62 protein-coding genes, 1 rRNA gene and 1 other RNA gene (1 of these 64 cut by a window edge) are annotated in these 57,217 nt (G+C 39.8%); 25 read left to right on the forward strand and 39 right to left on the reverse strand.

What is annotated here, in order from left to right; translation table 11 throughout:
- The 5 genes from FTU09_RS04710 to ftsY all read right to left on the reverse strand — a co-directional run.
- Positions 1–113, reverse strand: a 16S ribosomal RNA gene (locus tag FTU09_RS04710); the annotation flags it as partial.
- Positions 114–561: 448 nt separating this feature from the next.
- Positions 562–1,227 (reverse strand): DUF2057 family protein, encoded by a 666-nt coding sequence (locus tag FTU09_RS04715; protein WP_178319354.1) that lies wholly within the window; start codon positions 1,225–1,227, stop codon positions 562–564.
- Positions 1,228–1,428: 201 nt separating this feature from the next.
- Complete coding sequence (locus FTU09_RS04720; RefSeq protein WP_178867800.1) at positions 1,429–2,022, reverse strand: nitroreductase family protein; 594 nt, start codon at positions 2,020–2,022, stop codon at positions 1,429–1,431.
- Positions 2,023–2,287: 265 nt separating this feature from the next.
- Positions 2,288–2,974: a nitroreductase family protein gene (locus FTU09_RS04725; protein ID WP_104851938.1), complete on the reverse strand. Its 687-nt coding sequence runs from the start codon at positions 2,972–2,974 to the stop codon at positions 2,288–2,290.
- A gap of 206 nt (positions 2,975–3,180) precedes the next feature.
- A complete protein-coding gene (ftsY, locus tag FTU09_RS04730) occupies positions 3,181–4,287 on the reverse strand; it encodes a signal recognition particle-docking protein FtsY (RefSeq protein ID WP_004976589.1) in 1,107 nt (368 codons plus the stop codon).
- Positions 4,288–4,458: 171 nt separating this feature from the next.
- Here ftsY and FTU09_RS04735 point away from each other — a divergent pair, with 171 nt between their 5' ends.
- Together FTU09_RS04735 and FTU09_RS04740 are read left to right on the forward strand one after the other, a co-directional pair.
- On the forward strand, positions 4,459–5,808 hold the full coding sequence (locus FTU09_RS04735; RefSeq protein WP_179990807.1) for a pitrilysin family protein: 1,350 nt from the start codon (positions 4,459–4,461) through the stop codon (positions 5,806–5,808).
- A 12-nt stretch (positions 5,809–5,820) separates the two neighbouring features.
- Entirely contained in the window at positions 5,821–7,461 is a 1,641-nt protein-coding gene (locus FTU09_RS04740; protein ID WP_004976592.1) for a pitrilysin family protein, read from the forward strand.
- On the opposite strand, the gene FTU09_RS04745 is transcribed toward FTU09_RS04740, so the two are convergent.
- Both FTU09_RS04745 and FTU09_RS04750 read right to left on the reverse strand, forming a co-directional pair.
- On the reverse strand, positions 7,358–7,675 hold the full coding sequence (locus FTU09_RS04745; protein ID WP_004976594.1) for a hypothetical protein: 318 nt from the start codon (positions 7,673–7,675) through the stop codon (positions 7,358–7,360). The two genes, FTU09_RS04740 and FTU09_RS04745, sit on opposite strands and share 104 nt — an antisense overlap.
- A 126-nt stretch (positions 7,676–7,801) precedes the next feature.
- Positions 7,802–8,161 (reverse strand): hypothetical protein, encoded by a 360-nt coding sequence (locus tag FTU09_RS04750; RefSeq protein ID WP_004976597.1) that lies wholly within the window; start codon positions 8,159–8,161, stop codon positions 7,802–7,804.
- Positions 8,162–8,381: 220 nt separating this feature from the next.
- Here FTU09_RS04750 and FTU09_RS04755 point away from each other — a divergent pair, with 220 nt between their 5' ends.
- From FTU09_RS04755 to FTU09_RS04765, 3 genes are all read left to right on the forward strand, one after another.
- Positions 8,382–8,615 (forward strand): hypothetical protein, encoded by a 234-nt coding sequence (locus FTU09_RS04755; RefSeq protein ID WP_004976599.1) that lies wholly within the window; start codon positions 8,382–8,384, stop codon positions 8,613–8,615.
- Positions 8,616–8,766: 151 nt separating this feature from the next.
- Entirely contained in the window at positions 8,767–9,141 is a 375-nt protein-coding gene (locus FTU09_RS04760) for a DUF2750 domain-containing protein (protein WP_004976601.1), read from the forward strand.
- Between the two features lie 119 nt (positions 9,142–9,260).
- Complete coding sequence (locus FTU09_RS04765; RefSeq protein ID WP_004976604.1) at positions 9,261–9,695, forward strand: CBS domain-containing protein; 435 nt, start codon at positions 9,261–9,263, stop codon at positions 9,693–9,695.
- A 92-nt stretch (positions 9,696–9,787) separates the two neighbouring features.
- Here the strand turns inward: FTU09_RS04765 and trpB are convergent, their stop codons facing one another.
- From trpB to FTU09_RS04810, 9 genes are all read right to left on the reverse strand, one after another.
- Positions 9,788–10,996: a tryptophan synthase subunit beta gene (gene trpB / locus FTU09_RS04770; RefSeq protein WP_180079653.1), complete on the reverse strand. Its 1,209-nt coding sequence runs from the start codon at positions 10,994–10,996 to the stop codon at positions 9,788–9,790.
- A gap of 104 nt (positions 10,997–11,100) precedes the next feature.
- A complete protein-coding gene (locus tag FTU09_RS04775) occupies positions 11,101–12,288 on the reverse strand; it encodes a VWA domain-containing protein (protein WP_178319350.1) in 1,188 nt (395 codons plus the stop codon).
- Positions 12,289–12,302: 14 nt separating this feature from the next.
- Positions 12,303–13,154 (reverse strand): MoxR family ATPase, encoded by an 852-nt coding sequence (locus FTU09_RS04780; protein ID WP_004976610.1) that lies wholly within the window; start codon positions 13,152–13,154, stop codon positions 12,303–12,305.
- 22 nt (positions 13,155–13,176) lie between these two features.
- Entirely contained in the window at positions 13,177–13,560 is a 384-nt protein-coding gene (locus FTU09_RS04785) for a hypothetical protein (protein ID WP_096901448.1), read from the reverse strand.
- Positions 13,561–13,581: 21 nt separating this feature from the next.
- On the reverse strand, positions 13,582–13,890 hold the full coding sequence (locus tag FTU09_RS04790) for a YcgL domain-containing protein (RefSeq protein ID WP_004976615.1): 309 nt from the start codon (positions 13,888–13,890) through the stop codon (positions 13,582–13,584).
- Positions 13,891–14,059: 169 nt separating this feature from the next.
- Entirely contained in the window at positions 14,060–15,202 is a 1,143-nt protein-coding gene (locus tag FTU09_RS04795; protein WP_004976616.1) for an HRDC domain-containing protein, read from the reverse strand.
- 239 nt (positions 15,203–15,441) lie between these two features.
- Entirely contained in the window at positions 15,442–16,038 is a 597-nt protein-coding gene (recR, locus tag FTU09_RS04800) for a recombination mediator RecR (RefSeq protein WP_019837914.1), read from the reverse strand.
- Positions 16,039–16,048: 10 nt separating this feature from the next.
- A complete protein-coding gene (locus tag FTU09_RS04805) occupies positions 16,049–16,378 on the reverse strand; it encodes a YbaB/EbfC family nucleoid-associated protein (RefSeq protein ID WP_167845987.1) in 330 nt (109 codons plus the stop codon).
- A gap of 99 nt (positions 16,379–16,477) precedes the next feature.
- On the reverse strand, positions 16,478–17,665 hold the full coding sequence (locus tag FTU09_RS04810) for an O-succinylhomoserine sulfhydrylase (protein WP_167845986.1): 1,188 nt from the start codon (positions 17,663–17,665) through the stop codon (positions 16,478–16,480).
- Between the two features lie 151 nt (positions 17,666–17,816).
- Between FTU09_RS04810 and FTU09_RS04815 the strand changes: the two genes are divergently transcribed.
- From FTU09_RS04815 to FTU09_RS04835, 5 genes are all read left to right on the forward strand, one after another.
- Positions 17,817–18,911 carry an alpha/beta fold hydrolase gene (locus FTU09_RS04815; protein WP_131261453.1) on the forward strand — a complete coding sequence of 365 codons (1,095 nt, stop codon included), beginning with the start codon at positions 17,817–17,819 and terminating at the stop codon, positions 18,909–18,911.
- 13 nt (positions 18,912–18,924) lie between these two features.
- Positions 18,925–19,797 carry an NAD(P)-dependent oxidoreductase gene (locus tag FTU09_RS04820; RefSeq protein WP_167845985.1) on the forward strand — a complete coding sequence of 291 codons (873 nt, stop codon included), beginning with the start codon at positions 18,925–18,927 and terminating at the stop codon, positions 19,795–19,797.
- A gap of 85 nt (positions 19,798–19,882) precedes the next feature.
- Positions 19,883–20,152, forward strand: a complete 270-nt coding sequence (locus FTU09_RS04825) for a YARHG domain-containing protein (protein WP_004976631.1) — start codon at positions 19,883–19,885, stop codon at positions 20,150–20,152.
- A 38-nt stretch (positions 20,153–20,190) separates the two neighbouring features.
- Complete coding sequence (locus FTU09_RS04830) at positions 20,191–20,604, forward strand: HIT family protein (protein ID WP_131261454.1); 414 nt, start codon at positions 20,191–20,193, stop codon at positions 20,602–20,604.
- Between the two features lie 350 nt (positions 20,605–20,954).
- Positions 20,955–22,037, forward strand: coding sequence for a porin (locus FTU09_RS04835; RefSeq protein WP_004976633.1), 1,083 nt, complete (start codon positions 20,955–20,957; stop codon positions 22,035–22,037).
- 137 nt (positions 22,038–22,174) lie between these two features.
- On the opposite strand, the gene FTU09_RS04840 is transcribed toward FTU09_RS04835, so the two are convergent.
- Together FTU09_RS04840 and FTU09_RS04845 are read right to left on the reverse strand one after the other, a co-directional pair.
- Positions 22,175–22,846, reverse strand: coding sequence for a YidB family protein (locus FTU09_RS04840; protein WP_180079655.1), 672 nt, complete (start codon positions 22,844–22,846; stop codon positions 22,175–22,177).
- Positions 22,847–22,986: 140 nt separating this feature from the next.
- Entirely contained in the window at positions 22,987–23,481 is a 495-nt protein-coding gene (locus tag FTU09_RS04845) for a DUF6231 family protein (RefSeq protein ID WP_167845983.1), read from the reverse strand.
- 34 nt (positions 23,482–23,515) lie between these two features.
- On the opposite strand from FTU09_RS04845, the gene FTU09_RS04850 reads away from it, so the two are divergent.
- Positions 23,516–24,388, forward strand: a complete 873-nt coding sequence (locus tag FTU09_RS04850) for a DUF2797 domain-containing protein (protein ID WP_131261455.1) — start codon at positions 23,516–23,518, stop codon at positions 24,386–24,388.
- An 81-nt stretch (positions 24,389–24,469) separates the two neighbouring features.
- Here the strand turns inward: FTU09_RS04850 and FTU09_RS04855 are convergent, their stop codons facing one another.
- The 3 genes from FTU09_RS04855 to FTU09_RS04865 form a co-directional block, all read right to left on the reverse strand.
- Entirely contained in the window at positions 24,470–26,341 is a 1,872-nt protein-coding gene (locus tag FTU09_RS04855; protein ID WP_180079657.1) for a SurA N-terminal domain-containing protein, read from the reverse strand.
- Positions 26,342–26,472: 131 nt separating this feature from the next.
- A complete protein-coding gene (locus FTU09_RS04860) occupies positions 26,473–26,745 on the reverse strand; it encodes an HU family DNA-binding protein (protein ID WP_004976639.1) in 273 nt (90 codons plus the stop codon).
- Between the two features lie 223 nt (positions 26,746–26,968).
- Entirely contained in the window at positions 26,969–27,436 is a 468-nt protein-coding gene (locus tag FTU09_RS04865) for a phasin family protein (protein ID WP_004976642.1), read from the reverse strand.
- A 195-nt stretch (positions 27,437–27,631) separates the two neighbouring features.
- Here FTU09_RS04865 and FTU09_RS04870 point away from each other — a divergent pair, with 195 nt between their 5' ends.
- From FTU09_RS04870 to fdx, 8 genes are all read left to right on the forward strand, one after another.
- A complete protein-coding gene (locus FTU09_RS04870; protein WP_180079659.1) occupies positions 27,632–28,279 on the forward strand; it encodes a hypothetical protein in 648 nt (215 codons plus the stop codon).
- Positions 28,280–28,402: 123 nt separating this feature from the next.
- Positions 28,403–28,876: an Rrf2 family transcriptional regulator gene (locus FTU09_RS04875; RefSeq protein ID WP_004976645.1), complete on the forward strand. Its 474-nt coding sequence runs from the start codon at positions 28,403–28,405 to the stop codon at positions 28,874–28,876.
- A 1-nt stretch (position 28,877) separates the two neighbouring features.
- Positions 28,878–30,095, forward strand: a complete 1,218-nt coding sequence (locus tag FTU09_RS04880; protein ID WP_168419046.1) for an IscS subfamily cysteine desulfurase — start codon at positions 28,878–28,880, stop codon at positions 30,093–30,095.
- A 104-nt stretch (positions 30,096–30,199) separates the two neighbouring features.
- Positions 30,200–30,586, forward strand: a complete 387-nt coding sequence (gene iscU / locus FTU09_RS04885) for a Fe-S cluster assembly scaffold IscU (RefSeq protein WP_004976649.1) — start codon at positions 30,200–30,202, stop codon at positions 30,584–30,586.
- Positions 30,587–30,622: 36 nt separating this feature from the next.
- Positions 30,623–30,943 carry an iron-sulfur cluster assembly protein IscA gene (gene iscA / locus FTU09_RS04890; protein ID WP_100241673.1) on the forward strand — a complete coding sequence of 107 codons (321 nt, stop codon included), beginning with the start codon at positions 30,623–30,625 and terminating at the stop codon, positions 30,941–30,943.
- A 99-nt stretch (positions 30,944–31,042) separates the two neighbouring features.
- Positions 31,043–31,558 carry a Fe-S protein assembly co-chaperone HscB gene (hscB, locus tag FTU09_RS04895; protein ID WP_180079660.1) on the forward strand — a complete coding sequence of 172 codons (516 nt, stop codon included), beginning with the start codon at positions 31,043–31,045 and terminating at the stop codon, positions 31,556–31,558.
- A gap of 42 nt (positions 31,559–31,600) precedes the next feature.
- Entirely contained in the window at positions 31,601–33,460 is a 1,860-nt protein-coding gene (gene hscA, locus FTU09_RS04900) for a Fe-S protein assembly chaperone HscA (RefSeq protein ID WP_180079662.1), read from the forward strand.
- A gap of 15 nt (positions 33,461–33,475) precedes the next feature.
- Positions 33,476–33,814 (forward strand): ISC system 2Fe-2S type ferredoxin, encoded by a 339-nt coding sequence (fdx, locus tag FTU09_RS04905; RefSeq protein ID WP_004976656.1) that lies wholly within the window; start codon positions 33,476–33,478, stop codon positions 33,812–33,814.
- A gap of 122 nt (positions 33,815–33,936) precedes the next feature.
- On the opposite strand, the gene FTU09_RS04910 is transcribed toward fdx, so the two are convergent.
- From FTU09_RS04910 to FTU09_RS04940, 7 genes are all read right to left on the reverse strand, one after another.
- Complete coding sequence (locus tag FTU09_RS04910) at positions 33,937–35,418, reverse strand: adenylate/guanylate cyclase domain-containing protein (protein ID WP_004976658.1); 1,482 nt, start codon at positions 35,416–35,418, stop codon at positions 33,937–33,939.
- 66 nt (positions 35,419–35,484) lie between these two features.
- The gene (locus FTU09_RS04915) at positions 35,485–35,919 is read right to left on the reverse strand and encodes an HIT domain-containing protein (protein WP_004976660.1); all 435 of its coding nucleotides are present in this window, start codon (positions 35,917–35,919) and stop codon (positions 35,485–35,487) included.
- 208 nt (positions 35,920–36,127) lie between these two features.
- Entirely contained in the window at positions 36,128–39,589 is a 3,462-nt protein-coding gene (mfd, locus tag FTU09_RS04920; RefSeq protein ID WP_180079664.1) for a transcription-repair coupling factor, read from the reverse strand.
- Positions 39,590–39,739: 150 nt separating this feature from the next.
- Complete coding sequence (locus tag FTU09_RS04925; RefSeq protein WP_131261458.1) at positions 39,740–40,099, reverse strand: hypothetical protein; 360 nt, start codon at positions 40,097–40,099, stop codon at positions 39,740–39,742.
- Positions 40,100–40,325: 226 nt separating this feature from the next.
- On the reverse strand, positions 40,326–41,105 hold the full coding sequence (locus FTU09_RS04930; RefSeq protein ID WP_004976665.1) for a glutathione S-transferase N-terminal domain-containing protein: 780 nt from the start codon (positions 41,103–41,105) through the stop codon (positions 40,326–40,328).
- A 53-nt stretch (positions 41,106–41,158) separates the two neighbouring features.
- A complete protein-coding gene (rraA, locus tag FTU09_RS04935; protein WP_004976667.1) occupies positions 41,159–41,671 on the reverse strand; it encodes a ribonuclease E activity regulator RraA in 513 nt (170 codons plus the stop codon).
- Positions 41,672–41,683: 12 nt separating this feature from the next.
- Entirely contained in the window at positions 41,684–42,349 is a 666-nt protein-coding gene (locus FTU09_RS04940; protein WP_180079666.1) for an NAD(P)H-binding protein, read from the reverse strand.
- Between the two features lie 215 nt (positions 42,350–42,564).
- Between FTU09_RS04940 and rpsT the strand changes: the two genes are divergently transcribed.
- On the forward strand, positions 42,565–42,834 hold the full coding sequence (rpsT, locus tag FTU09_RS04945) for a 30S ribosomal protein S20 (protein ID WP_004976669.1): 270 nt from the start codon (positions 42,565–42,567) through the stop codon (positions 42,832–42,834).
- A gap of 196 nt (positions 42,835–43,030) precedes the next feature.
- Here rpsT and FTU09_RS04950 read toward each other — a convergent pair whose 3' ends face one another.
- The 5 genes from FTU09_RS04950 to FTU09_RS04970 form a co-directional block, all read right to left on the reverse strand.
- The gene (locus tag FTU09_RS04950) at positions 43,031–45,736 is read right to left on the reverse strand and encodes a M66 family metalloprotease (protein WP_180079668.1); all 2,706 of its coding nucleotides are present in this window, start codon (positions 45,734–45,736) and stop codon (positions 43,031–43,033) included.
- Between the two features lie 349 nt (positions 45,737–46,085).
- Entirely contained in the window at positions 46,086–46,820 is a 735-nt protein-coding gene (locus FTU09_RS04955) for a histidine phosphatase family protein (RefSeq protein WP_167845976.1), read from the reverse strand.
- Positions 46,821–46,877: 57 nt separating this feature from the next.
- On the reverse strand, positions 46,878–47,735 hold the full coding sequence (locus FTU09_RS04960; RefSeq protein ID WP_131261461.1) for a 3'(2'),5'-bisphosphate nucleotidase CysQ: 858 nt from the start codon (positions 47,733–47,735) through the stop codon (positions 46,878–46,880).
- Between the two features lie 178 nt (positions 47,736–47,913).
- On the reverse strand, positions 47,914–48,096 hold the full coding sequence (locus FTU09_RS04965) for a hypothetical protein (protein ID WP_179993810.1): 183 nt from the start codon (positions 48,094–48,096) through the stop codon (positions 47,914–47,916).
- A 547-nt stretch (positions 48,097–48,643) separates the two neighbouring features.
- Entirely contained in the window at positions 48,644–48,889 is a 246-nt protein-coding gene (locus FTU09_RS04970) for a hypothetical protein (RefSeq protein WP_004976684.1), read from the reverse strand.
- 285 nt (positions 48,890–49,174) lie between these two features.
- On the opposite strand from FTU09_RS04970, the gene FTU09_RS04975 reads away from it, so the two are divergent.
- The 4 genes from FTU09_RS04975 to FTU09_RS04990 all read left to right on the forward strand — a co-directional run bounded on the left by FTU09_RS04975 (position 49,175) and on the right by FTU09_RS04990 (position 52,244).
- The gene (locus FTU09_RS04975) at positions 49,175–49,849 is read left to right on the forward strand and encodes an HAD-IA family hydrolase (protein WP_179993860.1); all 675 of its coding nucleotides are present in this window, start codon (positions 49,175–49,177) and stop codon (positions 49,847–49,849) included.
- On the forward strand, positions 49,842–50,282 hold the full coding sequence (locus tag FTU09_RS04980) for an RNA-binding S4 domain-containing protein (RefSeq protein WP_004976690.1): 441 nt from the start codon (positions 49,842–49,844) through the stop codon (positions 50,280–50,282). Before FTU09_RS04975 ends, FTU09_RS04980 begins: the two co-directional genes overlap by 8 nt.
- A gap of 144 nt (positions 50,283–50,426) precedes the next feature.
- The gene (recA, locus tag FTU09_RS04985) at positions 50,427–51,473 is read left to right on the forward strand and encodes a recombinase RecA (protein WP_004976691.1); all 1,047 of its coding nucleotides are present in this window, start codon (positions 50,427–50,429) and stop codon (positions 51,471–51,473) included.
- An 81-nt stretch (positions 51,474–51,554) separates the two neighbouring features.
- Entirely contained in the window at positions 51,555–52,244 is a 690-nt protein-coding gene (locus FTU09_RS04990) for a regulatory protein RecX (RefSeq protein WP_154320773.1), read from the forward strand.
- A 66-nt stretch (positions 52,245–52,310) separates the two neighbouring features.
- Here the strand turns inward: FTU09_RS04990 and ffs are convergent.
- Positions 52,311–52,407, reverse strand: an RNA gene (gene ffs, locus FTU09_RS04995) — signal recognition particle sRNA small type.
- Between the two features lie 349 nt (positions 52,408–52,756).
- Between ffs and FTU09_RS05000 the strand changes: the two genes are divergently transcribed.
- Positions 52,757–53,602, forward strand: coding sequence for a YbgF trimerization domain-containing protein (locus FTU09_RS05000; RefSeq protein WP_180044316.1), 846 nt, complete (start codon positions 52,757–52,759; stop codon positions 53,600–53,602).
- A 71-nt stretch (positions 53,603–53,673) separates the two neighbouring features.
- On the opposite strand, the gene lpxA is transcribed toward FTU09_RS05000, so the two are convergent.
- The 5 genes in view from lpxA to bamA are tightly spaced (at most 41 nt apart) and all read right to left on the reverse strand, a layout consistent with a single transcriptional unit that may run on beyond the window.
- On the reverse strand, positions 53,674–54,462 hold the full coding sequence (lpxA, locus tag FTU09_RS05005) for an acyl-ACP--UDP-N-acetylglucosamine O-acyltransferase (protein ID WP_019836491.1): 789 nt from the start codon (positions 54,460–54,462) through the stop codon (positions 53,674–53,676).
- Positions 54,459–54,947: a 3-hydroxyacyl-ACP dehydratase FabZ gene (fabZ, locus tag FTU09_RS05010; protein ID WP_004976697.1), complete on the reverse strand. Its 489-nt coding sequence runs from the start codon at positions 54,945–54,947 to the stop codon at positions 54,459–54,461. The genes lpxA and fabZ overlap by 4 nt, the downstream gene beginning before the upstream one ends.
- Before the next feature lie 2 nt (positions 54,948–54,949).
- Positions 54,950–56,020, reverse strand: coding sequence for a UDP-3-O-(3-hydroxymyristoyl)glucosamine N-acyltransferase (gene lpxD / locus FTU09_RS05015; protein ID WP_180044309.1), 1,071 nt, complete (start codon positions 56,018–56,020; stop codon positions 54,950–54,952).
- A gap of 3 nt (positions 56,021–56,023) precedes the next feature.
- Positions 56,024–56,524, reverse strand: a complete 501-nt coding sequence (locus FTU09_RS05020; protein WP_004976699.1) for an OmpH family outer membrane protein — start codon at positions 56,522–56,524, stop codon at positions 56,024–56,026.
- A gap of 41 nt (positions 56,525–56,565) precedes the next feature.
- Positions 56,566–57,217 carry the end of an outer membrane protein assembly factor BamA gene (gene bamA, locus FTU09_RS05025; protein ID WP_180052074.1) on the reverse strand. The gene runs 1,859 nt beyond the window's last position, so the window shows 652 of its 2,511 coding nt (coding positions 1,860–2,511); its start codon lies off the right edge, out of view — the gene reads right to left on this strand; it ends in the stop codon at positions 56,566–56,568.

A 57,217-nucleotide genomic window follows, 5' to 3' on the forward strand; every position in this document is an offset into this window, starting at 1 on the left:
TACTCACCCGTCCGCCGCTAGCTCAGTTACCGAAGCAACCTCGCCCGCTCGACTTGCATGTGTTAAGCCTGCCGCCAGCGTTCAATCTGAGCCATGATCAAACTCTTCAGTTAAAATCATTTTGAAGCTTTAATCTAAACTTCCAAATCTGGCTCATCAATTTTCTGACTTAAATTTCGCTCAAATAAACTTCGAGTAATTTAAACAAATCAATCAATGAAATATGTTCGATCAATCAATCAGTAAAAATCCACACAAGTTGTTCTTCATAATCTCTTAATGATTTTCTGTTATTTCGTCAATAACAGCACCAACTCAATCAACACTGCGTTGGTGTGTTGCGTATTCTATACAGTTTTTGAATAGACGCAATATGTTTTTTAGGTTTTTTTTCAAAAAAAATACCATTCGCCTAAGTTTTAAGCGTATTTCATATTTTTATCACACTTTTCTTATAATTTGTCTTTTTTTTCGCACGTTACTAAATTGGTTTTTTAAATAAATCCTTTTAAAGCGATAATAAAAAACAACCAGCTCAGTTAGGCTGGTTGCAAATCTACATTAATTAGCTTGTTCTGCAAGCCATGACATAAATTTTTGTCGCTCTACTTTACTAGCTTGTTGCCACAATTGAATCAATTGTTGCTCTTTGCCCTGTGTTTGTTTTGCTGTAGGCAATGTTGCTGAGGTGGTTTCCTCAGATGGCAAAACTGCTGCCGCAGTATAAACTGCTGCTGGTTGATTGATTGCAGCACTGTTTTGAGTGGTATCTAAAGTTTTATTAAGCCAACTACCACCTAACCAACCAGTTGAACTTGCTTTGGCACCTGTTTGTTGTACCAACAATTGATTCTTTTGATTATATAAGCCAACACTAGGCTGATCTTTAAACTCTTTTGCAGCATCGAAATCTTTAGGTGGGTTTACCAAAGCAAGTCGATAGTTTTCACCATCTTGAAGAATTGGGGTTTTGAGTGTAATAACACCTGATTTTAAAATATCGTGTGCGCCATTATGATGTTCAAAATATTGTTGATAGCGCAAGTTCATGACATTTTCACCCGCATTGACTTTCACTTGCTGTGCTGAACTGAATAAACCTGAACGAACTTCTTGATCATTTACAGCGAGCAACTTAATTTCTTCAGGTACTGCAATAATTACTGCTGAAAATGCTGAACTGCAAGCCATCAATGCAATACTTGCTAGGCCTAATTTAAATGCCATATTTCACTCTGTATCATTTATTAAAGTTTGATTGCACTATGCAATGTATAAATGACAGTTTTATGACAATTCATGGGTTTAGGCATTTTCACATGAATAAGGAAGTTTAGGTGATCTCATTGAAACTCCCCAAAAAAAACAAAAAAAGTAGGATGAATCATCACCCTACTTTTTAGTCTGTGCAGTATGTGTTGCTAGAGCTTAGTCAAAGCTTTTGAAACGTGCTGCATCATCCATAAATGTTTTTTCACCAGCAGGTGCTTCAATTGAACCAAACACCAATTGTGCACGTAGTTTCCAGTTTGCAGGAATGTCGTAAGTTTGAGCAACTTCTGCATCAATAATTGGGTTGTAGTGCTGTAATGATGCACCTACATTAATTTCAGCCAACGCTGTCCACACTGCAAATTGAGCAATACCCGTAGAATGTTCTGACCACACTGGGAAGTTGTCTGCATAAAGTGGGAATTGTTCTTGTAAACCTTTTACAACATCTTGATCTTCATAGAACAATGCTGTACCAAAACCTGCGCTAAAGCTGTTAATTTTTGCTTCAGTGTTTGCAAATGCTTCTGCAGGTACAATTTTACGTAAAGTTTCTAAAACGATGTTCCAGAATTGCGTATGTGATGCACCGTATAAAGTCACAACACGTGAAGTTTGCGAGTTAAATGCAGATGGGCTTAAACGAACTGCTTGTTTGATTGTACTTTCAATAGTTGCCTGATCTACAGAAACATTTTTACCAAGTGCATAGATTGAACGGCGTTTTTCTAATTGATTTAAAAATGACATTTTTAATTCCTCTGCAGAATTTTGTATAAATTAATTGATACAGCGATATTAAGCTTTTTATTCAGCATAAACATTACAAAAAATACGACAGTGTGTTTTATGTATAGAACGATTATATTTATATAAAGTGACAAATGTATGTGACTGCATCTATATACCTCTAATTCTATAGATGCAGTCTATTGCAATATAAATATGCTGCGGTTCGCTCTTTGTAGCACATAATAATAAGCTGATTTGACCAATCTTCATCAAATGCTGTTATTTAAGCATAGACTTTAAATTGATTTTGATAGTGTGCATGACTCCGTTCGGTTACTTCTTCTTCAATTGATCCAAAAACGAGTTGTGAACGTAACAACCATGTATCTGGAATATCAAAATGCTCTGCCACAGCACGGTCTATGTTTGGATTATAATGCTGTAAAGATGCACCCACGCCTGAATCTGCCAGTGCTGTCCACACTGCAAATTGCGCCATGCCTGAAGTTTGCTCTGACCAAATTGGAAATTCTGCAGCATTAAATGGAATTTTCTTTTGCAATTGACGAATCACTTGTTGATCTTCATAGAACAATACCGTGCCAAAACCTGCTGCACATTGTTCGATTTTCATTTTAGTACCTGCAAAAACCTGCTCTGGTACAAACTGACGTTGTACTTCCTGTACTAAATTCCAAAATTTTTTATGTGATTCAGAAAATAAAATAACCACGCGCGTACTTTGTGAATGATGTGCCGATGGACAGCTACGCACAGCTTCCTGAATCAGCTCGGTCATATAAGTTTGGCTAAAATGAATGCGTTTTCCTAAAGCATAAATACTACGGCGCTTTTTCAATTGATCGATGAAAGTCAGTTCATGTGCATCATGGCTAGGCTTTTTTTTAAGCTTAAAGTCTTTCATGATATCTGCTGTAAGCACATGACCAATTTTATTTAACAGTGTCATTTTAACTTCCCCAAAAAATCAATCAAAATCAATCTAATATTTTTTCTTATTGTATATAGACGAATGTGCTTTTATTCACATTCGTATTTTTAGCTGCTGCTTTTTACAACACTCAAACCCGCTAAAAACCACAAACTCCGCATTTTGCGGAGTTTGTGTGAAACTTACAGCATTTTTACATTTTAGCTTTAAACTTATTTTAAAACTTATTTCTCAGTTTCAAACAGTGCTGCAACAAATGCTTTGGCTGAGAATGGACGTAAATCGTCAATTTTTTCACCCACACCAATAAAGCGAATTGGCACATGGCTACGGCTTGCAATGTTAAATAACACGCCACCTTTTGCCGTACCATCCAGTTTAGTGATGGTGATGCCTGTTAAGCCAACAGCCTCATCAAACATTTCCACTTGGTTAATGGCATTTTGACCTGTGCCTGCATCTACGACCAACATCACTTCATGCGGTGCAGTCGCATCAATTTTTTGCATCACACGCTTAACTTTAGTCAATTCTTGCATCAGGTTGCTTTTGTTATGCAAACGTCCAGCAGTATCTGCAATTAATACATCAATGCCTTTGGCACGCGCACTTTCAAACGCATCGAAAATAACAGAAGCACTGTCTGCACCGTGACCTTGTGCAACAACGGCAACATCGTTACGCTCACCCCAAATCTGCAATTGTTCTGTCGCTGCAGCACGGAAAGTATCCCCTGCGGCCAACATGACTTTTTTACCTTCGCCTTGTAAGCGTTTCGCTAACTTGCCAATGGTTGTGGTTTTACCTACACCATTCACACCCACGACTAAAATCACATAAGGGGTTTTATTGGCATCAATATGTAAAGGTTTTACCCGTGGCGCAAGCAAAGCCACTAATTCTTCTTGCAAAGCCTTATATAAAGAATGTGAATAAATTAAGTCGCCACGCGCAGTACGCTCGGTCAAATTGGCAATAATGGTTTTCGTTGCATCTACACCAATATCTGCAACCAACAGTTGTTCTTCGACTTCTTCTAATAATTCATCATCAATTTCTTTACCGCCAATCAGAATATTCACCATGCCATCGGCAAAGTTTTTACGGGTTTTGGTTAACCCTTCTTTCATGCGACTAAAGAAACCACCTTTCGCAGGCGCATCCGTGTCTGATGATGTTTCTGCAGCATGTTCAGAGGTTTCTGCTTGTTGTAGAGGTGTTGTTTCAACAATCGGAATATTTACCGCTGGTAAATTCGGTAATGTGACATCATCATCTCCGATATCAGCATCAATCAAAAATTTATTTTGCCCATTAGATTGCTGTTGCATGCCGAATCCTTGAAAAGCATCGCGTTAAAAAATCGGATTCTAACATAAACCAATTGCTTTTACCTCGTATTCCAACCACATAGCCGCATACAAAAAATACCTACAGCAATCCTTGCCTTTCCGCTTTAATTTCTGAAAGATAAGCCGATAACGATTGATCTCCACTTGCTTATGTTCCAATTTTCGATGAAGTCTGTTTGTGCGTTGCTTTGGGGTTTAACAGCTTCGATTAGCCATGCTGAAGTTTTAGCTGCGAATAACACTTTTGAAACCACACTCAACAATGGTTTAAAAGTCATTATCCGTGAAGACCATCGTTCTCCCATGGTGATGACTCAAATTTGGTACAAAGTGGGCAGTAGCGATGAGTCGGGAAATACACTTGGGATTTCGCACGTACTTGAACACATGATGTTTAAAGGTACAGCCAAGGTGCCGAATGATGAATTTACCCGTTTAAGTCGTATTTATGGTGGCAGTGTCAATGCAGCAACCTTTACCAATTACACGAATTATTATCAGCTCTATCCCAAAACTTATTTCCCACTGGCTTTAGAGTTGGAAGCCGACAGAATGAGTAATTTGTTACTTCGCCAACAAGACTTTGAGCCTGAAATTAAGGTGGTGATGGAAGAACGGCGGCAACGTACCGATGATAATCCACGGGCTTTGGCTTTTGAACGCTTTAAATGGATTACCTACCCAACCAGTCATTATCGCCAACCCATTATTGGGCACATGAAAAACTTGCAAAGCATTCAGCTGCAAGATGTACAGGCGTGGTACAAAAAATGGTATCGCCCCAATAATGCTATTCTAGTGATTGTGGGCGATGTAGATCATCAAGCCGCATTGTTGCAAGTCCAAAAGTATTTTGGAGATATTCCGAAAGCACCTACGCCACCGCGCAATGATGTGTTGGAGTTTGAACAATTAGGTTATCGGCACATGGAATTGTCTGCGACTGTGCAAGTTCCTAATTTATATATGGCTTGGAATGTCGGTTCATTGGCAACAGCTAAAAATCCTCAAGATGCCTTCGCGCTCACTATCATCAAACAACTGTTAGACAGTGGAATTACTTCACGTTTAGAACAGCGCTTGGTCAGAAACAATAAGATTCTTAGCTCAGTCAGTGTCAGTTATGACCCGTATCAACGTGGGGATAGTTTGTTTAGTATTTCAGCATTGCCTGCAGCAGGTGTAACGTTAAGCGAAGCACAGGTCGCGATTCAAAACGAAGTGGATACGCTAAAACAGGATTTGGTCAATTCAAGTGAAATTGAGCGCGTGGTGACTCAATTTGTGGCCAATTGGATTTATAGTCAGGATGATTTGGCAGGACAAGCCCGAACCATTGGCAATTTGGAAGTCAATGGATTCAGTCACCGTTTAATCGATGTTTTACCACAACACTTCCAAGCGATTACTGCCCAGGATCTGCAACGTGTTGCGCAAAGTTACTTTAACAAAGACAGACTTAGCACCTTGTATTTATTACCTCAAAGCACAACACCTTAAACTGTGATTTTCATGAAAAAACATCTATTCAGCACGCTTATTTTAAGCACTAGTTTTAGCCTATGTTCTGCTGGCTTTGCGATGGAAACTGCCACCACAGCAGCGCATGATTTTGCTGAAACAGATGTAAGTACGCCTTTACAATCTTTGAGCTTGCTGCACAGTTTAAATGCCGTAAATGAATTGGTCGATGTTCGCGCTCCACAGGTATATGAATTAAAAAATCATCGACACGTACGCACTTTATTTGTCGAAAATCCTGCTTTGCCAATGGTTGATATCCAACTGACTTTTAATGCAGGTTCTGCCCGCGATGCAGAAATTGAAAAAGGTTTATTTGGCGTTGCCAATATGGCAGCCCAACTGATTGATGAAGGCACCAAGCGTTATAAGGCAGAGGAAATTGCCGCAGCCTTTGAAACCACAGGCGCACGTTTTAGTACCACGGCGTACCGCGATATGTTTGTGGTACGGCTAAGAACACTGTCTGATCCGCAGAAAATGCAAACTGCCGTCAAAATGATGCTGGAAATACTGAAACATGCAACTTTTGAGCGTTCTAATATCCAGCGTGTGCAAAGCAATACACAAATTGGGCAAAAACAACTGCAAGAAAATCCAAGCCGTTTAATGAATATTCGCTTATATCGCGCAATTTACGGACAACATGCCTATTCAGAACCCATTACAGGCACCAATGGCAGCATCAAACGGATTCAACCAAAGCACTTACAACAATTTAGAGATCAGTTTCTGGTCGCGCAAAATATGAACATTGCCATTACAGGCAAATTAACCTTAAAAGAAGCAGAAAAACTTGCCAATACCATCAGCGCACATATTGCCCAAGGTGTTGCAGCAACAGCTTTGCCACAGCCTACACCTGCAACACGTTTCAACATCCAGCATATTCCCTACCGGTCACAACAGGCGCATGTCAGTATTGCACAACTTGCGACTACACGGGATGATCCTGACTATTTGGCTTTAGAAATTGCCAATAAAATGCTGGGCGGCAGCAGTTTCAATTCAATTTTGATGAAAGAATTACGAGTAAAACGTGGCTACACTTACGGTGTTAGCAGTTCGTTTCGTTTTACCCAAGCAGCGGGTTTGTTTAGCTTAGGCTATTCTACGCGCCAAGATCAGTTACTCGATAGTATTCAAGTCGCTCACCAGAGCTTAATTCAGTTTGTACAACAACCTATGAATTTAGAACAATTAAAAGAAACCAAAGCAGGTTTAATTCGTGCATTTCCGAATCAATACAGCAGCAATGCCAGTATTAATGCCCAGCTTGGGCACATCGGTTTTTATCGACTTCCTGCAAATTATTTAAGTGATTATGCAGAACGAGTGGAAAAAGTTACCGCTGAAGATGTGCAACGTGCAATTCGCAAACATTTGCATCCTGATCGTTTAACTTTAGTAATTGTGAGCGAACATTTAGATAAAGCCGCATTGGTAAAAATGCTGCAGGACAATTTACTCGCACCAACATCTTTAACACCGACACCGCACAATATGAATAACATGCCAACAGAAAAAATTACTCTTGCACCAAGGCAGGAAGTTGTTGAGCCCGATCTTGCTCCATTTGATGTGCCTGCATCAACTTTAAATAATGCACATAACGAATCGGACGTTGATTGAGTAAATGAACTGCCATGTCTTGGGTATTGGCATACATAGATTGTTGTGACAAACGCTCAACATTTTGAAATTGTTGCACCCCAACTGGGCGATAAAGCGCAACACTTGCTAAAGTTAAAATAATAAAAATGATACTCAGCACAACAATATTATAAATTTGCTCGAGTTTCAGTTGAGAAATAAATTGAATCGTTTTTTGAATTGCGTTGTGCATGACCTACCTCTAATCGCCTTAGTGTAGGATGCCCTTGTGAGATGTACAAGTTAAACAGCTCAATTTTACTGTATCGTCACAGTAAAAATTGAGCCTTTTTCTACAAATTCTACAAAGGATTTAGCTTTAGCCAATCGTGCCACGAATTACCGCAAAGTATAAAACCAATGCAATGACTGCAAGCACCAAGAAAATAGCAAATACACTGACACCGCCCTCTGCTTCGGCAGGATGCAGTTCATCTTCATCGGCAATACGGAGTAATTCACCATCATAATTACGATAAAACTCTATACGATCGCTTCGCTCTAAAGTTTTAGCAAAGTCAGCCACACGTTTACGTTGCGCCAAGCAGTATTCACCTAAATGAACATCTCGACGGAAAATTACCTCATCTAGTTTTTTACGGTGATGATGTGCCAACTCAATAATTTGAGAAGTCAATGGAGGTACATCAAAAGCACATCCGTCTACGGATCTTGTCATGTTGTTCTCCTTTTTTATCATGCTTAGAGCTTTAGTTTAATCAAAATTAAACTTGTTCAATGTTTAATCATGTAAACTTGAAATATGCTCATTAACCCCGATAATTATTTGACAATTCAATCAAATTGTAATATTAGTTTAACAATAAAGCGTTAAATTGATATGAAGCCTAAAAGGTAGGCTTAAAATAAGTAATCATAATTACAATAAGGAGTTTAATATGATTCAAACGATCTCTCACCATGACTTAGAGCATGTTTATGCAAATGCAGTAAACACGATTCATTCACAAATGAACTTCCAAGACGCGGTAAAACAACTCGAAGAAGCTGCACGTGCAGGACATGGTAAAGCGGCAATGTTCTTAGCAGAACTGTATTATCAAGGTTTCCGCGTAGAACGTGATTCATTGAAAGCGCAATACTGGCAAAACATGGCCACCATGCAAGCATAATAAAACGTCACTTAGGTGGCGTTTTTTTTGACCCTTTTTTTAGATGCTCCAACCATAAATACATATTTGTTTACGATTTTAAGCAAAGCTTAAACGGTATATTCATCAATTCTTTTTACAATATAGCCAAATTTTACAACCTTGCTTGATTATGAATCAGATTAACCAACTCCACCCTTTACCAAAGGATTTTCTGCTTAAAGTTACACTATTAAAATCAATGATGTACTGCGGTGTACTTTGGGGTTTATTCCATCAAGGTTGGGCAATGAGTTCAGATCACGATGATTATATTTTCCCTTTTTGGTTAAATGCGGTACAAGCGCATAAATATGCTGCTAAACACTGGCCACAATATAGTCCTCGTAAAATTTCCGCGCAGGATTTTGAAACTTTTTTATTACCAACGCTCACCCGTTTAAATGTCACGCCAACCTTGTTTGGTTCGTCAAGTCAAAAAATTAAACTAACCACTTCACAAATGAAGCATTTCTTTTTTAATGAACCTGCGTTAAATATTGCTTAAATAAAAACTGAATAGAATTGACGTAAAAATCAACAATCGTGACTCTAAAGTATTTGCAATTTTTACAATTCACGTTACTTTAAAAGTCAAACAATAAACAACAAATCAGGACACAGAATATGACCAAGGTAACTCACGTTTTACAAGATAAAGCACATCACGAAATTTACACAATTCGCCCAGAAGCAACGGTTTTAGAAGCAATTAGTTTAATGGCTGAAAAAGGCATTGGTGCGTTGGTGGTTACCGATCAAAACAATCATGTGGTTGGTATTCTGTCTGAGCGTGATTACACCCGTAAAGTTATTTTGATGGAACGAACTTCTAAAAGCACAACGGTTAGTGAAATTATGACTGCTAAAGTACTGACCGTGACCAAAAACACCAGTGTGAAAGAATGCTTAAACTTAATTACTGACCATCATTTACGTCACTTACCTGTACTTGAAGGTGAGCAGTTGGTAGGTTTAGTGTCGATTGGTGACTTGGTGAAAGCGACTATGGATGATCAGCGCAAACTGATCGAGCAGTTACAACAATATATTGCAAGCTAAGACACTGTTTTATAAAACCTGCCAAATATAAAGTAAAGATAAAAAAACCGCCTAAACTTACACATTTAGGCGGTTTTTCATATTCAGTAGAATTAATTCAAACCTAATTTTTCTGCTACATAGTCTGAATCTTTATCACCACGACCTGAAAGATTAACCACAATTTTCACGTTTTTTGCCATTTTTGGTGCTTCACGTAATGCCCACGCCACCGCATGTGAGCTTTCCAAAGCAGGTACAATACCCTCTACACGTGACAACGTCATAAAGGCATCTAAACATTCTTGGTCAGTTGCCGTTGAATACTCCACGCGACCAATGTCTTTTAAGAAGCTATGCTGCGGCCCCACACCCGGATAATCCAAACCTGAAGCAATTGAATGTACTGGCAATGGCTCGCCTTGTTCATCTTCAAGCACATAACACGCCATACCGTGTAATTGACCCGGTTTACCCAAAGTTAAGGTTGCAGAGTGCTGATCTGTATCTAAACCATGACCTGCAGGTTCTACACCCACAAGCTTAACTTCTGGGTCATTTAAGAATGCGGTAAATGCACCCACTGCGTTTGAACCACCGCCCACACATGCCACGATATAATCTGGATTTACTCCAAAGCGTTCTTGGCTTTGCTTTTTAATTTCATCGCCAATAATTGCTTGGAAATCACGTACCATTTTTGGAAATGGGTGTGGGCCAACCACCGAACCAATTGCATAAATATAATTTTTCGGGTCTTTTAAGTATTCTTCAAAAGCACTGTCTACAGCATCTTTTAAAGTCGCTGTACCACGTGTGACTGAAATCAGGTTAGCACCTAAAATTTTCATTTTCACGACGTTTGGATGTTCTTTTTCAATATCAACTTGTCCCATGTGAATTTCACATGGAATGCCCACAAGCGCACATGCTGTTGCCAACGCGACACCATGCTGTCCCGCACCTGTTTCTGCAATCACTTTGGTTTTACCCATATATTTGGCTAGCAATGCTTCACCTAAACAGTGATTGATTTTATGTGCACCTGTATGATTTAAATCTTCACGTTTCAAATAAATTTGCGCACCACCCAACTGTTCAGATAAACGCTTTGCATGAAACAAAGGACTCGGGCGCCCTACATAATTTGTAAATAAATCTTTTAATTCATTTTGAAATTCTGCTGTATGACGAATTTCTTCATAAGCAAGGTTAATTTCATCCATGGCTTCTTTTAAATGCGGTGGAATAAACTGCCCGCCATATTGTCCGAAAAAACCTTCTTCATTCGGTAATGCGATGCCATTAATTTGATGTTCCATCTCGATCCCCTCAAATTGAAATTCACGTTGCTTATCGTATTGCTATTTCATCAATATGCATGCAATAACTGATATTGATAAAAAATTAATGGAAAAAATGGCGCTTATCGCGCCAAATATTTCGTCATATCTTCAATGCCTTTTAAAGTCATTGGATACATATGATTTTCAAAAATTTGTCGAATTAAACCAATGGTATGTGTGTAATGCCAATAGCCTTCCTGTTCAGGATTCAGCCATGCGGTTTTTTCAAAATGCTGACGCAGACGTTGTAACCAAACTTGCCCTGCCTCATCATTCATATATTCTACCGAACCACCAATCGAATTCAGCTCATAAGGTGCCATACTCGCATCACCGACCACAATTACCCGATAGTCGCGTCCATAGGTATTAAATAAATCCCACGTATTCATACGGGTACTGCTACGGCGTAAATTGTCTTTCCAAACATAGTCGTATAAACAGTTGTGGAAATAAAAATATTCGAGGGTTTTAAACTCAGTTTTGGCCGCACTAAACAGTTTTTCACATTGGGCGATGTGTGCATCCATCGAGCCACCCACATCAAACAACATCAACACTTTGACGCGATTACGACGTTCTGGCACCAATTGCACATCTAAAATGCCCTGTTTGGCAGTTTCTCGGATAGTGCCATCAATATCCAATTCTTCAGCTGCACCTTGACGGGCAAATTTACGCAAACGACGCAGTGCCAATTGCATTTGTCGTGTACCTAAAATCTGTTCATCGTCTAAATTTCGATACTGACGCTGCTCCCAGACTTTAACAGCTGAACGCTTACGTCCAGGCCCACCAATGCGTACACCTTCAGGATGATCACCAAAAGCACCAAACGGTGATGTACCGCCCGTACCAATCATACGGTTGCCACCCTGATGCTTTTTATGCTGCTCGCGTAAACGCTCTTCCAGCATTTTCATCAATTCTTCTAAAGAACCTGCTTTTTTCAGCTCTTCGCGTTGTTCTGGCGTGAGATGTTTTTCTAATAGTTCTAAGTCGAACCAGTCTTTAGGCAATTGATGAACTTGCTGCAGTAAATCATCTAAATCAAAAGTGGAAATGCCATCAAAATAATCTTTCATGGCACGGTCAAACTTGTCAAAAAAACGCTCATCTTTGACCATGACGGTTTTAACAAGTTGATAGAATTCATCTTGATCTGCAAAAACCAGACCCGATGCCACCGCCTGATTTAAGTCAATCAATTCACGTGTGGTGACAGGTACACCGTAACGTCGCAAGGTATAAAACAAGCGCACGAACATGGCGTTGTCCTCCCTTAACGGCGCGACATAAAGGCTAAACGCTCAAGCAATTGCACATCTTGTTCATTTTTGATTAATGCACCGTATAAAGGCGGAATGGCTTTGCTTTTATCGCTATTACGCAAAATATCTTCCGGCATGTCATCTGCCATCAATAGGCTTAACCAATCAATTAATTCAGACGTAGATGGTGGTTTTTTTAAGCCCGGAACTTGGCGCAATTTAAAGAAAACTTGTAAAGCTTCTGAAACCAATGTGCTTGAAATATTCGGGAAATGCACATCGATAATATCGCGCATGGTCGCTTCATCTGGGAAATCAATATAATGGAAGAAACAACGACGTAAAAAAGCGTCTGGCAGCTCTTTTTCATTATTTGATGTGATGATCACGATTGGACGTTGTGTTGCCGTAATGGTTTCGCCTGTTTCATAAACATAAAACGACATTTTATCGAGTTCATGTAGCAGGTCATTTGGGAATTCAATATCTGCCTTGTCAATTTCATCAATCAACAACACACAGCGTTCTTCGCTGGTAAATGCTTCCCACAATTTCCCGGGTTTAATATAGTTTTTAACGTCATACACACGGTCATCGCCCAGTTGGCTGTCACGCAAACGCGACACTGCATCATATTCATATAAACCTTGCTGCGCTTTGGTGGTCGATTTAATGTGCCATGTAATCAACTTTAAACCCAAACTTTTAGCAACTTGCTCTGCCAATAAGGTTTTACCTGTACCTGGCTCACCTTTCACCAAAAGCGGTTTTTGCAAAGCACGTGCGGCTTTCACCGCAAGTTTTAAACTATCAGTCGCAATGTACTGATCTGTACCCGAAAATTGTTGCGCATCAACAGACATGATTTTACCTTAATTGTTTTAGTTACAGTGGTGAGGTATTTTTCTTGGCTTTATAAGTCGTTTGTTTAAGACAGTATCTTGACCAGAAATAACCGATCAATAAGCCAAGACCGATCACAAATAAAATGGCAGATAAATTAGACCAAACCAATGGGGTTTCTTTGGTTAAAACACCAAAAAGAAGTCCAAAGATGGCTGGGGCAAGTGCTGCATTGCTGCCTTCTGATACTGTTGGGGTAAGTAAAATTGCAAACAGCACAATCCAAGTGATACCACCTAACGGATTGGGCAAGCGTTTGGCAATTTCGTACCAGCACCATAAAATAATGGCACTCCCCAACAAATAAACAGAAACAGCAATTGCAGTTTCAGGAATTGAATCCAATCCAGTCATCACACTATTCATTTCTCAACTCCTGAATAAAGCTTAAGCACCACGTAAACCTTCTGGTTCAACGGCATTTGGGTTAATTAAGCCTTCTGGTGGCACTTGAATAAAGAAGCCACGTGTTTGAATAGAATCCATGACATGCAAAACATTCACACGTGCCAACTTACGGCTTTCAGACAGTTGCAAATCCATTACAAATGTCGCACGACCAAATGCAACTCGCATTGGCTCAGGTAAAACCTCTAGCGGGTTAAACGCTTCTGCTTGATCTTCAGTTTGCTCAGGACGGGCGATGTATAAATACATCTCATCTTTTTTGCTCGATTTATAAATTGAACAGTGCATAAACAACAAAACTCTAAAAACTCAGGCAAAGGATACAACAAAAAAAACCGAGATACATTAACCATTATTAACGCATTGGTCTATGTTTACACTCAAACAAAGAATGGCGTGAAAATTCATCCATTTTCAGGTGAAAAACGGCTTTATTTAAAATGTGGATCGGTTTGATTTATTCAGCAACTTTCATCTGACCAGACAAATAACGCTCGTCGGCATGTAAAACTTCAATTAAAGGCTTGGTGAGTAATTCATAACGCCAACCTAACAAATAGTTAGGCAAATCTTGCTCATCGTTATGAAATACCACATGCTGATAAAGCGCATTGAGCCATTTTTTACGCAGCAAAACTTCTTTTGGAATTTGAGTTTCCTGTACGGCACGTTGAATCACCTGTTCTACATTTTCGCCCACTTCTTTTGAAGAATGACGAATTGGTCGCGCCATACGTAATGGCCATTGTGATTGATCAGGCAAATATTTAATTAAATCTAAAATAGTTTTGCCATGTTCACGCACAATATGCGCACGTAAATCTTTAATAGTACTGAGCTGGAACTGATTTTTAGGATTTTTCTCGACCAAGTCCAGCATAGTAGAATTACGCAAAATAAAACTACGTGGTTGGTTTAAGGCTTTTACCATTTGCTCACGCCAAACGGCCAATTGTTGCAATTGCATGAGTTGACGGCGTGAATGACGATAGTTGCCCACATCCTGATACAACAACTCTAAAGGTGTTTCTTCACCAATTTCCTGAGTTAAATTGCGGCAATCTTCTTGTGCAAAATCCAGTAAATAATTTTGTTTTAAGTCGGTTTGTACCTTATCTGCCAATTGCATTAGATACAGCACATCATTGGCAGCATAATTTAACTGCTCATCGGACAACGGACGTGCAAGCCAGTCTGAGCGAGTTTGCCCTTTATCAATATCGACATTGAGCATGGTTTTTAAAGCGTTTTGATAACTGACTTGTAAACCATGCCCTAAAAATGACATGCCAACTTGGGTATCAAACACGTTATCTAAGTTTTTTTGCTGCGCATAATGATAAATTAAATCAATATCTTCACAGCAGGCATGAAAAATATTTTGCTGCGCTTGAAACAGTTTTTCCCAAAATGCACTTAAATTTAAAGAAGTGCCATCTAACAAATAGACCTGATCATTCACATTAATTTGGAATACACCCAATTTTGGCCATAAAGTATCGACCTTAATAAATTCGGTGTCTAAACCATAAATGCTGTTTTGGCTCATTAATGCCAAGACATTTTCAAAGTCTTTTTGTTGGTGAATAAATTGGAACATAGCGAGCAGGTAAAACAGGATTCTCTAGGGGTTCATTTTAAACATTAAATAGCATTTAGCTATAAAAATATGTCCAGTATTTTCAATTTTTATCTTATTTCTAAGTCGATACAGTGAAAATTTAAATTTTTTATCGTTTTTTTATCTTAATTTGATTTTTTATTGGCTTTAAAGGCAAGTAATCATTTTTGTGGATGATTTATCAAATGACTATTCACATGAAATAAGCACCTAAATGCTTATTTCATTCGCATCCGATTATGCACCGCCTGACTTAAAGTATGACTATCGACATATTCAAGTTCACCACCTTGCGGCACACCTTGCGCAATACGGGTCATCTGCACAGGCAAATGTTTGGTTGCTTCTACCAAATAGTGTGCTGTCGCTTGACCTTCTACGGTTGCATTGGTCGCCAAAATGACTTCAGTAATGTTGCCATCACTTAAACGCTGAACCAAATACGGAATACCAATTTCGTCAGGCCCAATGCCATCTAATGGCGATAAATGCCCACCTAAAACATGGTATTTACCACGGAAGCTGCCGCTTTGCTCAATCGCCATGACATCGGCTGGAGATTCCACCACGCAAAGCAAGTGTGCATCACGATCATGTGAGGCGCAAATATTGCAGACTTCATCTTCCGTTAATGAGTGACAAATCGAACATTCATGAATATAGCTAGTGGCTTCGTTCAAAGCATGAGCCAAACCGACTGCACCTTCTCTATTTTTCATAATCAGGTGCAATGCCATGCGTTGAGCCGATTTTGGCCCAACACTTGGCAAAATGCGTAGCGCTTGTACCAGTTGATCAAAACGATCACTAAACATACGCCGTTCCTTAGAATAAACCTGCCAAGCCTGGTGGCAAGCCCATGCCTGAGTTTGCAGACTTCATTTTTTCTTCAGCAATTGCTTCAACTTGACGGGCAGCATCATTCATTGCAGCGGCAATCAAATCTTCAATCATGTCTGCATCGTCTTGCAATAATTCAGGATTGATTTCAATGCGTTTGACCACATTACGGCAAGTCATAGTCACTTTCACTAAACCACCACCCGCTTCTGCATGAACTTCAGTTTGCGCAAGTTCTTCTTTGGCTTTTTTAATGTTGTTTTCCACTTCTTTTTGCATGCGCTGCGCTTGCTGCATCAACATATTAATGTTCATAAAAATCTCCGAACAAATGATCTATTGAGGGTCTGTTGACAATTCGTCTATGTTTGCGACAACGCAAGCCATTTATGAAATGCCAACAGACCCTAGTTTTTAAATGAGGTCTAAACCGCGCTCGATGTCGCGAATAATATCATCAATATCTTCCAAGCCAACAGAAACACGAATTAAACCTTCGCTGATACCTGCTGCTTGTTTGGCTTCTGGGGTCATTCTGCCATGCGATGTTGTTGCAGGATGAGTAATGGTTGATTTTACATCGCCCAAATTACTGGTGATAGATAGGAAGCGTGTGTTGTCAATCACAGTCCACGCGCCTTCACGCTCGCCTTTCACCACAAAAGATACAACACCGCCAAAGCCAGACTGTTGCTTTTTCGCCAACTCATGCCCCGCGTGATGCGGCAAGCCTGCATAATACACTTTTTCAACTTTTGGATGTGCATCTAGCCACTCTGCAAGTTTTTGTGCGCTGGCACAATGCGCTTTCATACGCAGGCTTAATGTTTCCAAGCCTTTTAAGAAAATCCATGCATTAAACGGACTTAATGAATTGCCCAAGGTACGAATAACGCTGTTGATTTCTTCGACCAACTTGTCTTTACCAACAACCGCACCACCCAAAGCACGCCCCTGACCATCAATATATTTGGTTGATGAATAAATAATAAGGTCTGCACCAAATTTTAGTGGTTGTTGCAAAACGGGCGTACAGAAAGTGTTATCTACCGCAAATAACGCACCATGTGCATGTGCAATATCGGCAATCGCTTGCAAGTCACCCACCTGAGCCAATGGATTTGATGGTGTTTCAATAAATAACAAACGCGTATTTGGACGAATCGCTTGCTTCCAACTGTCTAAATCTTCTAAATCAACAAAAGTGACATCGACACCAAACTTCATCACGTATTTTTCAAATAGTGAAATGATCGAGCCAAATACAGCACGTGAACAGACTACATGATCACCCGCTTTAAGATAAGCCAAAGTGATCGCATGAACGGCCGCCATACCCGAACTTGTCGCAACCGCACGTTCTGCACCATCTAATACTGCCAAGCGTTTTTCAAAAGCCTGTACAGTTGGGTTGGTATAACGTGAATAGGTATTGCCTTCAATTTCACCTGAGAATTTTGCAGCTGCATCGGCAGCATTTTCACAAACAAATGATGAAGTCAGGAAAATTGGCTCACTGTGTTCGCCTTCAATTGTACGGTTGTGTCCGGTACGAATTGCCAAAGTATCTAATTGATATTCAATGTCGTCGTGTTGACTCATCTTTACTGCTCAGCCCTAAACTTAGTCCTAAGACCTGTTTGTTAAATAATTGCCAACATTTTGAGCGCCAAGCGCATTTAAGGTCAAGGTAAAATGTATAAATATCGCTTAGACTTCATTCAAATCGGCGCCACGTGTGATGGAACACCTCATGAATCAGCTACAAAGAAAATTTAATCCGCACCGAAAAAAGCTTAAAAACCTCAGCACTCGCTTATTTAAAAGCCGTGATTTGATCTTATCTCAGACCACGCCATACGACATCGTGGCACGTTATAAGTATGCGCAGATTCGCTATTACGCTTCGCCAGATAAGCAATATAAAGAGCCGCTGGTTTTTGTTGCGCCTTTAGCAATTACCATGTCGATTTATGACTTATATCCTTATCGCTCTTTAGTGAAACATTTTCAGCATAGCGGTTTTGATGTGTATTTGGTTGATTGGGGACAATTGACCTATCAACATTGTCATTTAAATTTTATGGCTTTTATTCAGGATGCAATCCCTAATTGTATTCAACTCATTTTACAACACGCCAAAGTCGAACAAATTTCACTACATGGTTGGAGTATGGCGGGTATTTTTGCCATGCTTTATACCGCCGACCAACAAACAACTCATATTAAAAACTTGATGGTTTTGGGTAGCCCTGTAGATAGCTATGCTTCGGGGCGGGTTGGTAAACTCTTTCAACTGACCAATCAACTGATTTCTAAATATCCCAAATTGCAACATGCCTTTTATTCAGGAAAAATTCCAAAGCATTTAATTCATACACCGGGTTTAATCAATGCGATTGGTTTTAAGATTTTAGACCCTAGAGCATGGCTGGAAAGCAATAAACAGATGCTGTCGAATCTGCACGACTTACAAACCTTGCATGAAAACGCAACTTTAGCCAATTTTTTAAATAATATGATTGATTATCCGGGTGGGATTAATCAGGACATGGTATTGAATGTATGGCTGCAAAACCCACTCAAACAAGGTCATATTCAACTCAAACAACATCAGATAGACCTTAAAAATATTCATTGTTCACTTTTGGTCGGTGCGGGTGATAGCGATCAAATTGTCACTGCTGAAGCTGCTCAACCTTTATGTGAATTGACAAGTAGTACCGATGTCACGTTTACTCTTATTCCAGGTGGACATTTGGGTTTAATGTCCAGTCAAAAAAGTGCCAATGAATTCTGGCCTAAACTGACCACTTGGTTAGAACAACGATCTAGCAAAATTGCATAAAGAGAGCAAAAACATGATTCAATCTGTTGCATTTATTGGCTTAGGCGCAATGGGCTACCGCATGGCAGCCCATTTACCTAAACATTTTGATACGGTCTATGTCTGGAATCGTAACTTTGCCAAAGCCGAGCAACATGCTGCTGAATACGGCACACAAGCGGTTGAATTGGCTCAAGCGGTTCAGGCAGATATTATTTTTTCTTGCTTGCCTACCAGTACCGAAGTTGAAAACCTGATTGCACAAGTTCCGCTGAAAGCAGGTTCAGTCTGGGTCGATTGCACCAGTGGCGTACCCGAAAGTGCTAAAAAATTGGTACAACAACTTGAAACACAACAGATCGACTTTTTAGATGCACCTGTAAGTGGACAAACGATTGGTGCAGAAAATGCCACCTTAACAGTCATGATTGGTGGTAAAGCAACTGCTTTTGAAAAAGCCTTACCTGCAATTCAGGCTTTTGGTAAAGTGATTCAGCATGTGGGGGAACCCGGTGCTGGCTTTGCCGTAAAAGCGGTGAACAATATGTTAATGGCAGTAAGTTTGTGTGCTGCAGCTGAAGGCTTTACCACCTTAAAAGCGCATGGCGTAAACTTAAATCAGGCCTTGCAATGCATTAATGCTTCGAGCGGTAAAAGCGCAGTAACGGAAATGATTTTGCCGCAGCGAGTACTGAACCGTGCTTTTCCAAAGACTTTTGCTCTGCCTTTACTGGCCAAAGACACAGGAATCGCATTGGATTTAGTCCGTGAAGCAGCTTTGCCTGCACCTGTATTGGCTTTAACCCAAAGCCTGATTCAGGCAGCGAATTTAACCGCAGAAAAAGACAGTGATTTTTCCACTGCTGTGAAAATGTATGAATTATGGAGTAATATTACCCTAGAGTAAGAACTCGCCATTGAATATACAGCCATAAACCCAATAATGTGTATCAAGTGGCTAGTCACACCATCATTAAGTAGAGGAAACTCTTATGAACAAGTTTAGCATTGCCGTATTTGCAAGCCTTGCAACTTTAATTGGGGCAAGTTCAACTACTTTTGCATCTGAACAAGAATGTCAGAAACTGAAAAATGACCACGATGTTATTTATGCATCTAAAGGGTTCTGCTTCAAAGACCCAGAAGCTAAAGCACGTTTTGGTAATGACAACTGCTATACAACCAAACCTAAGTTTTCTGAAAAAGAACAACAACGTCTTGACGCAATCAAAGAACGTCAAAAAGAACTGAACTGTAAATAACCGTTCTGAAATATCAAAGCTGAATTTAAGGAATCATAATGGCTTACGATGATCAAAATATTTTTGCAAGAATTCTACGTGGCGAACTTCCTGCAATTAAAGTGTATGAAGATGACCAAGTGCTTGCTTTTATGGACATCATGCCGCAAGCCGATGGTCACACTCTCGTGATTCCTAAAACGCCTGCAGTGACTTTATTGGATTTACCCGCAGATGCAGCAGCCTATACTATTCAAATTGTGCAAAAAATTGCGAAAGCAATGGAGCAAGCTTTGGGTGTAGATGGTATCGTGTTAATGCAATTGTCTGGTGCAAGTTCAGGTCAAACTGTCCCCCACGTGCATTTTCACTTAATTCCAACATCGGTTCATCAACTTGGGAAACATGCTGCACAAATGGGCGACCAAGAAAAAATTAAAGCTCAAGCGGAAAAAATTAAAGCAGCGCTTTAAATATTTCAAAAATGTCATACAAAAAAAATGGAGCAGCTGCTCCATTTTTTTGCATTCAGCTTTCTTCATTCATTTATATCACCATTTATGACACTAAGATGTCTTTCCCTTTGCAATTAAGTTATTTATTTCACATATTTTTCTATAAATAAAAATGTAATCATTAAAAAAATGCGAATAAAAGTAAGTTTTTGATCTAATTTGTTCTTTTTAATAATTTTGAAATATCTCCTTAATATTACTGTCGCATTTGTAAGGAATACTTAGCACCAATAGAGAACAGCAGTAGATCTACCCTACTTCTGAACAATGTTTAGGACTAAAAACAATAGTCTGTATTGGAGCTACACATGAAAAAAACGCTTTGCGCATTAGCAGTTGGGGCAACCTTCTTAACACCAGCATTAGCTATGGCTGCTGATGTTAAAGTTTATGGTCGTGCACACGTATCTTTAGACTATCTTGATGATGGTAAAGACTATAACGAAGTTGGTCTTTCTTCTAACTCATCACGTTTAGGCTTCAAAGCTGAACAAAAATTAGAAAACGGCATGACTGTTTTTGGTCAAGTTGAACAAGAAGTTAACTTTGCTAGCGGTAGCCAAGATGGTAAAAGCGTAGACTTTGCTACTCGTGATACTTTCGTAGGTTTAAAAGGTGACTTTGGTCAAGTACGTGCAGGTCGTTTTGACAGCCCATTTAAAGTTGCTCGTGGTCCAGTGAACTTCTTTGGTGATATGGTTGGTGACATTCGTAACGTAACACGTGTTAGTGATAATAAGTTTGATGAACGAAATGAAAATACCGTTGAATATAAATCTCCTAAATTCGGTGGTGGTTTTAACGTACTTGCAGCTTTATCATTACATCCAAGCACTTCAATTCCCAAAGATGCAACGACCGGAGAAGGTCAGGACGACAATAAAGCTTACGATCTGGCTTTAACTTATAAAGAAGGTCCTGTTGACTTTGCAGCTGCTTATGAACGCTATGAAGAAAACTCTGCAATTGGCTCGGGTGAGCGTGATGGATTCCGTATCGCAGCAGCATACAAAATCACACCAGAACTAAACTTAGGTGGTTTATACCAATATCTTACACATGACTTGGAAGGTACTGCAACCAAATATGCTGATGCACAAGTATTTGGTGTAGCGGCAGACTATAAAGTAGCACCAAAGACTTATGTACGTGGTCAGGTATTCCACCGTGACGTTGACACCGAAGATGCAAATTCTACACTTTTAGCAGTTGGCGTGGAACATCGTTTAGACAAGGCTGTACGTGTATACGCAAACCTTGCAACCATGTTAAATGATAAAAATGCTGATCTTACTCCTTGGAAAGAAGGTCGTAGCTTTGGTAACTCCGTAAAAGGTGCTAAAGACGAAAACTCAACAGCTCTTTCTTTAGGTTTCCGTTACGACTTCTAAGTCTGAACCAAACTTAAAACATAAAAACACGCTTCGGCGTGTTTTTTGCATACTTAAAAAACCAAATAAAAACTAAGCCAACAAACTTGCTGGCTTAGTTTATTCAAGTCAGTTTTGCAAAGCTGAATTTTTCAATATTAACGCTTTAAAAATCCAGACACTAAATTCATCACTTGTTGAATATCATCATTGGCTTCTTGTTTGCTAGTTTGCTCACCTTGTGGTGTCAATGAATCAATAATTTGCGGCAATACTGCAGAAATCGCATTATAAATATCTTGCTTTGGCGCCTGAGTTTGCTGTGCGACCTGCTCTACATCGGCATCATCAAATAAACTTTGTACTTGTTCAGCACCTACATGCGCATTTTCACCTGGGCCTGTAGACACCCAATCATCCACCTGACTGGTTAAGCCTTGTCCTTTGAGTTTATCCAAAGCACCTTGCAAGCCACCCTGTTTTTGAATCCATGCCAACACCAAAGGCAAAACTGCAATCAATAAACTTTGTGTACCTGAAGCACCTGTAGCAGAACGCTGTTGTTGCCCACCTAACTGACCTAGTACCGAACCAAGAATGCCACCCAAGCCGCCTTGCGCAGATTGTTGGTTATTACCACCAAGTTGCCCCAAAACCGAACCTAAAATGCCACCCAAGCCGCCTTGCGCAGATTGTTGGTTATTACCACCAAGTTGCCCCAAAACCGAACCTAAAATACCACCCAATCCGCCTTGAGATTGATTAGATTGCTGATTCGCGCCCAATGCCTGCTTTGCTAAAATTTCAACAATATTGCTTAAATTGGTCATTTTATTTTCCTCATAATGCCCTTATGACAGCATACGAAGTTTTGACTGAATTGCGCGCTTGAAATTGTTAAATTTTGCAATACCCTAAATTTATGTGAATTAATTATCATTATTAGAATTTTGTGATCGTAATTCAGCACTTACCAGCGGAATTTATCCCAATTTTCAGGGTTTGCCCAAAACTTAGAATTAAACCAATCAGGCACGTGCTTATAAGTCAAAATATTAAATTGCCATAAGCATAAATGATGCTGCTCAAAGCGATGTTCAATCAATTGCGTAAAACCAAGTGCTCTAAGCAATTGCTCATCTTCACGTGCAGCAATTACCACAATACGCTTTGCCAATAAATCACGTAGCTTTACCAAAATTTGCGAGGTGTGTTGTGGCGTCTGCACAGCAAAATCGGCAGCATCTAAAAATACAACTGCCAAATCAAAACGTTGGGTAAAAGGCAGATTTAAAAATGCCAATGCGCTAAAATACTGCCATTGGATAGTTGGCTGCTCATCAGCCGCTTGATTGTTATACTTCGGGCTTGCTTCAATATTTTGCCCTATACACAATGCAGTAGAAATTGGCTGTTGTTGAGATAAATCATCAATTAATGCTTGAATTAAACGCATTTCAGCCATCACTGCATTCCTTCATTTTCGAGAGAGTATTCTTATGGAACTACAAGGCATTTGCCATAAAATGCACGCAGGTCTTAAGGACCATAGTGTAACTGATGAACAGGTACACAAGGCAAATGTTGAATATAAATTTATTCTAGACCGTGCAGAAATTGACCTGCCTTTTCAGCTTGGGCAAGAACTTGAACTGGAATGGACGGGCAATATTTATTGTGTTTCTTGTGGTGTGAAAACACCAAAATCCTATTCGCAAGGACATTGTTTCAAGTGTTTTAAAACCAAAGCATCTTGCGATATGTGCATCATGAAGCCTGAGACCTGTCACTATCATTTAGGTACCTGTCGTGAAGATAGTTTTGCTCAAGAAGTCTGCTTTCAACCGCACATCGTATATTTAGCCAATTCAAGTGCTTTAAAAGTGGGAATCACCCGTTTAGGTCAAATGCCAACACGTTGGCTAGATCAGGGCGCAACTCAAGCCTTGCCAATTATGAAAGTCGGCTCACGCCGTTTATCTGGGCAATTGGAAGTTATGTTTGGTACACAAGTCGCAGATAAAACCGACTGGCGCAAACTACTCAAAGGCGAAGCAGAGCCGCTAAACCTAATTGAAGTGCGTGAACAACTGATTGAAGAGTTTGCGCCTAAAATTCAGACCATTCGTGATGAGTTTAGTCAAAACCTTGAATTCAACGAAACGGTAGAGCTTTTAGATCAGGAACTTCCGCGTGAATTTGTGTACCCTGTAGAACAGTATCCTGAGAAAATTAAATCGCATAACTTAGATAAAACCCCAATCATTCGCGGCAAACTGCAAGGAATTAAAGGGCAATATTTAATCTTGGATACAGGTGTCATCAACATTCGTAAATACACAGGTTATGAGCTAAAAATTCGCGCTGAATAAATCTTGAAACTGCTTACTTAATCATTTTAGATGCACAAAAAAACCAGCAAATTTGCTGGTTTTTTTGTAGATGTTCATCACTTATTTGATTTTCGCTTTCGATTTCAAATATTGCGTATAGTCATCTAGCTCTTGTTGAGCACGTAATTGTTGATACAACTGCGCTAACTCTTTCAGTTGCTCAGGCGTTAAAGCATTCGATGTAGTATCGTTTACATTTGATACAGCTACCACCACTAATTCATTTGGTATAGATGCTGTTGTTACTGACCACATACCATCTTTAGGCGCAAGCACACTAAATGCAGCACGTTCAATTTCACGCTTTAACAAACCATCTGCACGGGTGAATGTGCCTGCATTTTCAAAACGGATTTGGTTTTTCGCCAAAACGGTCGCTGCAGGTTGAGTTTTAAAGGCATCCAACGCAGCTTGAATATCTTTTTTCGCTGCATCAAAGGCTTTTTTCTCAATCAGTTTAGCTTTTACGCGGGGTGTTGCTTCTTCTAAAGTTTGCACACCTGCGGCATGGTAATTACGCACTTTCACCCATACCACATCGCCATTGGCTAAAGTAATGTTACTCGATGCGTTGCGATCGCCATTTTTCACATCATCATTAAACAATTTAACTTTGACAGATGGCTGGCTTAAAACAGGATGCTGCGCCGCCAAAGTTAAACCATTAACAGATTCGACTTTGGCCGTTTTCACTTCTTCTGCCACAACATCTAAAGCATCACTACTCACCACCAATTCATTTAAGCTGTTGATGGTATCGGTATACGCATTTTCAGTTTTGGCTTTTTGCAACTCTGCCATTAAACGTGCTTTTTGAGTTTCAAACGCAGGGACTTGAACTGTAGCACCTTCTGTTTGAATCACATGATAGCCATATTGAGTTTTAATCGGCTGTGATACTTCACCAGATTTTAAGCTACCCACGGCTTTGTCAAAGGCATCGCCAAATACGCCTGCTTCATAACCTGCAACCTCACCACCTTTGGCTTTAGACTCAGGATCATCCGAATACTTTTGTGCAGCTGCAGTAAAGCTTGTACCTTGCTTAATTTCAGCTGCGGCTTGCTCTGCAAGTTTTTTAGCTGCGGCATCATCACGCGCATCGTTGGTGATTAAAATATGTTTCACTGTCGGTACAGCAGCACCTTTTTGAGTTTCGACAAACTTTTGATAAGCCTGTTGTAACTCTGCGTCAGTGACAGCCGTATTTGCAGGTGCAATATTGGCTGGAGTCACCACAATGTAATCGACATCAACGCTAGCAACCTGTTTAAAGGCATTGGCGTGCTGTTCATAATACGCAGCAATCTCTTGTGCATTTGTGATGATGTTTTTCTTGTAGTCATCTAACTTAATGCTAGATAAATGCAAAGTACGTTGCTGGGTTTGTAAATTGGCAATTTGCTGAATATCAGACGGGCTAACTAAAGCATAATCGGTAAAGCTAGCACTCAGCATTTTTAACGCATGGTCTTGGCGTAAATTTGCCACAAGCGCCTGATTGGTCATGCCTACAGATTGCAGATAGTTCGCATACAAGCTTTCAGAAAACTTGCCATCTTGTTGGAAATTCGGTTGCTGTGCAATCATTTGTTCAATTTGTGCATCGCTCAAAGAAATCCCTAATTTCTCAGCTTGTTGTAATAACAAGGTACGTGCAACCAACGTATCTTTGGCTTTGTTTTGAATATAATTTTGATTCAATAGTGTTTCATCACCATTGGTATAGGCCAAGTATTGTTCTTTCAAGGAATTGGTCAGATTATCTAATTCTCGTTTTGAAATTTGCTGACCATTGACTGTTTGTGCAGTGTCTTCAGACTGACCTCCACTAAAATATCCTTCAATACCTACAAGTGCTAAAGGGGTCAAGAACAAGACGAGCAAAACTTTGCCCAACCAACCCTTAATAACTTTACGAAAAGATTCCATAAGTATTCCAATATTTTATTTGTGCGAGATTTTAACTGAAAACCCTCAACGAATGAATGCGTTGAAGCCGTTTATTGACATTATTAATAAAAAACGCGCCAATTGGCGCGCTTTCTTGGCATTTTAAAAGATTATGCTACTGAATCTTTTAAACCTTTACCCGCTTTAAAGCTTGGTACTTTGCTTGCTTTAATTTCAAGTGTAGCACCTGTTTGTGGGTTACGACCTGTGCGAGCAGCACGCTCTTTCACATTAAATGTACCAAAACCAACGAGGGTTACAGTATCACCCGCTTTAAGCGCTTCAGTAATAGAAGCAATTGTTGCGTCTAAGGCCTTACCTGCATCAGTCTTAGACAATCCCCCTTTCTCTGCAATTGCATCGATTAATTCTGATTTATTCATGAAAATTACGTCCTCTTAATATCGTTTATTTAAGGTCCAGAGATTTAATTTAAATTACCGTAACGCCTTTATAGCAATGCTTTGAGGGTAAAAGCAATACTCCCTGCACGCTTTTATGCAAAATAAATGGTAAAACGATGGAACTATTAGCCTCTATTCAGTTTTGCCCTAAAATACCCGATGTATAATAAAGCAACATACTTTAAGCCCCCTTTGCACAGAATTACTTTTTCGCGACATCTTCTTTTAATTGTTTATTTTCTTCAATCAACGCATCGACTTTGGCATGTAATTGCAGTACCAATTGCTCCAAATGTTGTAGGTCTTTTGCTGTCACCAAGCCAATTCTATTTAAAGAATGATTGACGCTATGGTCAATTAAACGCTCAACTTTATCTTTAGTATCAATGACCGACTCTTTGGCTTTTTCAGACACTTTTTCAACTGTTTGATCGGCAATTTCTGTAGTTTTAGATTCTAATTCCTCACCCACCTTGACCAGAGAGTCAAACAATTTATTGCCTTCTTCTTCTGCGCGTGAAAATGCACCTAAACCTGCTAGCCAAATTTGCTTGGTATATTTACGAAAATCGAGTGATGATTTACGTCCTGAGCGTAATTTATCTTTATTTTTCAATGTGGTTTCTGATTCAAGCAAATGCTCTTCTACGCTATCCGTCGTTTTTTCCATGAACCTCTCTCCTGCTTATTTTATGCGCACATAAATGTAATAAACCTACAAAATGCTTTCATAATAGCAAATTAAATACTTGATCGTTTTGCTAAACTGTTCTACAAAGCAAGATTATTCGCTGCGCTTCTTAGAATGTATTCTCAACGAAGCGCAAAACAAGGAATTCAACTTTAGATTTAGGGACTTGATTTTATGAGTGATTCGCAACAAAGACAAAGTAATCCACATTTGTTGCTGACCATGCTCATGATTGTGCTGGAAACAATTTTTAGCTTTATTCTAAAACATGATCGTGTGGTCGCTTTGCAGGCTAAAAAGTTTGTCGACCAGAAAATCACCATTAAAATTAATAGCTATATTCCTTATTTCGACATTTACGTGGAATTCAATCCAAACGGCATCTTATTTGACAGCAAAGCACCTGAACAAGCTGTCGATTTAGATGTGCGCACCACCCTCATAGATTTATTTAAAATCTTTATTTTAGGTAATCGTCGCAGTATTAAACACATGCGTATAGATGGTGACATTACCCTTAAAGATGAGTTTCGTGATCTAATTTTGCATTTTAGTGCACCCAAAGTTTTAGCTGACTGGAAACAATGGCTGAAAGAAGCACCGCAAGAACAAGAAGTGATTGGTTCTAAAAAGCGCATTGCCCCACTTTTAGACAAAATTGATGAACAACGCTCTAAGATCAACACCCTACAAGTTGAGCTTAAACAGCATAAAAACCGTATTCGTCGGATTAAACGTCGTCAAAAGCGCATTAACATCGCCTTTGGAGTAATAACAGTATTATTAATTACGTTATTAGTGTATAATTTATGGATCGTTTAAACGCATTAAAATATCAATAAAAACAGCGTAAATCCTTGCGCACGATATCATAATAAAATACTTGACTAATTTAGTCGGGATTCATACAATACCCATATCTAGTCTAATCATGTGTATCGAATCATGCGCTTAACAACTCGCGGTCGCTACGCAGTGACTGCTCTACTTGATTTAGCTTTGCAGCCAACTGAACAAACGATCACGCTTGCTGAAATTGCAGCACGTCAAACTATTTCTGTTGCTTATCTTGAGCAGTTATTCGCAAAACTTAAGCGCCACGGCTTAGTGTCTAGTGTTCGCGGTGCTAACGGTGGTTACCATTTAGCACGTAGTGCAAATGAAATCACTGTGCTAGAAATCATTGAAGCCGTAAACGAAACTGTTGATGCAACCCGTTGCGACCATAAAGGCAACTGTCAAAATGGTGCAATGTGTTTGACTCACGATTTATGGCAGGAACTCTCCCATCATATTGCCGACTATCTCGCTAAAATCTCACTTGCTGACTTAGTTGCGCGTGACAACGTACAAACTGTTGCCATTCGCCAGAACACAGCACCGTTTGATTCAGCTCTTTTATCGGTTACAGGTATTTGACATGAAACGTCCAATTTATCTTGACTACGCAGCAACCACTCCTGTAGATCCTCAAGTTGCAGAACGCATGATGGAGTGCCTGACTTTTGATGGGACTTTCGGTAATGCCGCTTCTCGTTCGCACGCTTATGGCTGGCAAGCAGAAGAAAAAGTTGAATATGCACGTGAACAAGTTGCGAACTTGATCAAAGCAGACCCACGTGAAATCGTGTGGACTTCAGGTGCAACCGAATCTGACAACCTTGCGCTTAAAGGCGTAGCACAATTCTACGCTTCTAAAGGCAAACACATCATTACCTCTAAAATTGAGCATAAAGCCATTTTAGATACTTGTCGTGAGCTTGAATCTGAAGGTTTTGAAATCACCTACTTAGAGCCACAACCACAAACAGGTTTAATTACTCCTGAAATGGTTGAAGCGGCAATTCGTCCAGATACGATTTTAGTATCTTTGATGATGGTGAATAACGAAATTGGTACCATTACCGATGTCGCTGCAATTGGCGAAATCACCCGTGCTAAAAAAATCTTCTTCCACGTAGATGCTGCACAGGCCGCAGGTAAAGTTGAAATTGACTTATCTACTCTAAAAGTAGATTTGATGAGCTTCTCTGCACACAAAATCTATGGTCCTAAAGGTATTGGTGCACTTTTCGTTCGCCGCAGCCCACGTGTTCGTTTAAAAGCACAAATGCATGGTGGAGGTCACGAACGTGGTATGCGTTCAGGCACACTTGCGACACACCAAATTGTAGGTATGGGCGAAGCGTTTGAGCTTGCTGGTCAAAACTTAGCTTCTGAACAAGCACGTTTACGTGTATTGCGTGACAAGCTTTGGAATGGCTTAAACTCAATGGAACAAGTGTTCCTGAACGGCCACCCAACTCAGAACGTAGCAAACTACTTAAATATCAGCTTCAACTTTGTTGAAGGTGAATCTTTAATGATGTCACTGAAAGATGCTGCAGTATCTTCTGGTTCTGCATGTACATCTGCAACTTTAGAACCATCTTATGTATTGCGTGCTTTAGGTCTTTCAGACGAACTTGCACATAGCTCAATCCGCTTCAGCTTTGGTAAATACACCACTGAAGAAGATATTGATCATGTACTTGAAGTCACTAAAGCTGCTGTTGAAAAGTTACGTGAACTTTCACCACTTTGGGATATGTATAAAGAAGGGATTGACCTTTCTAAAGTAGAATGGACTGAACACTAATTCATCCCAAATCTAATGGCTTTGACAGGAAGCCATTAGATTGATAAAGGTAATTTCACCCCCATATTTATATTAAGGCTGACCCCGAGGTTTGGAGAAGCGACATGGCTTATAGCGATAAAGTAATTGATCATTACGAAAACCCTCGTAATGTTGGCGTTTTAGACAAAAATGCTGAAAACGTTGGTACAGGTATGGTGGGCGCACCTGCATGTGGCGATGTAATGCGTCTACAAATTCAAGTTAACGATGAAGGCGTGATTGAAGAAGCACGTTTCAAAACTTATGGTTGTGGTTCTGCCATTGCTTCTAGTTCTTTGGTTACTGAGTGGCTTAAAGGTAAAACTTTAGATGAAGCACAAGCGATCAAGAACATTGATATTGCTACCGAACTTGCCCTTCCACCAGTGAAAGTACACTGCTCTGTATTGGCAGAAGATGCAATTAAAGCTGCTGTAGAAGACTATCGCAGCAAAAAAACTAAAGCTTAATTTGCTGGGTTTTGTGGAAAAACAAACGGAGTTTTCATGATCAATTTAACTGAAAATGCTGCAACTCATATCAGCAATTACTTAAAGAATCGCGGTAAGGGTGAAGGTATTCGCGTTGGTGTGAAAACTTCAGGCTGTTCTGGTTTGGCTTATGTACTCGAATTTGTAGATGAAGTCGATACGCACGACCAAATGTTTGAACAGTTTGGTGTTAAAGTTTTCGTTGATCCGAAAAGCCTAGTTTACCTAGATGGCATGGAAATGGACTATGTCAAAAATGGTTTAAACGAAGGTTTCGAGTTTAACAACCCCAATAAAAAAGGTGAATGTGGCTGCGGTGAATCGTTCACGGTATAACGCCACCTCCCTCTTTTTAGCTTAAAACAGTGTACAATACACTGTTTTAATTGCATTTATGCAGCCAATTTTGCACACTAATCGCGGATTCCATCTCCCATGAATCATTTTGAGTTGTTTAATCTTCCTGTTGCACTCGATATTGATTTCGCTACTTTAAAAGCTGAATTTTTAAAGCTACAGCAGCAATATCACCCCGACAAAGCCGAAGACAAAGATCAAGCCTTGATTAAATCTAGTAAAATTAATCAGGCGTTTAAGCAACTCTCTGCGGTAGACAGTCGTGCTGCATATTTACTCTCATTGAAAAAGCAAGATTATCATCTCGATCAATCCATCCATGATTTTGAATTTTTACAGGATGCTCTAGAAATTCGAGAGCAACTGGATGATGCAAGTGCTGCCGAAGACCTGCAGTCCCTCAAAGTTGAAGTTCAGCAATGGATTGATGGTTTGGTACGTGAGTTTAAAATTGACTATGCCGAAGAAGATTGGGCTGAAGCACGAGACACAGTCCGCAAGTTACGTTTTTTCATTAAAGTCATGGCAGATATAGACAAAGCTGAAGATCGTTTCTTAGATGACGATAGCTTTGATTTAGATGATGATTTTTAATTTAGTGTATTTAAATATTTAACGGGCAAAGGATTTTACATAATGGCGCTCTTGCAAATTGCAGAACCAGGTCAATCAAGTGCACCGCATGAACATCGTATCGCGATTGGTATTGACTTAGGCACCACCCACTCATTGGTTGCCACCATGCTTTCTGGTAAAGCCAAAGTGCTACAGGATGAACAAGGTCGTGTACTACTGCCTTCAATTGTCCATTATGCAGAACAAAGCAGCCAATATGGTAACGATGCTGCGCCGTTTATTACTACAGATCCTAAAAATACCATTGTTTCAGTTAAGCGCTTTATGGGGCGCTCTAAAGCAGACATCAAGTTTCAACACCCCTACACTTTGGTGGGTGAAGACACTCAAATGCCTGCTTTTGAAACAGCACAAGGTCGTAAAACGCCTGTTGAAATTTCCGCAGAACTGCTTAAGCAGCTCAAAGACCGTGCTGAAGCAAGCTTGCAGAATCCAATCAATGGTGCAGTAATTACTGTTCCTGCTTATTTTGATGAAGCACAACGTCAAGCTACCCGTGATGCGGCAGAACTCGCAGGCTTAAAAGTTTTACGCTTATTAAACGAACCTACTGCTGCTGCAGTTGCATACGGCTTAGATCAGGAAACCAATTTAGAACAAGACCGTTACTATGTTATTTATGACTTAGGTGGTGGTACTTTCGACGTTTCTATTTTGCGTTTTTCACAAGGTGTCTTTGAAGTTTTAGCCACTGGCGGTCATACTGCTTTGGGTGGTGATGACTTAGATCGTCTGATTGTAAAATGGGCAAAAAAACAGCTGAATATTGAAAGTTTAGATGATGCAGAATATGCACACTTTATTGTGTCTGCACGTAAAGCCAAAGAAGCGCTCAGCAATGCAGAAAGTGTTGAATTAAAACTGTTAGAGCACACGCTGCAATTAGACCGCGCAAACTTTGAAAGTATTATTCAGGTTGCTTTAGATAAAACCATTAGTGTATGCAAACGTGTATTACGCGATGCCAAACTTGACCTAGATGACATTCAAAATGTAGTTTTAGTTGGTGGTTCAACACGTTCTTATGCCGTACAAAAAGCTGTTCGTGAAGTATTTAATCAAGAACCATTATGCACAATTAACCCAGATGAAGTGGTTGCAATTGGTGCATCAATTACCGCCAATCAACTAATTGGTAACAGCAAAGATGGTTCGTTGCTATTAGACGTTACCCCACTGTCTTTGGGTTTAGAAACCATGGGCGGTTTGGTGGAACGCTTAATTTCACGCAATACTGCAATTCCTGTAGCACGTCGCCAAGAATTTACCACTTATCAAGATGGCCAATCTGCCATGTTGATTCATGTGGTACAAGGTGAGCGTGATTTGGTAGAACATTGTCGTAGCTTAGGTCGTTTTGTGCTACACGGTATTCCACCAATGACTGCGGGTCAGGCACGCATTGAAGTTACGTTCCAAGTCGATGCTGATGGCTTGCTCAGTGTTTCTGCTAAAGAAACCACTTCTGGTGTGACTGCAAATATCGACATCAAGCCATCTTATGGTTTATCTGAAGCAGATACCGAGCGTTTGCTGCTAGATGGTTTCAAATATGCAGAAGAAGACAAGCAATTGCGTCATTTGCATGAAACCAAAGTTGAAGCACAACGTGAACTTGAAGCTTTACAACAAGCCTTAAAAGTAGATGCACAACTATTAAGCCCAGAACAATTAGAAGCTTTAAATACTGCCAAAGCGCAGTTGGAAGCCGAATTGACTGGACAAGACATTAAAGCCATTGAACATGCTGTTGAACAGCTTAAAATACACAGTGATGCTTTTGCTGCAATTCGTATGAATCAACATATTGATACAGCACTTAAAGGCACTAAACTCGACGACTGGTCAAACTCAAACTAATTTAAGGTAAAGATTATGCCACGTATTAAAGTACTTCCACATGCGCAATTCTGCCCAGAAGGTGCTGAGTTTGAAGTCGAACAAAATGCCAACTTATGCGAAAGCTTACTTGAAAATGGCATTAAAATTGAACATGCTTGCGATATGTCTTGTGCATGTACCACTTGCCACGTTGTTGTTCGTAAAGGCTTTGACAGCCTAGAAGAAATGGATGATGTTGAAGCTGACTTATTAGACCGTGCTTGGGGTTTAGAGCCTGATTCACGCTTATCTTGTCAGGTTAAAGTGGTCAATGAAGACTTGGAAGTCGAAATTCCAAAATACACCATTAACCATGCTTCAGAAAATCATTAATCATAAAATGATGCTAATTCTAAAAAACTGCGCTACGGCGCAGTTTTTTTTATTGCACAACTTTAGATTTAAAATTTTTGAGGATTTAAAAGTTAAACGAGATCTACATTATAAGAAAAATTTTAGTGTTTTTCAGGAATATGAGTTTTGGCAATTTCTTCAACAGGTGGATGTTCAATCACTTCATCTTCAAGATTAAGTTTTACAATGCCCTGTGAGTTGGTCAGCTTTTGCTGCGTTTGAATTCTTTTAATCATTTTTTCTAATACGGTAATTAGCTCAGGATATTCAAAATTCTGCACTTCATCCAAATTAAGCAACAAATGAAAACCTTTATATTCGTAGTCAAACCAACGCTGATAATCCGACTTGCTGGCCGCATATTTTTCCATCACTTGCCAAGTTTTTACAGGACCTTGAATCCCCTTTAAAAAGATCGGTGCTTTCGGAGCACACAAATAATCATTTTTAATCAGTTTATAAGTGTCATCTGAAAGTAAAATTTCATCAACTTCGGCCGCACTTTGCAAACGCGCAGCTAAGTTAGCATCACGCCCAACAATGGTATATGCCATCCGATGTGCTGCACCGTAGTTCCCAACGTGGCAATATCCTGTACTGATACCCATACGAATATGTAAAGGCGGATAGCCCATTTTGACCCAACGTTCGCGTAACAATTTCATTTGCTGACGCATCGCAATAGCCATCTCTACACAAGTTTTAGCATCTTGTTCAACACCTTGCGTATTTGGATCACCAAAGAAAATTAAAATCGCATCACCCATAAACTTATCCACCGTCGCTTCATATTGCTTGGCAATTTCGGTCATGTGGCTTAAATAATCATTGAGCAGGAATGCTAAATCATCTGGAATTAGTGTTTCAGAAAGTTCAGTAAAGCCTTGAATATCAGAAAAGAAAATCGTCATTTTTTTACGTTTATATTCAATTTTCGCTTCCGACTCACCTTTCATAATCGATTGCCACAACTGCAAAGGTGCATAGCGACTAAGCTGATTCGCAAATTCCATATAGCGGTTCATTTGTGTGTAGTAATGGTCTTTCTTTGCCGTGGTATAGCGGATACGACGTGCCTGATAGGCACTGCCCATGCCAAAGTAAAAGATCATACATAAAAAGGCTAAAATCGTAAGTTCGGTACTGCTTTGTTCAAAATATTCGTTAAAACCAAAAATAAAAATATTACAAAAATAAAAAACTGTGACCGCCAATAAGGATGCCAATGCCACCAAAAAGAAAGAAACTTTAATATAAATGGCGGTATATAGCAGCGCAAATAAAGCGGCAAAAGTAAGTACCAAATTCAGATGTACCGCAGACAAACATACTGCGACTACCACAATATCAATAATAAACAGGATATTACGCTTGGCTTGATGACTATATTTATATTGCAGCCAACGCGAAAATTTAGGAATTATCAGTAATAAAAAAGTAAGAAAAAACGGAAGGTAAATTTGATAATTGGTATCGGCGTAGGTGTAGTGATAGACCACCATAATCAGGGATAAACTTGCATACCCGACTAAACGATGCAGAAATTCGAATTGTTTGGGATCTCTTTCCATCCAATTGTACATGAACACCGCGGCCTACTCCAATCTAGGATTAAAAAGCCACGCATCCTGCGTGGCAATTCATTTCAATTAATCCATTCGCCAGTCAAATGGCATATCGCCTTGACCACGCAGAGCAAGCATCAAGGTTTGACGCATGTGAGCCAAAACTTCATTGCTGTATGGTACAGCTGGCGTACCCCAAACTGGTTTAGGCCAAGCCACATCATTTTGATAACGCACGACGTGATGAAAATGCAATTGTGGAACCATATTACCTAAAGCCGCCACATTCATTTTATCGGCACGGAATACACGTGATAATTGGCTAGATAACCAGCTAGATTCACGTAAAAATTGTTCTTGGTCTGCCTGGCTTAATTCGTATAGTTCTGTAACCCCTGGCACACGTGGAATTAGAATTAACCAAGGGAATTGCATATCATTCATTAAACGACATGTTGACAGAGGAAAGTCGCCTACAAAAAAAGTATCTTGAGCAAGTTGTGGATGCAAACTAAACATATCTTTATAAATGACGCAAATTGTAATGATGGGTAATACTATCACATCCCTAGTGAACTGAGTATGATTCCCATCATGTTTCGATGTAAATAAAGTGCAATTTTAACCAAATTCATCATGAATAATATTCATTATAGAATCAGAGGTTTCTTAGCAAATATTCATAAATTTACCGATATGATATTTGGATCAATTTGCATTTTTAAACTCAGCTGTGCAAAGTTTTTAGCAGGCTGTTTAATAGATCGGCAATAAATTGAATCCGCTTTTCAGCTTCCTCCAACATCACCATCACTTTTAAACGCTGTCCACCATCCATACGGAAATAGGTCGGATGTTTTTGCATCATTTGAATGATGCTCATGGCTTGCACAGGTGTATCTGGTGAAAATTCGATATGACCGCCATTTGTACCAATATCAATTTTAGTGATGCCCAACTGCTCTGCTTTTAAACGCAGTTGATGTACAGCAAATAATTGTTTCACCGCTTGTGGTGGAATACCAAAACGGTCAATCAACTCCATACGGATATGATCAAGCTTTTCTTGAGTATCGGTATTACTAATGCGTTTGTAGAACAATAAGCGCTGATGCACATCGCCCAAATAATCATCTGGAATTAAAGCAGGCATGTGCAGGTTGATTTCTGCAGTTAAAGACAATGGTGCATCGAAGTTAGGGGTTTTACCTTTTTGAATGGCTTTGGTGGCTTTTTCCAGCATTTCCATATACAGGCTATAACCAATAGCTTGCATTGAACCGCTTTGTTGCTCACCCAGTAATTCGCCCGCACCACGAATTTCCAAGTCTTCGGTTGCCAGCATAAAACCTGCACCCAAAGTTGAGGCACGCTGAATCGCATCCAAGCGTTTTTCAGCATCGCCTTTTAAGCCCTTAATGGAAGGTACCAGCAAATACGCATAAGCTTGGTGATGCGAACGTCCAACACGACCACGTAGTTGGTGCAACTGCGCCAATCCGAGTTTATCTGCACGTTCAATTAAAATGGTATTGGCATTTGGAACATCAATCCCTGTTTCAATAATGGTTGAGCAAACCAACACGTTATATTCTTTATGATAAAACTGCTGCATGACTTGCTCTAATTCACGCTCGCGCATTTGCCCATGCGCAACTGCAACCCGCGCTTCTGGTACCAATTCACGAATGGTTTCAGCACTACGCTCAATGGTTTCCACTTCATTATGCAGGAAATACACCTGACCACCACGTAACAATTCACGTAAAATGGCTTCTTTCACCGTATCGCCTGTATGCTCTTGCACAAAGGTTTTGACCGCTAAACGGCGTGCAGGTGGTGTAGCAATAATGGATAAATCGCGCATACCGCTAAATGCCATATTTAAGGTACGTGGAATTGGCGTTGCGGTTAAAGTCAGCATATCCACATCGGCGCGCAGCGCTTTAATACGTTCTTTGTCACGCACCCCAAAACGATGTTCTTCATCGACAATCATTAAACCCAACTGCTTGAACTGAATATTTTCTTGCAGAATTTTGTGCGTCCCAATCACAATATCGACTTTGCCTTCAGCTAAATCTTCAATGGTTTTTTGATGAGATTTGCTTGAACCAAAACGCGATAAGACTTCAATACGCACAGGCCAGTCGGCAAAACGGTCTTTAAAAGATTCATAATGCTGTTGTGCCAACAATGTGGTCGGAACCAATACCGCGACTTGTTTATTATTCTGTACCGCGACAAATGCAGCCCGCATGGCGACTTCGGTTTTACCAAAACCAACATCACCACAGACCAAACGATCCATTGGTTTTGCCAGTTGCATGTCATGTAAAGTCGCTTCAATTGCATTGGCTTGGTCTAGGGTTTCTTCATAAGCAAAGCCACTGGCAAATTGCATATAAAGACTATGATCCAACTCAAAAGCAAAACCCGGTTTAGATTGACGACGTGCCTGAATATGCAGTAATTCTGCTGCCACATCGTGAATTTGTTCCAACGCTTTGCGTTTGGCTTTATTCCATGCATCTGTGCCTAATTTATGCAAAGGCGCAAGGTCTGGATCACCACCGCTATAACGGCTGATTAAATGCAAATTGGTAACAGGTACATACACTTTTGCAGCATCGGCATAATCAAGTTGTAAAAACTCATGCTCTTGCTCATCAATATTTAAAGTAATTAAACCTGCATAACGCCCTACGCCATAATCAATATGTACCACAGGTGCACCAATGCTTAACTCGGTCAAACTGCGAATTAAAAACTCTTCAGAAACTTCCTGCTGACGTTTACGACGGCGCTGCACCACACGATGTTCATACAACTGATTTTCTGAGATTACACTCAATTGATCTTGAATGACCAAGCCGCGATCTAAAGGTGCATTGGTAATCGCAATGGCTTGTAAAGACTGCTGAAATGCCTCAAAACTCTCCACTTGTGGAATTTCACCCAAAGCGGCACGCAACGCATCTTTTAAGGTTTCACGACGACCTGCACTTTCTGCCACCAATAAAACAGGATGATTGGCCGCATCAATATATTGCTTAACGGCATGAAAGGGTTGTTCTTGTTTAGGATCAACCGCCAAACGTGGTGGTACAAGTGTGCTTAAGTTCACTACACCTGCTTTTTGCTCAAAAGCTTCGGGCGATGCAATCACACGTCCAAATTGATTCAGTTGTTCTAATAATTGATTTGGTTGTAGGAATAATTGCTCAGGCGGCAAAATCGGCTGGTCGATGTTATGACGTCTGTCCTCATAACGATACAGCACATCTTTCCAAAATTGAGTTAAACAGTCATCCACCGCCTTATCTGTAATGACAATGCAATGCTTTGGTAAGTATGAAAGTAATGTATTTTGACCTTCAAACTGTGCTTGAGTGAAGAATAACGGAAAATAAAACTCTAAACCAGGCGATGCAATGCCTTCTAACACATCCTGATACACAGGGTTCTTTTTCGGGTTTGCCGTTGGGAAACTTTCTGCATAGCGGTCACGGAAAATCGCACGACCTTCTTTTAATGGAAATTCTTTGGCGGGTAAAACCGTAAAATTCTGCAAACTTTGGGTGGTACGCTGCGTTTCTGGATCAAAAAACTTTAAGGTTTCAACTTCATCATCAAATAAATCAATACGGATGGGTGCTTCCTGTCCCGAAGCATAAATATCCATAATACTGCCACGCACAGCGAATTCACCATGATCATAGACTGTATCGACCAGATGATAGCCTGCTTGTACCAAACGCTGCTTTTGTTGTTCCAAAGCAAACTTTTGCCCAACACGAATATCGAAATGCTCGCCTAACACCCATGAGGTTGGTGCAACACGTTGTGCCAAAGTGGTTGCCGAAACCAACAATACACCTTGCTGCGGCATATTGGATAAAATCGCCAAACGCTCCGACACAATATCTTGATGCGGTGACAAGCGGTCATAAGGCAAAATTTCCCAATCGGGGAAAATAGTCGGTTTTACCCCGTAAAATTCTAATTCGCTTTCTAACTGCGCCAAATGTTGTTGATTGCGCGCGACAATCACAAATAAATGCTGATTCTGCTGACCAATTTCTTTAAATAATAATGCTGCGGCAGAACCTTGTAGATTACCAATCCAGCGTTTTTCGCCAGCTTTCAGTTGTGCTAAATTGAGTTGGGAAATTTCGTGTTGGAACATGTATATAGCTTTAGGGTCTAAACAACATGGGGCTTATACTAGCACGATGAATTGACGGTTTTACGTAATTTTTTTCATCCACCATTACAGCGTATTTAATTGCAAAATTTTATAAAACAGCGAGCTTTAAAGTTTGATACACACGCCTCTTTACTTTTGATCACGTAAAAACTGTCGATAATAATCATTCAATTTTTTAACAATCGCTTTAAATTCCAGTAAGTTTTCTTCGGTATTACCAAGCATTGTGTTAAAACGCTGTTGCGCAATTTCCAGATCAATTTTTTCATTGATAATCATAGCTGTAGAATACAGCTGTGCCAAATCATCAAACTGCTGCATACGGCGGTTGGATAAATAATTTAAACGCTCTGCCAAAACATCGTTAAGCAAAATACCATCGACCATATAGCCTTGTTCCGCATCCCATTGAATATTCTGTGCTTCTAAATAGGCAATTTCTTCGAGATTGGCTTTATTTTTAAACAACCCTGTAAGTTTGCTGAACATTTTGAACCTATAAATTGGCGAAATCAAAGTGAATGCTGCAGAGTTTAAATGCTTCACTAAAATAGATGCAACTGATCAGGGTGATTTATGCTCCCCTGATGTTATAAGTCAGTGTTTCAACCCCACTTTGCTTAGGCTATTTATAATGATGCATATTTTGCATCCTGCCAAATGCAAAAAAGCATCTTGAAGATGCTTTTATAACAATCAAAAAATGACTTAAAGCTTATTTGCCATAAGTTTGCTGTAAATACTTCACAATCTTAGCTGATTCAAAAAGCTGAGTCTGGGTATTTGGATCGATTAAAAATGGGACTTGAATATTATCACCCATGACTTTTAATACCTGCTCACGCTTACCACCTGCCAGTGGCACATATTTACCCGGTTTTAAACGTAATTTTGCCAAGCCTTGATCTTGCCAACGCTCTTTGGCTACATTATGAAATTTGAATGGCAACTCCAGTTCAGTCAATACACCACGTACTACACGTGTATAAGGACTTCCCTCAAAACCCCACAGTTCAATCAGTTGTTCAGGTGCAGCGCGCTCTACAATTTTCTGGTTAATCCACACACCACGTGCACCATTCAATAACGTGCCTGCAAGTGCAACATAAGGAATTTTAGGAAAATGCGCGTATTTTTTTGGCGTTTTTCCACTTTTGCCATAATGTTTGAATAAATGATGAATGATCTGCTGTGATTCATAGAGCTGATCACCTGTATTTTCATCAATTAAAAATGGAAACTGAGTTTTACCACCCAGTTGTTTCACCAAAGGTCGATATTTTGTGCCGCCTTTGGGGCATGGATAAACCTCATAATCCAAATTTAACAAGGTCATGACTTCGCGTACACGACGGCAAAATGGTGAACCTTCAAACTCATATAACTTTAAGGCTTTTTCGGGTTGCTTAGGAAATGCTGTCCCATTCACTCCACGTCCACCTTCGGTGAGCATAGATGCCACTGCCTGAATGACTTTAATTTGATGATGCACCATTTTGTTTTCCTTGTGATGTGCTCAGCAATTTGATGACTGCGCCATCAAACCGCTTATAAATCGACCAACTTTTCTTTTGCCACAATAATACCGTTGTTATCAGCATAGACATAATCGCCCGAATTAAAAGTGACTTGTCCGAAATGCAAACTCACATCCACTTCACCCACGCCTTTGCGGTTACTTTTTTGTGGAATTGAAGCCAAAGCATGTACGCCTAAATCAAGTGCTGCAATTGCATCGACATCACGTACACAGCCGTAAATGATCACGCCATTCCAGTGATTTTTCACTGCGGATTCAGCAATCAAGTCACCCATTAAGGCACAGCGCATAGATGCCCCACCATCTACCACCAAAACTTTGCCTGTGCCATCGGTTGCCAATAACTCTTTTACACGTGAGTTATCTTCAAAGCATTTTACAGTCACAATTTGACCACCAAAAGTTTTACGTGCACCGTAACTTTTGAAAAATTTACCATCCAAAGATGGAATCACCACTTGAAGGTCATGTTCTGGATGGTCATCTAATAAGTCACAAGTTACGAATGGTACTGTAGACACGTTGTTCCCCTTTTACTTGGTTTTTTGTATTTGTAAATTATCATAAATTTGAAATTTATGAATTTGCGATTGCGCTGCCTCGACCATAGTATGAGCCACTTGCGTAGCACTTACTGGCTTATATGTAAAATGATCGGGAATAAATCGTGATATTTTAAGATACAGCTTTTGTCCTAAATCTTCTAAACGCCGTTGTTCGTTGCGCTCACCCAATAATAAAGATGGACGCAAAATTGATACTTTGTCTAAATCCAAACTTTCAATATATTGTTCTAGCTCACCTTTGACACGATTATAAAATACGGCTGATTTGGCTTCTGCTCCCAAAGCACTGACCAATATGTAATGCGTACCCTTCGCCTGCAATAATTCGGCAAAATGTGCATTGATGGTATAGTCCACAGCATAAAATCCCTGCTTTGAGCCTGCCTTTTTTAAGGTTGTGCCTAAACAACTGAATGCATGACTATAACCGCTCACATCTTCATCATTGAGCAATAAAAAGTCTTCGAGGAGTAACGTCTGGACTTTTTCTAAGCGATTTAATTCCGAGTAAGGTCTACGCAAAACAACGGTGATATTTTTACATTCAGGCAGCTGATTAAGCTGTTTGACCAATTGCTGCCCAACTAAACCATTCCCACCAATTACAATTGCATTTTGAATAGAATTTGTCATTTTTTAAACAATCTCTGAGGCTTAAAGCTAATCTACCTGTTTCTTTCTGATTTTTCTGCAGCTAAAATGTTGTCAAAGCATGTCAAGACTTGACTTAACTGTCTAGTTTCATCAAAATATGGCACTTGTTTACGGGCTGGTGATAATTCTTCTGATGTTGGTTTTCGGAAGTAATTGCAGCCCGCCCAGACCAATCTATTTCAAGGAGTGCACGAGTGGCAAACTCTGCTCAAGCTAGAAAACGTGCTCGTCAAAACGTTAAAGCACGTAAACACAACGCAAGCTTACGTTCTATGGTTCGTACTTATTTAAAACGCACAATCGCTGCTATTGCTGCAGGTGATTATGCGGTTGCTACTGAAGCTTACAAAAAAGCTGTTCCAGTAATTGACCGTATGGCTGATAAAGGCATCATCCATAAGAACAAAGCAGCTCGTCATAAGAGCCGTTTAAACGCTCAAGTTAAAGCTTTAGCTTCTAACTAAGTGTTAAACAAAAGAAGCCCGTTAAGGGCTTTTTTTGTGCCTGCTGTTTCGATAATTTATCAAATTAAGCAATCTTTAGTTTCTGCACGCCAATTACATCACTTCAAATACACCTGCCACCATAAAATAAAAAACACCTCCTGAACTGGTCAAAAGGTGTTTTAAATTAATGAAGATGAATAATTCAGACGAAGAATTATTTCAGCATCAGTCGTAAATTTTGTGGACTTAAATAAGCCAGTTGCAAACTGTTATTAGCCTTTAATTGCGTCCATTGCTGATTCGCACCACCTGTGCAACCATAACGAATTAAACGCGCGCGGTTTTCTTTTAGGTAGCCATGCTCTAAATCAAAGCACTGATTCCCCTGACGAATCGTTCCCGAAGCTGTGTGCATTTCCCAGACCTGACTGTCTTTAGATGTACTGCAGCTTGCAAGTGAGACCACATTGCCGTTGTTGGTTAAGCACTGATCCATTTCTGCTTTGCTGTGAATACGCCCCAAACCATCATAAATCCACTGCTCAGTTGCATCGCCTGTACAGCCACTTGCTCCACTAATGTAAGCATTTTTCTGACCACTCGCCAAAGTTTCAACTTTCAAACAGTTATTTCTGTTTTTCATTAGTGTTGCTTCAGCCACAATATTTTCATTGCCTAAACCCAATCGCTCCACAAAATTGTGCAATGCTGTTTCCGCTTCAGGCTTAGTCTTTTCTAAATCGGCACGATAAACATTCATCCAGCGGTTTAAACGATAAATCGTATTTTGCTGTTGTTCATAACGCTGTAATTGTTGCTGTGCAGTTGCACTTAGCTCTTGACGATAATCTGCATAAGAATCATACAATAGTTGTGCAGCAGGTTTTAAAGCCACCACAGCTTGACTGGCTTGCGCTTCCAACTGCTTCTGAAAATCAGGCATTTCAACTTTTCTTAAAGCTTCATAGCCATGTGTACGACCAATTTTTACCGCAGGTTGAATACTATCGCTATATTGCGGAATATTCAGTATCGATAATAACTTCTCGGCATGATTGGCTTTTTTACAGTATAAATTCACCTGTTTTGGCTGCTCAGCAAGTGCTAAATTGACATGCAGTTTATTGGCATTGCTGGTCATACGGTTAGGTGCCAATGCCACGTTCTGATTACGATTGGCATATTGAACATCTAACCAACATGCGGCATTTTCAGCAGCACGATTTGCCACAGGTAAATTATAAACATTACCCCAGTTACTGCGTGCAGCAGGATACAACACACCTTGCTGAGTTTCAGGATCATATCCGCCAATAATAGTAATTACAGGCACACCAAATAAGCGCGGTTTTAAATAATATCCATCGGCACTGTTGTACCAGACCTGATTGGAGCTTGGTACTTTTGGATAAACCACTTCCATTTGGCGTGTGTCTTTATTCCAAATTTTATAACCACTTGGTGAGCTTTCATCCCAAACATGTCGCGCCCCAAAGTGGGGTTGAATCCGAATATGGGTACTGTAACCCGTGTAATGGGTATAACGCGAAATGCTACTGTTGGTTGCACCACCTGACATCGCATCCCAACCATAAGCATATTGTTTCAGGAAGTTAGGCACACCATTTTTGCCATCACCCAAGTTTCGAGTATGCCACGCCAAGTTGCCACGCATTTTATTACGATACGCAATATAGCCCCAACCGCTGTCTGCATGGTGTGCAGCCCAGAACATATTTTCACCTTGTGAACCCGAATAATGCCCAAGACCATAATGATGCCCAATTTCATGGCTAAACTCGTTGCCCACAGAATCATACAGGGTCAACATACCATTACCGCCACTTAAACCATGCGTTTGATCACCATTTGTATATTTACCTCGTGCATGATGGGCAATTACAGTTTGTGTAAGTTGTGGCTGTTGCTGACTTTGCATAGAGGCACTGGTCACACCCCAGTTGGCTAAGTTAATTCCCACACTAAAGGTCGATTTTGCAGTATTTTCCCGCATGTCCCCCGAATAGACACCACCTTCACCCGCACTTTGGGTATCGTAAATCGTGCCGTTGGCGACCATCACTCGATCTAGCTGAATGTCATCATATTTTGCCACGGTCATTTGTGCCGCAGGAATGGTTTGGAAATAATCGGTACCCGCTTTTTCAGGCTCTAATAACATATAATGCCCGCCCGATTTCGGTGGTGCAGTTAGTAGACCGATACGAATATTATTGAGTACCAATTCACCCGGTGCGGCAAAATCAATTTTTTCTGCTTCGAGTGCACCAGTACGGTTTTTAGAATCGACCAAACGCAGCTTTAAACCGGGACGTACTTCATCCCAATTTAATTTAGCCGACCACGCACGCTTACTATACAACACCTCAGCACGACCATCTTGATTGCTCTGGTCTGAAGCAGGAAGCTGGGTTGGATCAAGTAAAGCAACACGACGTAACAAGCGTTCATTTTGATACACTTCAAGCTGCAAAGTGTCGATATTGTCCATGCCCTGATTTGGTGTAACCAATAATAATGCTTCTTTTTCTGCGGTCAAACGTGGCATTTTTTTCGCCTCGTTACCATTCGGATCAACCACATGCCCTTGAGCAAATTGAATCATTGCCTGAAAATCACCTTCTAAATCATTACGCACTTCACGTGATTCAGAATTGGCGTTGTAATCATAAAACCCAAGTGCCGATTGATTGATGACATCTTGTGTAGGTTCAGGGTAAGGATTAGCCACATTGCCCACAGGTGGTTGCTGAGGATTTTCCGGTGGTATTGGATTTTCTTGATTTGAATTCCCAGCGGTATCTCCCTCGCCACCACCGCCACCACCACATGCAGCAAGCATGGATGATAATATACATACGCTTAATAGACTAAGCGAAAACCGAGTCACACTTTTCATTATTTATTCCACCCCAATGTCAATTTATGACAAAAAATATAAAAATAAACACATATTTTTCAATAACTTGTATTTTTATATTAAATAGATGTATAAAATTATGCAATTCTCAAGTTTCATATCGCTTTATATTTTCAACACAATTTTATTAATTTTTCTTTATAAAAATCAGCGAATTTTTAAAGCAGCACACAGATTGATAGACAATATTTGATCGAGTTTGCGCTCACAACTGCATAAAATGAAGGAAAAAAAGAGAATAAAATTTGAATTATTTTTTTTAATTTCTGACAGACGGTATTCTATCGTACTGAATGGATAGCACTAGAATATGCGTTCAATGTTCTGCTTAAACTTTCTGACGAAATTGCGAGATATCTAAAGTGTGAATCTGACCGCGCCAAATCCATTTTAGCTTGGATTCTAAAAACTCATCACCTTCAAACCAAACGAATAAACCTTCCATCATGTCTGGCCAATCGGCTTGCGTGACTTCATTACGTCCAGAAATCACCGCGATAATTGCAGCTAAAATCGTATCATGACTCACAGCCAAACTCAGTCCGTATTGGTTGGTTGGATGGGTGTTATAAATCAGCTCAAGGACATCCACGACACCATGAATCGGATGTTTCATGCCGGGCAAGGCATTATTCACAAAACTATTAATAAAGCCTAAAGCACCCTGTTTCTGAAAATATGGGCCTGCCTGTTTGATATCAAGTACAAAGCTTCCTGGTTCCACCAATAAACCTTGTTCTCTAATTTCAATGTGATGGGTATTTGGTTCAAGGGTAATGCCATCTGCCCCACGAATCATTAAAGCAGCCGTATCGACACAACGCTGAATAGGACTTGAAATACAGTGTTGAATCACCCGATCTGTATTTCCAACCAAGTAGCCTCCCCATGCTTCGGCTAAATCGCGACCTTGTTCGGTCAATTGTAAATTATAGCCAGCCAAACCCTGACCAACGACAATTTCACGAATAGAATGACGGGTAAACAAAGTCACAGGCGTCTGAGCATCAGGCAATAAATCAATTGCTTTAAGCATACTTGCAGGGAGTAGTTCTAATGCCATGATCTAGCCAAAATTTTAACTTGGTTGCTTGACACTATACCATGTTCAGCACTTTGCTCAATCTGACTTCGCCATAAGTCCAAGTGCTTGTAAGGCAATCTGTTTCATCTGCGTATTTTTATAGGCGATAAAACCACCATTTAACAATGTATCGCGCTGATTATATAAAAATGCCCGCCCCTGAAAATCGACCAATCCACCACCTATTCGTTCCAATAAACATTGTCCTGCACTGGTGTCCCACTCAGAAGTCGGATGAAAACGTGGGTAAATATCGACACGATCTTCCAAAATCATGCAGAATTTATAAGCACTACCTGCTTTTAGTTCTTCAAAATTGGTCAACTGCGCCAAGCTTTTTAAATAGTCTGCATAGTGTGATTTTTTTTGACTACTGTGGCTTAATCCAATTTTTAGAACTGAAGATGTTACCGTGGGTTCAGACTGATAGAGATACCATTGCTGAGTTAAAATATGATATTTCAATGGCATACCCTGTTCAGGACAAAAATAAATAGTTTGCTCGCCTGGTACTGCAAGTACTGCAAAAGTTGTTTGCACACCACAAATTAAACTTAAATTAATGGTAAATTCAGGACGTTGATGTAAAAACTCTTTCGTGCCATCTAAAGGGTCAAGCAACCAAAATTGCTGCCATTGCTGACGTTGGTCTTGCTCACCTTCTTCGGACAACACAGGTAAATTGGAGATTTTTGCCAAAGCCTGCATTAAATAATAATTGACTCGATAATCGGCTTGCGTAACAGGAGAATCATCGGTTTTCTTTTCTACATCAAAAGCAGCACCTGAACAATAATCTTGAAATTCCTGATTTAAAATTTCACACGCCTGCTGCACGATTGGCAATAACTGTAAAATTAAAGTATGCGTTGGCGCCTTTGTTTTTATAAACATAACTATCCTTTTTAGACTGTATCTAAAGGTCTAATTTTTCATTACTTTCATAAAAACATTGTAATAAAATTTACGGCTGATGCGTAGTTACAATTCAGCCTCTAAACATGCTAAATCAAGACTTTATGTATCAAGGCAATTCGTTTTCACTTAAGTTTTCTATTTATTGAGTGCTTAGTTAATTAATCTTTAAATGGATTGGATAAGCTTTTTTAAACATCGATAAAGTGAGTGCACCACTAACCAATAATAAAATACCCACAACCACCAAATAAGTTTCACCACCAAAAAAACCAATAATAATTGCAGCAATACCCAATAAACCCAAAATAGTGGTAATGGCAATTCCTAAAATAGACATCACAATTCCTTTTAAATTTATTTAATCATGAAAAATTGTCACTATTCTCAGGTATCGTTCTGTCATATTCATGCCTCTTTTGATAGTTAAAGCGTAACATTTTAGCGCACTTTGCCACATTTATATACAGAACTTATACTGAAATAGACTAAACACGACCTATTACATTTCACTGAGTTTGCTGATTAGCTTAAGTGCAGATTATGACAACTTGATGCATTTTATTTAAACAAACGAAATAACTGTACTTCCTCTGAAATAAGTTTTTTTCATACATGATTTTAAGCCTCTAATTCAGCACCCTCATCCTCTTGCGGAATATTCCTCATCTTGAGCCATACATGGCGCAAGAGAAGAAACTTTCAATACTAATTTTACTAATGATTTATGATCAAATTTTGACTTATAAAAGAATTCCAATTCATTCCAAACCATTCATAGAATTAAGGTATAAAAAAGCCCGATCTGCATCAATCGGGCTAGATTTAAAGGTACACAAATTTGTACACATAATAAAAATCAACCTAGATTTTAAATCAAAAATTAATCAATCCTTTTCCAAAAAAGTTAACTCCCCTTCATCTGAGGTAATTTTAATTTTCACTTTACGATAACTACGTTTATCTGGGTTTAATGCCGACTCTGAAACATGATGGGCGAATTTTTCATCGCCCATTAAATGCGCAAATAATTTATAGCCGATACGCATTTTCTTAATTTTTTTCTTCTTTTTCTCAAACTCATCGAGTTGTTTATCTAAGTGTTTTAAATCTAAATACTGTTGTTCAGCCATTACTAGCTCCCTAATTTAAAAAATTTACCACTCAATTTCTATGCTTATACAGACAAACAAATACAGAAATATGTCAAAAAAATTGTTTTTTGTGAACGCTACAGTTACTTTTTACAACTGCCCCATCTCACCTATTTATATGCAACACCTGCACAGTGCTTATCTGTTTAGCCTAACACAATTTGGCGAATAATCAGACAGCATTTTGAGTTATGCCTCAAGCATGTTTAAATGAGCCAGTTTTATTTGCCTTTTGGCAATTGCTTTATGGTTTAGGATATCTAAATGCACAAAAATATCATCATGTTTGACATGGACGGAACGCTGTTAGATCTCGCTTATGATGATTTTATTTGGAATGAACAACTGCCTATTCGCTATGCAGAATTACACGCCTGTTCTTTAGAGCGCAGCAAAGAAATTTTATACGATTTTTATCAAGCGCATAGCCACACCTTAGAGTGGTATTCCTCACGTTTTTGGACGGCTAAAGTGGGGGTAGATATGCTTGCGATGCAACTTGAATATAAAGATCAAGTCACGTTGCGTCCACAAGCTATCGAGTTACTGGAATATTTAAAAAATAATGGCTATCACATTTGGCTCACCACCAATGCCGATTGTGCAGGTTTAGACTTTAAATTAGCACATACAGGTTTAGCAAAGTATTTTGAAGTGATTGTTAGTTCTGAAAGTATTGGTTATGCCAAAGAGCGCGTTGAATTTTGGCAAACATTGCAACAACAACATGCATTTAATCCTGAAGATTGCTATTTTATAGATGACACCGAAAAGGTGCTTAATGGTGCTAAAGCCTTTGGGATTGGACACTTATATAGTATTGCCCAGCCATCCTCAGCAAAACCTACGCGTCAGACTTGTAATTACCCTATGTTGTACCAATTAACAGATTTAATTCCTGTCTTAGAACAATTTGAGGACACTCAAAAATATGCCTAAAACTTCGTCCCACGAAGCCATTGAAACGATCCGAATTGATAAATGGCTATGGGCTGCACGTTTTTTCAAGACCCGCTCTATTGCAAAAGCTGCCATTGAAGGCGGCAAAGTACATCACAATGGCGAGCGCGTTAAAGTTTCCAAAGAAATTCGTGTGGGAACTGAGCTGACCATTCAACAAGGTTTTGATAAGAAAACCGTATTGGTCAAGGCATTATCCGGCGTACGCGGCCCTGCCCCTGTCGCTCAGCAACTTTATGAAGAAACTGAAGTGAGTATTGCACGCAGGGAATTGATTGCGACCCAAAGAAAGTTGCATAATCTAGCACGACCTGATCATCGACCAAGTAAAAAAGACCGTCGTGACATCAGCAAATTTAAACAAGAGAATGATCAGCAATTTGACCAATTTTGGTCATATAATGATGATTAAATAGAGCGTCACAGGCTGTCGTACAGCCCGTGATATAAATAGAACTACAGGACAAATTCTGTCACTATATTGCATGTGGAAAAGATTTAAGTAAATGCATCCACTTGAGTATATTGTTTCGTGACATCGTATTGAGGTTGTAAGATGGATGAGAATAAAAGCAAGGCGTTAAACGCTGCGTTAAGCCAGATTGAAAAACAATTTGGTAAGAACACAGTCATGCGTCTTGGTGACAACACTGTGCAAGCGGTAGAAGCCGTATCTACAGGCTCATTGACCCTAGATATTGCATTGGGTATTGGTGGCTTACCTAAAGGTCGTATCATTGAAATTTACGGCCCTGAATCATCAGGTAAAACAACTATGACCTTGCAAGCCATTGCAGAATGTCAAAAAGCTGGTGGAACTTGTGCCTTTATTGATGCCGAACACGCGCTTGATCCTCAATATGCACGTAAACTTGGTGTAGATATTGACAATCTTTTAGTATCGCAACCAGACAACGGTGAACAAGCTCTTGAAATTGCCGATATGTTGGTACGCTCTGGCGCAATCGACATGATTGTGGTCGACTCCGTAGCTGCCTTAACCCCTCGTGCCGAAATTGAAGGCGAAATGGGTGACTCACACATGGGCTTACAAGCACGCTTAATGAGCCAAGCCTTGCGTAAAATCACAGGTAATGCCAAACGCTCGAACTGTATGGTGATCTTCATTAACCAAATTCGTATGAAAATTGGTGTAATGTTTGGTAGCCCAGAAACCACAACTGGTGGTAACGCATTGAAGTTTTATGCTTCTGTTCGTTTAGATATTCGCCGTGTAGGTCAAGTGAAAGAAGGTGACGAGATTATTGGTTCTGAAACCAAAGTCAAAGTTGTGAAAAACAAAATGGCACCTCCATTTAAAGAAGCATTGTTCCAAATTCTTTACGGTAAAGGTGTTAACCATTTGGGCGAGCTGGTCGATTTAGCTGTTCAACAAAATATCGTGCAAAAAGCTGGTGCTTGGTATTCTTATCAAGGCGATAAAATTGGTCAAGGTAAAAACAACACCATTCGCCATCTTGAAGAACATCCAGAGCTTGCTAAAGGCATCGAAGCGATTATTCGTGAACAACTACTCACGACAGGTCAAGCTGCACCTGTAGAAGATAAAGACGAAGAAGAATTCGACTTACTTGATGTTTAAAGCATGCGCTAAGATGAACACAACAAACTGAATTAAATAGAACGCTCTACGGAGCGTTTTATTGTATATGGAAGCATTACCATGTCTGAAAATAAATTCCCCAAACTGATTGATTATGCTGCGCTAAAACAACAATTTGGCGAAGATGAGCAATCATGTAGCCGAACTGAGCAGATATATTCCGAAACAACGTCTGCCCTGCATTTTGCCTCAAATTCTGCGCCTAACATTAATAAACAATACCCTGCTCATACGGAAGCCATTGATGATCAAGAACACAATCACAATGAAGACCAAGACGAACAGCAAAACAAACGCCCAGGACTAACAGGTTCTCGTCTACGCAGCTACGCCTTTGCTGTCTTAACGCGTAAAGAATATTCTAAAAATGACTTAATTGAAAAACTGGCTTTATATGCAGAAAACCGTGATGAAGTGATTGAGTTAGTCAATGAATTGGCACGTGAAAATTATCAGAGTGATCAACGCCTAGCAGAAATGTTACTGGCTAGCCAAAAGCGGCAAGGTAAAGGGCCAAATCGTATTAAAATGGCTCTTAAAAACAAAAAAGTGGATAGCAGTTTAATTTCAGAAGAACTTAAAGAAACTGATTGGACAGAACAAGCCTATCAACTGAAAGTGAAAAAATTCGGCACAGAAGTCGCAAACGAGCCAAAACTTAAAGCCAAACAAATTCGTTTTTTACAGTATCGGGGCTTTGATATGGATGCGATTATGAAAGCAATTCGTAGGAAAGAGCAGGATTTTTAAAATAGTGGATATAAGATCAAAATAAGTAGAAGATAAATAGAATTATTATTTCAAAACTGGTGGCAACCCTACCAGCAAGCCTTCGGCACATCATAGTTCCACTACCGCTGCTACCTTCCGGTCCTGACGGGGTTCGTAGAGTACAATTGCGAAGTAACCAGCAGGGCTACCATTGCAAAAACAGAGTATAGAGATTTTTAACAAACTTGCAAGCGTTGTTCTGTATTTCCTTTTATAATGCTATCCAATTGATTATTTTAAAAACAATTGAAGACATTTATAGAATAACCTCACTTAAAATTCAAAACTTAGTCTAACTAAACCATCATAAAAATTATTTTGAGATTTAAATCCTAGATTTACCCATATTGCGCTGAGATTGATGATAAGTTTGTAAAAGCTTATTGCAATTCCACGCGCGGACGTTTTAAATGTGGAAAATGACTAAATCAGCAGGTTGAGTCCAATACGCTTACAAGGACTCACTTATACAAGATTAAGATGGATATTCAATTATGCTAAAAAAGCATGCACTTTGTGCTCTTGCCCTACTGTGCTCAACGTCTGTATTTGCCAATATTCCAATTGAAAGCCACAACCTCAGCCAAAGCAGTGCTGGCTATGCCAATAGCCCTGCGATTGCAACGAGTAATATGGCAACTGCTAATGTACCCACCAATATCAATTGGCAGTTGATGCAAAAAAATCAGCAACTTGAAAATGACATCCGCCAGTTACGTGGCAAAATTGAAGAACAAGACAATGAAATTGCGCAGCTCAAACATGAATTGCAAAATCGCTATACCGATTTAGATCAACGTCTAGAACTGCTCCAACAAAAAATAGACCCTGAATCTGCTCCTGCCGCTGAGGAGGATAACCAAAAAGATACTGCACCCAGCGCCAGCAACAACCAGTTAAACAACAATGCCACGCAATCTGTGCAAAATACAACGCATGTGAGTCCAACAGCTCAAGGTTTAAATACCAATATTGAGCTGGAAAAAGCAGCCTATACTGTTGCATTGGATGCCTATAAACAAGGTGGCGCCAAAAAAGCGATTGCACCTATGCAAAACTTTATTAAAAACCACCCAAACAGTGTGTATATCAGCAATGCGTATTTTTGGTTAGCTGAATTTAATTTAGCAATTGAGCCAACCAATTACACCGAAGCCAAAAAGAATTTTGAAATTGTAGCAACAAAGTATCCCCAATCTGCAAAAGCATCAAGTGCCTTATATCGCTTATATAGCATAGCGCAAGATGTAGATCACAAACCTACTTTAGCAGCGCAATACAAAAGTAAAATTCTGAGCCAATATCCAAAGTCTGAAGAAGCAAGATTTTTAAAATAAGCCAATAAAAAAAGACATCCGAGGATGTCTTTTAATATTCTGAAGCTTGCCGTATTCGGTAAACTCAAACCTTAACGCACAATACCACGTTCAGATTGTTCTAAAGAATCAATTAAACGCTGCGCTTCTGCCACATTTGGCAAAATATCACTGCGAATTTGCTGAATGGCTTGCTCAGTGGTTAATCCAGATTTGTAAATGAGTTTAAAGGCTTCACGAAGACCTTGAATCACATCCTTCGACCAGCCTTTACGACGCATTCCTTCCACATTCATTGCAAATGCATGTGCAGGATTACCAGAAACCATGACATACGCAGGCACATCTTTAAGAATAAGCGATGCACCACCAATCATGCTATAAGAGTCAATTTTACAGAATTGGTGAATACCAGAGTTTCCACCGACAACCACATAATCCCCAACATGCACATGACCTGCCACACCCACGTTATTGGCAAAAATATTGTGATCACCCACCATACAGTCATGTGCGATATGCGTATTGACCATAAGTAAGTTGTGACTACCAATTTTGGTCAGGCTATTGTCTTGCACCGTACCACGATGCAAACTGCAGTGTTCACGAATTTTGTTGTGATCACCAATTTCTAGCCAAGTTTCCTCACCTGCATATTTTAAGTCCTGACAGACCTCACCTACGCTGGCGAACTGGAAAATTTCATTGTGCTGACCAATACGGGTGTAACCACCAATCACCACATGCGAATGAAGTTTTGTACCCTCACCAATCGTTACATTTGGGCCAATAATACAGTATGGACCAATCGTGACATCTGAAGCGATTACTGCAGATGAGTCAATAATAGCGGTTGGGTGAATGAGTGGGTTATTGCTCATGCTTGCTCTGTTTTCTGATGCGAAACCATAATTTCCGCGGTTGCTGCGACGACGCCATCAACGGTGGCGATACAATTATATTTGTAAATGCCTCGTTTTTGCATAACTAATTCAGATTTTAATACAAGTTGATCGCCTGCAACGACTTGTTTTTTAAATCGAACTTTTTCTGCGCCTGCAAAAAGGAACAAAGAACCTGCGCTCGGTTTCTCATTATTCATGATAAAACCTAAAATACCCGACACTTGTGCCATCGCTTCAACGATTAAAACACCCGGCATGATCGGATAATTCGGGAAGTGTCCTTGCAAGAATTCTTCATTGATAGATACGTTTTTATAACCCACGATACCGTTATCAGTGACTTCTACAATGCGGTCTACCAATAAAAACGGATAGCGATGGGGTAAATATTCACGAATGGTTTGAATGTGCATTGGCAATTCAGGTTTAGTGAAGGTGCTAGAATTCGACTCAGTCATCATAATTATTTACGCAATTTAAAAGTTGATTCAAGGGACTCAATTTGAGATTGCATATCATCAAGTCTTTTCACCAATTGGGTCAATGGCACATCTGCTAATTGTCTGAGGCGCACAACAGTACGTTTCCACTTTTGATTTTCAAACAAGCCTATACCTGACGAATATTTTCCTGATTCAGAAATATTATTTGTGACCATTGACATTCCTGTCAAAGTCACATTATCAGCAATATTTAAGTGCCCTGAAATTGCACTTCCACCACCAATGATACAGTTTTTGCCAATTGTCACACTTCCAGCCACGGCAGTTTTTGCTGCAATGGCCGTATGAGCACCTAATTTGACGTTATGTGCGATTTGCACAAGGTTATCAATAATGACACCATCTTCCAAAATTGTATCATTTAGTGCACCGCGATCTACGCTGCAATTCGAGCCAATACGAACGTCATTGCCAATAATCACCGAACCCAACTGTGCAATACGATGCCATTTGCCTTGATAAGGTGCAAAGCCAAAGCCTTCACTGCCAATTACAGTATTGGCGTGTATGCGCACACGATGTCCAAGCTTGGCTGCGCCTGTCAAAGTCACGTGTGAATCAATAAAACACTGTTGACCAATTTCGACAAAGTCATCAATTTTACAGTGCGATTGCACAATCGTATTGTCACCCACCACACAATTTTCACCAATTACGACGTAATGACCAATATAAGCACTATCGGCGATGATGGCTGATGGATGGATTTGGGCTGTGCTTTCTATACCACGTTGCGTATGCTTACGCTCAAATACATGGGTTAAAATTGCAAAAGCTAAATACGGATTATCGACCACAATAAAGTTGTGATGATTGTCTAACTCGGCTTGTAGTGAAGCGGTCACAATTAAAGCCCCCGCCTGAGAGCTACGTGCTTGCGCTAAATATTTATCGCCATTCACGAATGCAAGTTGATGCGCCTGAGCAGACTCAAGGCTTGCCAAACCTTGCAAACGTAAATCGGCTTGTCCAATGCATTGACCTTGAACTAAACCAGCAATTTCTTCTAAGCGATAATATTGGGAACTCATTGATTATTTAAGTGCGTTGACCTTTTGGATCATTTTATCAGTTAAATCATACTTCGGGTCATAGGCAAGTGCTGAGTTTTTATTCAAAACCACATCTAAACCATTTTCTTTACGCAATTGTTCAGCAACTTGCTTTAAACGAGTTTCAAAACCATCGTTAATTTTGTGCAATTCTGACTGGACACTAGTTTGTACCGCTTGTTGCAAACTATTAAATTCTTTCAATTTGGCTTGAAACTGTGTATTCATTTTTTGCTTTTCAGCGTCTGATAAATTCGTAGTCTGTTGCGCGCGTTGCTGCATGGTTTCTAACTCTTTTGTCAGTTGCTCAAGCTTAGTGGTTTGTGGTTTGACAGACTGTTGCAAAGCGAGATTTTGCTGTTTGAGATAACTGCTATTTTCTACAACACGCTCTAAACTTACCACACCATAGCCTGCAGCATGTGCTACTGCAGCCATTGTAGATAAACCCAACAATGCCAAACTCAATATTGTTTTTTTCATGTGCTACATCCTGTGTTTAAACAATCCAACATGGGTCGTACTTAGAAAGTACGACCAATTTCGAATTGGATATTTTTAGTGTCATCGCCTTGTTTATCATTCAACGGATACGCATAGCTGAGTGATAATGGGCCAATCATGGTAATCCAAGTAAAGCCTACACCCACGCTATAACGCATTTCACCGAAGTCGAAGCCATAATTGTCTTTACAATATTGCTTGGCATTCACAGAAGCACCATTCACAAAAATATTTGAATCAGAAACATTACACTGAGTATCAAAAACTTGTGCGCCTTCTGCAAAAATTACTGGACGGACTTGACGCGTCCAATCTCCTTTAAATGGCACTGGTAGAGCCAATTCTGTACCGAACTGTACTAGAGCATTACCACCAACTTCTTCAGGTGAGCGATCCGTTTGACTTGTATCAGAGAAATAAACACCTGGATATTTCGGGCCTAAGGTGCTGTTGTCATAACCACGTACTGAACCATAACCACCTGCATAGAAGTTCTTATAGAACGGTAAGTCATTACCAAAACCTAACTTACCGTAGCCACGTAAGACAAAATCATGACCTAATGGCATATAAGCCTGTGCATCATAGGTCACTTTTTGGAATTCCACATCACTACCGGGTAAAGCAATTTCAGCATTAACACGATGCGACATACCATTGGTTGGGAAAATC

The sequence above is a fragment of the Acinetobacter sp. YH12058 genome (genome assembly GCF_013419805.1).
Classification (GTDB): domain Bacteria; phylum Pseudomonadota; class Gammaproteobacteria; order Pseudomonadales; family Moraxellaceae; genus Acinetobacter; species Acinetobacter towneri.

What these genes read in the sequence shown, in the direction of transcription:
- FTU09_RS04955 (WP_167845976.1), bottom strand. Translation starts at nt 46,820, where the DNA reads ATGGCATTAGAACTACTCCCTGCAAGTATGCTTAAAGCAATTGATTTA.
- FTU09_RS04975 (WP_179993860.1), top strand. Translation starts at nt 49,175, where the DNA reads ATGCACAAAAATATCATCATGTTTGACATGGACGGAACGCTGTTAGAT.
- FTU09_RS04720 (WP_178867800.1), bottom strand. Translation starts at nt 2,022, where the DNA reads ATGTCATTTTTAAATCAATTAGAAAAACGCCGTTCAATCTATGCACTT.
- FTU09_RS04840 (WP_180079655.1), bottom strand. Translation starts at nt 22,846, where the DNA reads ATGACCAATTTAAGCAATATTGTTGAAATTTTAGCAAAGCAGGCATTG.
- FTU09_RS04965 (WP_179993810.1), bottom strand. Translation starts at nt 48,096, where the DNA reads ATGTCTATTTTAGGAATTGCCATTACCACTATTTTGGGTTTATTGGGT.
- FTU09_RS04845 (WP_167845983.1), bottom strand. Translation starts at nt 23,481, where the DNA reads ATGGCTGAAATGCGTTTAATTCAAGCATTAATTGATGATTTATCTCAA.
- FTU09_RS04810 (WP_167845986.1), bottom strand. Translation starts at nt 17,665, where the DNA reads ATGAGTCAACACGACGACATTGAATATCAATTAGATACTTTGGCAATT.
- FTU09_RS04725 (WP_104851938.1), bottom strand. Translation starts at nt 2,974, where the DNA reads ATGACACTGTTAAATAAAATTGGTCATGTGCTTACAGCAGATATCATG.
- FTU09_RS04780 (WP_004976610.1), bottom strand. Translation starts at nt 13,154, where the DNA reads ATGTCTGTTGATGCGCAACAATTTTCGGGTACAGATCAGTACATTGCG.
- FTU09_RS04860 (WP_004976639.1), bottom strand. Translation starts at nt 26,745, where the DNA reads ATGAATAAATCAGAATTAATCGATGCAATTGCAGAGAAAGGGGGATTG.
- FTU09_RS04910 (WP_004976658.1), bottom strand. Translation starts at nt 35,418, where the DNA reads ATGTACAATTGGATGGAAAGAGATCCCAAACAATTCGAATTTCTGCAT.
- FTU09_RS04970 (WP_004976684.1), bottom strand. Translation starts at nt 48,889, where the DNA reads ATGGCTGAACAACAGTATTTAGATTTAAAACACTTAGATAAACAACTC.
- hscB (WP_180079660.1), top strand. Translation starts at nt 31,043, where the DNA reads ATGAATCATTTTGAGTTGTTTAATCTTCCTGTTGCACTCGATATTGAT.
- recA (WP_004976691.1), top strand. Translation starts at nt 50,427, where the DNA reads ATGGATGAGAATAAAAGCAAGGCGTTAAACGCTGCGTTAAGCCAGATT.
- FTU09_RS04775 (WP_178319350.1), bottom strand. Translation starts at nt 12,288, where the DNA reads ATGTTCGTGCGCTTGTTTTATACCTTGCGACGTTACGGTGTACCTGTC.
- FTU09_RS04990 (WP_154320773.1), top strand. Translation starts at nt 51,555, where the DNA reads ATGTCTGAAAATAAATTCCCCAAACTGATTGATTATGCTGCGCTAAAA.
- mfd (WP_180079664.1), bottom strand. Translation starts at nt 39,589, where the DNA reads ATGTTCCAACACGAAATTTCCCAACTCAATTTAGCACAACTGAAAGCT.
- FTU09_RS04940 (WP_180079666.1), bottom strand. Translation starts at nt 42,349, where the DNA reads ATGACAAATTCTATTCAAAATGCAATTGTAATTGGTGGGAATGGTTTA.
- FTU09_RS04745 (WP_004976594.1), bottom strand. Translation starts at nt 7,675, where the DNA reads ATGCACAACGCAATTCAAAAAACGATTCAATTTATTTCTCAACTGAAA.
- FTU09_RS05020 (WP_004976699.1), bottom strand. Translation starts at nt 56,524, where the DNA reads ATGAAAAAAACAATATTGAGTTTGGCATTGTTGGGTTTATCTACAATG.
- FTU09_RS04785 (WP_096901448.1), bottom strand. Translation starts at nt 13,560, where the DNA reads ATGAATAGTGTGATGACTGGATTGGATTCAATTCCTGAAACTGCAATT.
- FTU09_RS04830 (WP_131261454.1), top strand. Translation starts at nt 20,191, where the DNA reads ATGGCTTACGATGATCAAAATATTTTTGCAAGAATTCTACGTGGCGAA.
- FTU09_RS04740 (WP_004976592.1), top strand. Translation starts at nt 5,821, where the DNA reads ATGAAAAAACATCTATTCAGCACGCTTATTTTAAGCACTAGTTTTAGC.
- FTU09_RS04735 (WP_179990807.1), top strand. Translation starts at nt 4,459, where the DNA reads ATGTTCCAATTTTCGATGAAGTCTGTTTGTGCGTTGCTTTGGGGTTTA.
- FTU09_RS04715 (WP_178319354.1), bottom strand. Translation starts at nt 1,227, where the DNA reads ATGGCATTTAAATTAGGCCTAGCAAGTATTGCATTGATGGCTTGCAGT.
- FTU09_RS04790 (WP_004976615.1), bottom strand. Translation starts at nt 13,890, where the DNA reads ATGCACTGTTCAATTTATAAATCGAGCAAAAAAGATGAGATGTATTTA.
- FTU09_RS04915 (WP_004976660.1), bottom strand. Translation starts at nt 35,919, where the DNA reads ATGTTTAGTTTGCATCCACAACTTGCTCAAGATACTTTTTTTGTAGGC.
- FTU09_RS04870 (WP_180079659.1), top strand. Translation starts at nt 27,632, where the DNA reads ATGAGTGATTCGCAACAAAGACAAAGTAATCCACATTTGTTGCTGACC.
- FTU09_RS04880 (WP_168419046.1), top strand. Translation starts at nt 28,878, where the DNA reads ATGAAACGTCCAATTTATCTTGACTACGCAGCAACCACTCCTGTAGAT.
- fabZ (WP_004976697.1), bottom strand. Translation starts at nt 54,947, where the DNA reads ATGATGACTGAGTCGAATTCTAGCACCTTCACTAAACCTGAATTGCCA.
- FTU09_RS04815 (WP_131261453.1), top strand. Translation starts at nt 17,817, where the DNA reads ATGAATCAGCTACAAAGAAAATTTAATCCGCACCGAAAAAAGCTTAAA.
- FTU09_RS04765 (WP_004976604.1), top strand. Translation starts at nt 9,261, where the DNA reads ATGACCAAGGTAACTCACGTTTTACAAGATAAAGCACATCACGAAATT.
- FTU09_RS04930 (WP_004976665.1), bottom strand. Translation starts at nt 41,105, where the DNA reads ATGGTGCATCATCAAATTAAAGTCATTCAGGCAGTGGCATCTATGCTC.
- FTU09_RS04805 (WP_167845987.1), bottom strand. Translation starts at nt 16,378, where the DNA reads ATGAACATTAATATGTTGATGCAGCAAGCGCAGCGCATGCAAAAAGAA.
- recR (WP_019837914.1), bottom strand. Translation starts at nt 16,038, where the DNA reads ATGTTTAGTGATCGTTTTGATCAACTGGTACAAGCGCTACGCATTTTG.
- FTU09_RS04850 (WP_131261455.1), top strand. Translation starts at nt 23,516, where the DNA reads ATGGAACTACAAGGCATTTGCCATAAAATGCACGCAGGTCTTAAGGAC.
- FTU09_RS04980 (WP_004976690.1), top strand. Translation starts at nt 49,842, where the DNA reads ATGCCTAAAACTTCGTCCCACGAAGCCATTGAAACGATCCGAATTGAT.
- FTU09_RS04835 (WP_004976633.1), top strand. Translation starts at nt 20,955, where the DNA reads ATGAAAAAAACGCTTTGCGCATTAGCAGTTGGGGCAACCTTCTTAACA.
- iscU (WP_004976649.1), top strand. Translation starts at nt 30,200, where the DNA reads ATGGCTTATAGCGATAAAGTAATTGATCATTACGAAAACCCTCGTAAT.
- trpB (WP_180079653.1), bottom strand. Translation starts at nt 10,996, where the DNA reads ATGGAACATCAAATTAATGGCATCGCATTACCGAATGAAGAAGGTTTT.
- iscA (WP_100241673.1), top strand. Translation starts at nt 30,623, where the DNA reads ATGATCAATTTAACTGAAAATGCTGCAACTCATATCAGCAATTACTTA.
- ftsY (WP_004976589.1), bottom strand. Translation starts at nt 4,287, where the DNA reads ATGCAACAGCAATCTAATGGGCAAAATAAATTTTTGATTGATGCTGAT.
- FTU09_RS04795 (WP_004976616.1), bottom strand. Translation starts at nt 15,202, where the DNA reads ATGTTCCAATTTATTCACCAACAAAAAGACTTTGAAAATGTCTTGGCA.
- FTU09_RS04855 (WP_180079657.1), bottom strand. Translation starts at nt 26,341, where the DNA reads ATGGAATCTTTTCGTAAAGTTATTAAGGGTTGGTTGGGCAAAGTTTTG.
- FTU09_RS04750 (WP_004976597.1), bottom strand. Translation starts at nt 8,161, where the DNA reads ATGACAAGATCCGTAGACGGATGTGCTTTTGATGTACCTCCATTGACT.
- FTU09_RS04755 (WP_004976599.1), top strand. Translation starts at nt 8,382, where the DNA reads ATGATTCAAACGATCTCTCACCATGACTTAGAGCATGTTTATGCAAAT.
- FTU09_RS04820 (WP_167845985.1), top strand. Translation starts at nt 18,925, where the DNA reads ATGATTCAATCTGTTGCATTTATTGGCTTAGGCGCAATGGGCTACCGC.
- FTU09_RS04875 (WP_004976645.1), top strand. Translation starts at nt 28,403, where the DNA reads ATGCGCTTAACAACTCGCGGTCGCTACGCAGTGACTGCTCTACTTGAT.
- hscA (WP_180079662.1), top strand. Translation starts at nt 31,601, where the DNA reads ATGGCGCTCTTGCAAATTGCAGAACCAGGTCAATCAAGTGCACCGCAT.
- fdx (WP_004976656.1), top strand. Translation starts at nt 33,476, where the DNA reads ATGCCACGTATTAAAGTACTTCCACATGCGCAATTCTGCCCAGAAGGT.
- lpxA (WP_019836491.1), bottom strand. Translation starts at nt 54,462, where the DNA reads ATGAGCAATAACCCACTCATTCACCCAACCGCTATTATTGACTCATCT.
- lpxD (WP_180044309.1), bottom strand. Translation starts at nt 56,020, where the DNA reads ATGAGTTCCCAATATTATCGCTTAGAAGAAATTGCTGGTTTAGTTCAA.
- FTU09_RS04960 (WP_131261461.1), bottom strand. Translation starts at nt 47,735, where the DNA reads ATGTTTATAAAAACAAAGGCGCCAACGCATACTTTAATTTTACAGTTA.
- FTU09_RS04925 (WP_131261458.1), bottom strand. Translation starts at nt 40,099, where the DNA reads ATGTTCAGCAAACTTACAGGGTTGTTTAAAAATAAAGCCAATCTCGAA.
- FTU09_RS04950 (WP_180079668.1), bottom strand. Translation starts at nt 45,736, where the DNA reads ATGAAAAGTGTGACTCGGTTTTCGCTTAGTCTATTAAGCGTATGTATA.
- FTU09_RS04865 (WP_004976642.1), bottom strand. Translation starts at nt 27,436, where the DNA reads ATGGAAAAAACGACGGATAGCGTAGAAGAGCATTTGCTTGAATCAGAA.
- FTU09_RS04760 (WP_004976601.1), top strand. Translation starts at nt 8,767, where the DNA reads ATGAATCAGATTAACCAACTCCACCCTTTACCAAAGGATTTTCTGCTT.
- FTU09_RS04825 (WP_004976631.1), top strand. Translation starts at nt 19,883, where the DNA reads ATGAACAAGTTTAGCATTGCCGTATTTGCAAGCCTTGCAACTTTAATT.